This window comes from Bacillus cereus group sp. BfR-BA-01330, assembly GCF_022663885.1.
GTDB classification, from domain to species: Bacteria; Bacillota; Bacilli; order Bacillales; family Bacillaceae_G; genus Bacillus_A; species Bacillus_A cereus.
This window is the reverse complement of sequence record NZ_JAKUGK010000016.1, coordinates 1-48,411: the sequence shown is the minus strand read 5'-3', so window position 1 is coordinate 48,411 and position 48,411 is coordinate 1. Positions and strand designations below refer to the sequence as shown.

The window sequence follows — 48,411 nt, the reverse complement described above, 5'->3', positions numbered from 1 at the left end:
GGCAGAGAGGTCACACCCGTTCCCATACCGAACACGGAAGTTAAGCTCTCTAGCGCCGATGGTAGTTGGGACCTTGTCCCTGTGAGAGTAGGACGTCGCCAAGCAACTAAAAACACAAGTCATTTGACTTGTGTTTTTTTGTATTGTTAAAAAGAATGGGAAAGAAGTAATGGAAATACAAACACGTTGCCCAAGAGTTAATCATATTATATAAAAGATGGGTGTATATTTTTCTGTAAATTGTTAAGGATTAGAAGTATAAAATAGGTTCACTTAAATAGGGAGGGAAGATTATGAAATTACAAAGTGAAGTTTGTATTGTTTGTGAGACAAAAAGAAAAGAAGGTATATATGTTTATAATAATTTAATATGCCATGAATGTGAAAAGGATATGGTGAATACAGAGACAGATGATCCGAAATATATATATTATTTAAAGCAGCTTCGAAAATTAGAAGTATCATATTTTTAAATAGGCATATGCCTATTATTTTTTTTGTTCTGTATAATAGATAGAGAATGAATAATAAGGAAGAGATGTAGATGAATCAAAATCGTATGCCTTTATATGAGGCGTTAATAGAGTTTAAAGAAAGAGGGCCGTTATCCTTTCATGTTCCTGGTCATAAGAATGGTTTAAACTTCCCTCAGGAGGCAATAAGAGAGTTTAAAGATATTCTATCTATTGATGTAACTGAATTAGCAGGACTAGATGATTTGCATAGTCCGTTTGAATGTATAGATGAGGCACAACAATTATTGGCTGAAGTTTATAATACAAAGAGAAGTTATTTTTTAATTAATGGTTCAACAGTCGGGAACTTAGCAATGATTTTGTCTTGTTGCGGGGAACATGATATTGTTCTTGTACAAAGAAATTGTCATAAATCAATTATTAATGGTTTAAAACTTGCGGGAGCAAATCCCATTTTTTTAGATCCATGGATTGATGAAGCTTATAACGTACCAGTGGGAGTTCGTAATGAAATTATTAAGAACGCAATTGGAAAGTATCCAAATGCGAAAGCACTTATTTTAACGCATCCTAATTATTATGGTATGGGGATGGATCTAGAGGCAAGCATCGCTTTTGCACATGCACATAAAATCCCTGTTTTGGTAGATGAGGCACATGGGGCACATCTATGTTTGGGAGAACCATTTCCGAAGTCAGCATTAACATATGGTGCAGATATTGTAGTTCATTCTGCACATAAAACATTACCCGCAATGACAATGGGTTCCTATTTACATATAAATAGTCATTTAGTAGACGAAGATAAGGTTACTACTTATTTAAGTATGCTACAATCTAGTAGTCCATCGTATCCAATTATGGCTTCCTTGGATATAGCACGCTTTACAATGGCGCGTATAAAAGAAGAAGGTCACAGTGAAATTGTTGAGTTTTTACGAAGATTTAAGGAACAATTACGTTCTATTCCCCAAATCACCATTTTAGAATATCCGTTGCAAGATGAGTTAAAGGTCACCGTACAAACTCGTTGTCAGTTATCAGGGTACGAATTACAGTCTGTATTTGAAAAGGTCGGTATATATACAGAGATGGCTGATCCGTACAATGTCCTATTTATTTTACCCTTACAAGTAAATGAGGGATATATGAAGGTTATAGAGATGATCCAAGTAGCATTGCAACATTATGAGGTGAAAGACAAGAGGGAATCTATTCGTTATACTTATAATGGTGAATTCTCTCTTTTACCGTATACGTATAAACAACTAGACGGATATGAAACAAAGATAGTATCTATAGAAGAGGCTGTTGGAATGATAGCGGCGGAAATGGTGATTCCGTATCCACCTGGAATTCCATTAATTATGTATGGAGAGAGAATTACTTCAGAGCATAAAGAGCAAATTATGTATTTAGAAAGAGCAGGAGCTCGTTTTCAAGGTAATACGAAATATATGAAAGTGTATGATATAGAAAGTAGGTTTTAGGATGAAGGGATTATTTGTAACAATTGAGGGCCCAGAAGGTTCAGGTAAAACAACGTTAATTAAAAGCTTATTGCCATATTTTGAACAAAAAGCACAGAAGGTAATGGCGACAAGGGAACCAGGCGGTATTGCAATTTCTGAGGACATTAGGACGATTTTACATAAACAAGAATATACGATGATGGAAGCACGTACAGAAGCGCTTCTTTATGCTGCTGCGCGCAGACAACATTTAGTAGAAAAAGTTATGCCAGCACTTAATGAGAACTACCTCGTGTTATGTGATCGTTTTATAGATAGCTCTTTAGCATACCAAGGCTATGCAAGAGGATTGGGTATGGATAAGGTATTTGAAATAAATCGTTTCGCAACAGAGGACTGTATGCCTAGTTTAACAATTTATCTAGACATTGAGCCTGAGGTTGGTTTGGCTCGGATTGAAAAAGATGCAGGACGTGAAGTAAATCGACTAGATATGGAAGATATCTCTTTCCATAAACGTGTGCGCGAAGGGTATTTACAAGTTGTAGAACGTTTCTCGGATCGTATTGTATTGGTAAATGCTGATCAACCGATGGAAAAACTTATAGAAGAAGTTGTTCAGATTATAGAAGATAAATTGTTATAATAGAAGGAAAGAATGAAATAAGTGAGGTATGCATTATGACGAAGACGTGGGAGCAGCTTTCTGCTATACAACCCATCGGTGTAAAAATGTTGATGAATAGCATTGCAAAAGAGCGTATATCCCACGCTTACTTGTTAGAGGGAGGGAAAGGGACAGGAAAGTTTGCGACAGCAATTCAAATGGCAAAGAGTTTCCTCTGTTCTGAGCGGAATGGAGTAGAGCCCTGTCATGTATGTACAAACTGTAAGCGAATTGATTCAGGTAACCACCCTAACTTACATATTGTAAAACCAGACGGATTATCTATTAAGAAGCAGCAAATTCATGATTTACAAGAAGAGTTTTCAAAAACAGGATTAGAGGCAAATAAAAAATTATATATTATTGAGCACGCAGATCGTATGACAGCAAATGCGGCAAATACACTTTTGAAATTTTTAGAAGAACCAAGTAGTGATACAACTGCTATTTTACTTACTGAACAAAGTCATCAAATTTTAAATACGATTTTATCTCGCTGCCAAGTTGTTACGTTTAGACCGTTACCTACGGAATCTTTAATTAGAAGATTACAGGATGAAGGGATTACAGCATCTTTATCGACACTTGCTGCTCAACTTACAAATAGTTTTGATGAAGCTTTAGCTTTATGTAGTGATGAATGGTTTGCACAAGCACGAGCTTTAGTGATAAAATTATGTGAAGCGCTCGAAAAAGATAAAACCTCTATTTTTTTTGTACAAGAAAAATGGGGAAAACACTTTGGAGAGAAAGAACAATTACAGCAAGGTTTAGATATGTTACTCCTTATTTATAAGGATTTATTATATGTTCAACTTGGAGAAGAAGATCGTCTTGTTTTTCATGAGCAGAAAGAGATGTTTGAATCGTTTTCCTATGCTCAGAAGCGCATTGTATCAGCTCTCTTTAATATATTAGAGGCAAAAAATAGAATCAACGCTAATGTAAATGCGCAGCTTGTGTTCGAACAGTTAGTGTTGCGGTTGCAGGAGGGATGACCGTTTTGTATGATGTAGTAGGTGTTCGCTTTAAGAAGGCCGGAAAGGTATATTACTTTGATCCAAACCAGTTCGATATCTCTGAAAATGAGTTTGTCATTGTAGAAACGGTAAGAGGTATTGAATACGGAAAAGTAGTTATTACCAAAAAACAAGTTGATGAAAACGACGTTGTATTACCGCTAAAAAAGGTTATTCGTATTGCAAATGAAAATGATCGTACCATTGTTGAAGAGAACAAACATGCTGCCAAAGAAGCATATCAAGTCTGTCAACAAAAGGTAGTAGAGCATAATCTTGATATGAAACTTGTAGATGTAGAGTATACATTCGATCGTAATAAGATTATTTTCTATTTTACTGCGGATGGTCGGATCGATTTCCGCGAACTAGTGAAGGACTTAGCCGCAATTTTTAGAACAAGAATTGAACTAAGACAAATTGGTGTTCGTGATGAAGCGAAGATGCTAGGTGGTATTGGTCCATGTGGTCGTATGCTTTGTTGTTCTACTTTTTTAGGGGATTTTGAACCTGTATCCATTAAAATGGCAAAGGATCAAAATTTATCATTAAATCCTGCAAAAATCTCTGGTTTATGTGGTCGCTTAATGTGTTGCTTAAAATATGAGAATGATGAATATGAGGCAGCAAAGGAACAACTTCCTGATTTAGATCAACGTATACAAACCCCGCATGGTACTGGCCGTGTTATCGGATTAAATATTTTAGAAAGATTAATTCAAGTGGAACTAGTAGACAAGGAACGGATAGTAGAATATACGTTAGATGAGTTAGTGAATAAAGGGGTCGTTTCGAGTCAAACCACAGATTAATGAGGTGGGTGCTTGTGGAGAAAAAAGATATTTTTGAATCGGTTTCTAGTATGGAAGAGCAAATTGGACATTTATATAAACAGTTGGGAGAGTTAAAACAGCATCTTGCAGAGTTGTTGGAAGAAAACCAGCATATAAAAATGGAAAATAACAATTTGCGACACCGTTTTGAAGAAGTGCAGAATAAAGAAAAACAAAAAACTCAAAAACGTAAAGAAGTGAAGCCGAAAACAGATATTGGTGAAGGCTATGACAATTTAGCCAGACTATATCAAGAAGGTTTTCATATTTGCAATCTACATTATGGAAGTGTACGTAAAGAGGGAGATTGTTTGTTCTGTCTTTCATTCTTAAATAAAAAGTGAAATTACCTTTCCAATTATAATTGGAAAGGTAATTTTTTATACATGAAATAGGGTAGGTTAAGGGTAAGAAAAGGAGCAGTATATGAATTTATATGAAGATGAACGTTTAGATTACTTATTAGCACAAGACATGAAGATTATACAAAGCCCATCAGTATTTAATTTTTCTTTAGATGCCGTTTTACTCGCAGATTTTGCATGGGTACCAATTCAAAAGGGGAATTTACTTGATTTGTGTACAGGTAACGCGGTTGTTCCCCTTCTATTAAGTACAAGAACAAAAGGAAATATTACTGGTGTGGAAATTCAAGAACGCTTATATGATATGGGAGTAAGAAGTGTTCAATACAATGGGTTGGAAGAAAGAATTCACCTCATACATGGAGATTTGAAAGATATGCCAGAGAAACTTGGGCGTCATCAATATGATGTTGTTACATGCAATCCACCATATTTTCAAACACCTCAAACTTCAGAGAAAAATATGAATGAACATTTAGCGATAGCTCGTCATGAAATTATGTGTACATTAGAAGATGTTGTATCTGCAAGTAGTCAGTTAGTAAAACAAGGTGGGAAAGTAGCGTTTGTACATCGTCCAGGGCGATTACTAGACATTGTCACATTAATGCGTAAATATAAAATTGAACCAAAGCGTGTGCAATTTGTTTATCCTAAGGTTGGAAAAGAAGCAAATACATTGTTAATTGAAGGAATTAAGGATGGAAATGCAGATTTGAAAATTTTACCGCCTCTCGTTGTATATGAGAACAATAACGAATATACAAAGGAGCTACGTTCAATTTTATATGGAGAAGAATAAGCACTTTTTTTATGTGGTAGAGTGCTCTGATGGAAGTTATTATGCTGGATATACAAACCATATAGAAAAGAGAATTCAGACTCATAATAGCGGCAAAGGGGCTAAGTATACACGCGTCAGGCTTCCTGTCGTTTTAAAATATGTAGAGACCCACGATGATAAGCGTACAGCTATGCAAGCGGAGTATTACTTTAAGCAATTAACGAGAAAACAAAAAGAGGCATATATGCAAAAAGGAGAACGCTATGTGGCAACAAAAAAGCTTTCAACAAAATGAAAAGGGAGTTTTATATTTAGTACCAACTCCTATTGGAAATCTAGAAGATATGACATTTCGTGCAATCCGAATTTTAAAAGAAGTTGATTTAATTGCTGCTGAAGATACGAGACAAACGAAAAAACTTTGTAATTATTTTGAAATTGAAACACCTGTCACGAGTTATCATGAGCACAATAAAGAAGTAAGTGGGAAGAAACTGTTAGAGAAATTAGAGGATGGAAAGAATGTAGCACTTGTTAGTGACGCTGGTATGCCGTGTATTTCTGATCCAGGTTACGATATTGTCGTTGAGGCAGTAGCTGAGCAATATCATGTAATTCCGCTTCCTGGAGCAAATGCAGCCCTTACAGCATTAATTGCATCCGGTCTTGAAACAAAGCAGTTTTATTTCTATGGTTTCTTACAGAGAAACAAAAAGGAACGGAAGATGGAGTTAGAAAAGCTTCGTTATGTACAAACTACAATGATGTTTTATGAAGCACCTCATCGTTTAGATGATACTTTAATTTCGATGCAGGAAGTGTTGGGAAATAGAGAGATTGTATTATGTCGAGAGTTAACGAAAAAATTTGAGGAATTTATTCGAGGAACAATCGAAGAAGCAATTGAGTGGACGAAGCAAAATGAAGTACGTGGTGAGTTTTGTATTTTAGTATCTGGTTCAACAGAAGAACCTGCTCCAGAAGAACAATGGTGGGAATCTCTTTCGGTATATGATCATATTGAATATTATATAAATGAAAAAAGTATGAATTCAAAAGAAGCGATTAAAACAGTCGCTAAAGATCGAGATTTGTCGAAAAGAGATGTATATCAAATCTATCATGTCGATAAAAAATAAGCTTCTCATAATTGAGAAGCTTATTTTGCTGTTTCGATATAATCTTGAAGTTCGTTTAAGATTTGCTCAGCGCCTTCTTTGCTTAAGATGATTTTACCTTCAGCTAAAGAAAGGTTACCGTCAGATACTTCACCAGTTACTTGGCAAGTCATGTTTGGTTTATATTTCTTTAAGATGATTTTTTCGTCATCAACATAGATTTCAAGAGCGTCCTTTTCTGCAATACCTAAAGTACGGCGTAATTCGATTGGAATTACTACACGACCTAATTCATCAACTTTACGAACAATACCAGTAGATTTCATAATTTTTTTCCTCCTAAATAAATAGTTTATAAGTTTCGAGTCTATTTTTAGATTCGTCATTTTTCGACAAAATACCCTATGGACATATGATACCAATCATTTACATTTCCGTCAATTCTTAAATTCTATATTTTTTAAAAAGATTTATAGATTTCTTATTTCTTATATATAATAGATTGAGAGGAAATTCCACAATTATTTACATTATTTTCTGAAAAAATAATAAATTAAAAGTGGATATTGTATATTTTTTTGAAATATGAGCAATAGATGATAAAGATATTGAGCATTAAGACCTAAATTGAAAATTAGGTTGGCGTAAAGAAGATAAGTTAGATTTGGGCTGCTCGTAAAAGCCCAATTAACGTAGGCTAATAATTAGTGGGGAGGAACAAAAACCCTACTGATTAAAGTTTCACTTTATATATGAGTTTTTGATATACTGTTTATAAATACATATGAGGTTATTCGGGAGGTCCAAAACAATGACAGAGGAAAATAAGTCCTTTTATATTACTACCCCAATTTATTATCCAAGTGGAAAATTACACATTGGACATGCTTATACGACAGTAGCAGGAGATGCGATGGCACGATATAAGCGTATGCAAGGTTATAATGTGCATTATTTAACAGGAACTGATGAGCATGGACAGAAGATCCAAAAGAAAGCAGAAGAGTTAAATATTACGCCACAGGCATATGTTGATAACATTGTTGCAGGAATTAAAGAGCTTTGGGAGAAGATGGATATTTCTTATGATGATTTTATTCGTACAACTGAAGATCGTCATAAAGATGTTGTCGAAAAAATCTTTAAACAATTAGTAGATCAAGGTGACATTTATCTTGATGAATATGAAGGTTGGTATTCTGTACAAGATGAGACGTTCTATACAGAGCATCAATTAGTAGATCCAATTATGGAAGGCGACAAAGTAGTTGGAGGAAAAAGCCCAGATAGTGGTCATGATGTAGAACTTGTTCGTGAAGAATCTTATTTCTTTAGAATGGGTAAATATGTCGACAGACTATTAAAGTTCTATGAAGATAATCCACATTTCATTCAGCCGGAGTCTCGTAAAAATGAAATGATTAATAATTTTATTAAACCGGGATTAGAAGATTTAGCAGTTTCTCGTACTTCATTTGACTGGGGAGTTCGTGTTCCTGGTAACCCAAAACACGTTATTTACGTGTGGGTTGACGCATTATCTAACTATATTACGGCGTTAGGTTATGGAACAGCAAATGAAGAGAAATATAAAAAATTCTGGCCTGCAGATGTGCATTTAGTTGGGAAAGAAATTGTTCGTTTCCATACAATTTATTGGCCGATAATTTTAATGGCATTAGATTTACCTCTTCCGAAGAAAGTCTTTGCTCATGGCTGGATTTTAATGAAGGATGGAAAGATGAGTAAGTCAAAAGGAAACGTAGTAGATCCAGTTACATTAATCGATCGTTACGGATTAGATGCATTACGTTATTACCTACTTCGTGAAGTTCCATTTGGATCTGATGGCGTATTTACACCAGAAGGATTTGTGGAGCGTATTAATTTCGACTTAGCAAATGACTTAGGTAATTTATTAAATCGTACAGTAGCTATGATCGATAAGTACTTTAACGGAGAAATCCCTGCATTTAAAGCAAATGTGACGGAATTTGATGAAACGTTAGTAGCGTTTGCACAAGATACTTTGAAAAAAGTAGAAGAAGCAATGGAGAATATGGAGTTCTCTGTAGCGTTAGGATCTATTTGGCAACTAGTTAGTCGTACGAATAAATATATTGATGAAACACAACCATGGGTATTAGCAAAAGATGAGAATGATCGTGAAAAGTTAGCCTCTGTAATGGCTCATTTAGCAGAAGTACTTCGTCAAACAGGTATTATGCTTATGCCATTCTTAACAGTAGCACCAAGCAAGATGTTTGCTCAGCTTGGCCTTACTGATGAAGCTCATAAATCTTGGGAAAGTCTATCTACAATTGGCTGCATTCCAGCTGGAACAAAAGTAGAAAAAGGAAACCCAATTTTCCCTCGTTTAGAAATGGAAGTGGAAGTAGAGTACATTAAAGAACAAATGAAAAGCTCTGCTCCTAAAGTAGAAGAGAAAAAAGAAGAAGAACCGAAGGCAGAAGAAATTACAATTGATGATTTCTTTAAAGTAGAATTACGCGTAGCTGAAGTACTATCTGCTGAACCTGTGAAAAAAGCAGACAAGCTGTTAAAAATTCAACTAGACTTAGGTACAGAAAAGCGTCAAGTTGTTTCTGGAATTGCAAAATTCTATTCGCCGGAAGACTTAAAAGGTAAAAAGGTTATTTGTGTAACAAACTTAAAACCTGTAAAATTACGCGGTGAATTATCGCAAGGTATGATTTTAGCGGGTGAAGAGAATGGCGTATTGTCATTAGCATCAATTGACCAAAATCTACCAAATGGTACAAAAATCAAGTAATTAAGACAAGAAAAGAGATGTTTCACGTGTAACATGTGTGAAGCGTCTTTTTTCTTTTTACACTCTCTATTTTTGCATTAAGATTGTAGTATTGTTATCGTTAAGTTATTAAAGAACTTATTTTTGTAGAATAAACTTGATTTCAATATAAAAGGAGTTATGTATTATGTTGTTTGATACACATTCACATTTGAATGCAGAGCAATTCGAAGGAGATTTGCAAGAGGTTATTGCCCGAATGAAAGAAGCGGGAGTTACTTATACAGTTGTTGTTGGTTTTGATGAAGTAACGATAAAAAAGGCGATGGAATTAGCTGAAGCCTATGATTTTATTTACGCTGCGGTTGGGTGGCACCCAGTTGATGCGATCGACATGACAGAAGAACATTTAGCTTGGTTAGAAAAACTTGCTTCTCATCCTAAAGTCGTTGCACTTGGAGAAATGGGCTTAGATTATCACTGGGATAAGTCTCCAAAAGAAATACAGAAAGAAGTATTCCGTAAACAAATTGCATTAGCGAAAAAAGTAAAATTGCCGATTATTATACATAACCGCGATGCAACTCAAGATATTGTTGATATTCTAGAAGAAGAGAATGCAGCTGAAGTAGGAGGCATTATGCATTGCTTTAGCGGCAGCGTAGAGGTAGCAGAGCGATGTGTTGATATGAACTTTTTAATTTCGTTAGGTGGACCAGTTACATTTAAAAACGCTAAGAAGCCGAAAGAGGTTGCTACGGAGATTCCATTAGAGAAATTGTTAATAGAGACGGATTGTCCGTATTTAACACCGCATCCATTTCGAGGGAAACGAAATGAACCGAGTTATGTAAAACTCGTGGCAGAAGAAATTGCGAATTTAAAAGGAATTTCTTATGAGGAAGTAGCAGAAATGACAACTAAAAATGCAAAAGTTTTATTTGGTGTTGAATAAAAAAGAATGGGGAAACCTGTTCTTTTTTATTTTGAAAAAAACTAGTAGAAGTGATGAAGAAAATAAATGTGAATGATGAAGTGTTACAATAAGGACAGAGAACAAAGATTTTTCTATTCTATTTTTTAAAATATAAGAATGGGGAAAATAATAATGGAAAAGTCGTCATTTTTTTGTTTTACTAAGTAGAGACGAAATGAGTGTGGAGGCAAGCATGAAAATAAAAGAGATTATCGTTGTAGAAGGTAAAGATGATACAGTTGCGATTAAGCGTGCTGTTGATGCGGATACAATTGAAACGAACGGTTCAGCAATCGGTGATCATGTTATTGAGCAAGTTAAATTAGCGCAGCAAAAAAGGGGCGTTATTATTTTCACAGATCCGGATTATCCTGGAGAGCGTATTCGAAAAATTATTTCTGACAAGGTTCCTGGCTGTAAGCATGCCTTTTTACCGAAGGAAGAAGCGCTTGCTAAAAGGAAAAAGGGTGTTGGGATCGAACACGCTTCTAATGAGTCGATTCGCCGCGCTCTAGAGAATATACATGAAGAAATGGAAGCTTACACAAGTGAAATTAGTTGGAGTGATTTAGTCGATGCAGGCTTAGTGGGCGGAGAAATGGCAAAGAGCCGCAGAGAAAGAATGGGTAAGCTATTAAAGATTGGTTATACAAATGCAAAACAGTTACATAAACGATTACAGATGTTTCAAGTTTCAAAGGAATCATTTGCAGAAGCTTATAAGCAAGTAATACAGGAGGAAAAAAAATGAAGGATATCGCAACGCCAAATCGTACAAAAGACATTGTTGAAAAGTATGGATTTTCATTCAAAAAAAGTTTAGGACAAAACTTTTTAATTGATACAAATGTATTAAATCGTATTGTCGATCATGCAGAAATTGGTTCAGAAAGTGGTGCAATTGAAATTGGACCAGGTATTGGTGCATTAACAGAGCAATTAGCAAAGCGTGCTAAAAAAGTAGTGGCTTTTGAAATTGATCAAAGACTATTACCAATTTTAGATGAGACGTTAGCGCCATATGGTAACGTTACAGTTATTAATAAAGACGTACTAAAAGCAGATGTACATGAAGTATTTAATGAGCAATTTGAAGAAGGGCAAGATGTAATGGTAGTAGCTAACTTACCATACTATATTACAACGCCAATTTTATTTAAATTGCTTGAAGAAAAGTTACCAGTTCGTGGATTTGTTGTTATGATGCAAAAAGAAGTTGGAGATCGTTTAGCTGCTAAACCTGGAACGAAAGAGTATGGTTCTTTATCGATTGCTATTCAGTATTATACAGAAGTTGAAACAGTTATGACTGTACCGCGTACAGTGTTTGTACCACAGCCAAATGTTGATTCTGCAATTATTCGCCTTCTAAAGCGTCCGAAACCGGTTGTAGAGGTGACAGATGAAACATTCTTCTTTGAAGTAGTACGAGCAAGTTTCGCACAGCGCCGTAAAACTTTGATGAATAATTTATCAAATAATTTAAATGGTTTCCCGAAAGATAAGGAATTATTGGATCGAATTTTAACAGAAGTAGGAATTGATCCAAAGCGAAGAGGCGAAACGCTATCTATTGAAGAGTTTGCAACATTAAGTAATGCATTAGTTCTTCATAAATTATCATAAGAATATGAAAGGGACAGTTCAAGTTGAACTGTCCCTTTTGTCACCTTTCTCTCTTTAAATTCATACTTTAAAAACAGGTAAGATGGCCTAATGAGTTTGGAGGTAGGAGAATGGTTTTACATGTTGGAGAATTAGTGGAACGATATTCTCATAAGAGGGATATTCTTTTTCGTATTATAGAAATAAAAGGCGAGATAGCTATATTGTTTGGAGAGGAAATTAGACTGGTGGCGGATGCGCCACTTGAAGATTTAATTAGTATAGATCAAAGAGAACATAAAAAAAGGGTGAAGCGTGAGAAAGAAACAATGGAGCGCACGTATCGTTTGTTTCAACAAGATTATGTACTGATGAAACAAAGGCATGAACATACTTCAACTGGTGGATACACAAGTGAGGTGAATTATTTTCAAATGCCGGGACGTGTATTGCATATAGATGGAGACCCTTTATATTTGCGCAAGTGCTTAGATTTATATAATAAAATTGGCGTTCCTGTTCAAGGTATTCATTGTAAAGAAACGGAGATGCATGAAAAAGTAGTAGACTTAATAGATCACTTTCGCCCAGACATTCTCGTTATTACAGGGCATGATGCATATACAAAATCAAAAGGAGTGAAGGGAGATTTAGCGGCATATAGGCATTCAAGACATTTTGTACAGGCTGTTCGTGAAGTGCGAAAAAAATATCCATCATTGGATCAACTTGTTATTTTTGCTGGGGCATGTCAATCACATTTTGAGGCACTAATTCGTGCAGGGGCCAATTTCGCTAGTTCACCATCTAGAATTAATATTCATGCACTAGATCCTGTATATGTAGTTGGTAAAATTAGTTTTACTTCATTTATGGAGAGAGTCAATGTATGGGATGTCGTACGTAATACAATTACTGGTGAAAAGGGACTAGGTGGAATTGAAACGAGAGGGATTTTACGAACGGGATTACCTTTTCAACATTACGAAGAGTAAGCAGGATACATATGTATCTTGCTTTTTTGTATGGAAGGATTTAAATGAATTTGGATAAAAAGAGGTAAGAACGTGCAGACTACGTAATGATACTTTTACAATATAGTATTTCTTCTATCTATTCAAACGCAGGATGATATTAGCTGTGAATCGCGGTTAATAATTAGGATAGATATATCGTGCTTTAAGTGTTCAATCTAAATTACAGCGAGGTGTAGCGAAGTATATGTCAAAACGTTTAGATGAAATTAAAAGCGAATTAGATCACCATCTTGGACAGCGACTTATGTTAAAAGCAAATAGTGGAAGAAGAAAAACTGTGGAGCAATCAGGTGTACTAGCAGAAACATACCGTTCCGTTTTTGTTGTACAATTAGATCAACAAGAAGATGCGTTGCAACGTGTATCTTATAGTTATGCAGATGTTTTAACAGAGACAGTAGAGTTAACATTTTATGGAGACCCTCATAATGAGGTCATTTTATAATCCGTATATCATTACATATATTCCCATAAATGAAAAGCTATATTATTTTGCATACTAACTATACCGTAGCAAAATAAGGAGGGACTCTGCATTGAGTAGACGAAGAGGTGTCATGTCAAACCAATTTAAAGAAGAGCTAGCAAAAGAGCTTGGCTTTTATGATGTTGTTCAGAAAGAAGGATGGGGCGGAATTCGTGCGAAAGATGCTGGTAACATGGTGAAACGTGCTATAGAAATTGCAGAACAGCAATTAATGAAACGAAACCAGTAGTTGTAAGATACTTTCTATGCTACGGTAGCCGAGGAGACATTCCTCGGCTTTTTGTACTCTAAAAGGTGCCATCATTTTACATAAGTAGTTTCATTCTGAATGCTTTTCGTTATAATTAGGGAAGTGTCATCGTCTTACTATAAATTTATGGTAAAATAAACGATAAAAGATTGAGTACATAGAGTGGGTGAATAGATTGAAGCTACTAGTGAAAGCACCAGCAAAGATTAATCTGTCGTTAGATGTACTGGGAAAAAGACAAGACGGATATCATGAAGTGAAAATGATTATGACAACCATTGATTTAGCAGATCGTCTAGAACTAACGGAATTAGCAGAAGACCGTATTGAAATTTTATCCCATAATCGGTATGTCCCAGACGACCAACGAAATTTAGCTTATCAGGCAGCGAAATTATTAAAAGAGAAGTTTAATGTAAAAAAAGGTGTATCTATTACTATTGAAAAAACGATTCCAGTAGCAGCTGGATTAGCAGGTGGAAGTAGTGATGCAGCAGCCACATTACGTGGTCTTAATAAATTATGGAATTTAGGGCTTACAATTGATGAGTTAGCAGAGCTTGGCGCAGAAATTGGATCAGATGTATCGTTCTGTGTATACGGAGGCACAGCAATTGCCACTGGAAGAGGAGAGAAAATTGAGCATATAAAGACTCCGCCTTCTTGTTGGGTTATTTTAGCGAAACCACATATAGGTGTATCTACTGCTGATGTGTATGGAAATTTAAAGTTAAATCGAGTTACACATCCGAATGTAGATAAAATGGTTGATGTCATAAATTCTGGTGATTATAAAGGAATTTGTGATACTGTTGGTAACGTTTTAGAAGATGTAACATTTGGAATGCATCCTGAAGTTGCCCGTATTAAATCACAGATGAAGCGATTTGGAGCGGATGCTGTATTAATGAGTGGAAGTGGTCCAACTGTATTTGGACTTGTACACCATGATTCACGAATGCATCGCATTTATAACGGATTAAAAGGATTTTGTGAACAAGTCTATGCGGTACGTTTATTAGGAGAGCGAGAAACGCTTGAATAAAGACGTATAATACGTTATGATTTGTTTAGAATATTCGTGATTTGAGGTGAGAGTATGAAAATTAGAAGAAGTACAAGATTAGTCGATATGACTTATTACTTGCTACAAAACCCTCGTCAGCTAGTATCTCTCACTTTTTTTGCTGAAAGGTATCAATCGGCTAAGTCTTCCATTAGTGAAGATTTAGTTATTATTAAGCAAACGTTTGAACAACAAGGGGTCGGCACATTGCAAACGATACCAGGAGCAGCAGGAGGAGTGAAATATATACCGTATATAAGTGAAGAAGAGGCAGATCTAATTATTGATGAGCTTTGTGGCTTATTTGAAAACCCAAATCGTATTTTGCCTGGCGGTTACTTATACATGACAGATTTATTGAGTAATCCTCGCCATATTAATGGCGCAGGTCGTTTGTTTGCTTCTGTTTTTGCTAGGCAACCAATTGATGCAGTTATGACGGTGGCAACGAAGGGGATTCCCCTTGCTTATGCAGTGGCAAATTACTTAGATGTACCAGTTGTAATTGCAAGGAAAGATAATAAGGTAACAGAAGGTCCGACTGTTAGTATTAACTATGTGTCGGGTTCTTCTAAACGAATTCAAACAATGACGTTAGCAAAACGCAGCCTTCCAGAAGGGTCGAATGTTTTAATTATTGATGACTTCATGAAAGCTGGCGGAACAATTCAAGGTATGATGAGTATGTTAGAAGAGTTCAAGGCTAATGTTGTTGGTATTGGTGTATTAGTAGAATCCACAGATATTGAAGAACGACTAATTAATAATTTTGTATCATTAATTCGTTTATCGGAAGTTGATGTGAAAGAAAAAACGATTCAAGTGGAAAAAGGGAATTATTCTCTTGCGCCATTTGATGAAGGGCTTGTAGAGGCGGAATAAAAGATAGAGCAGATAGCTCTATCTTTTTTATTTTATTTATAGATTATAAAATAGATGGACAAACTGCCTTTCGTACACTATTTTTAAAGAGTAAAATAAATAATAAAAGGGTGAAAAGTATGAAAGTTGTTCAAACAAGCAAGGCACCACAAGCAATTGGACCTTATTCACAGGGGATTATTGTAAATAACATGTTCTATAGCTCAGGACAAATTCCATTGACGGCAAATGGGGAGCTTGTAACAGGAGATGTAACAGTACAAACAGAACAAGTATTTCAAAATTTACAAGCGGTATTAGAGGAAGCAGGTGCTTCATTTGATACAGTCGTAAAAACAACAGTATTTTTAAAGGACATGGATGATTTTAATGCTGTGAATGAAGTGTATAGCTCTTATTTCTCTACTCATAAACCAGCTCGATCTTGTGTGCAAGTAGCAAAATTACCGAAAGATGTTTCCGTTGAAATTGAAGTAATCGCCCTAGTTAAGTAACCTTTTGTAAGCGATAACCTCCACTAATCTCTATATTCAACTACTTTAAAAATTTTTATCTTAAAAATTTTTAAAAAATTAAAGGGAAAATAGAAAATTTGTGGAATTTATACAAATATATCGCTTATTTAGAAAAGGGTGGTGAACACAAGATGGAAGTGACTGACGTAAGATTACGCCGCGTAAACACAGAAGGCCGCATGAGAGCAATTGCCTCTATTACTCTAGACCATGAATTTGTTGTTCATGATATTCGTGTAATTGATGGTAATAATGGATTATTTGTAGCAATGCCAAGTAAACGTACTCCAGATGGAGAGTTCCGTGACATTGCACATCCAATTAATTCTGGTACACGCTCTAAAATTCAAGATGCGGTTTTAACAGAGTATCATCGTTTAGGCGAGTTAGAAGAGGTTGAGTTTGAAGAAGCGGGTGCTTCGTAAAATTCGAATGAAAAGGGCTTTTGACAAAAAGCCTTATAATTTTGTAGCAAACTCCTGTAAGCATTTACAGGGGTTTGTTTTTTTTGCTTTATATTTGGAAACTGCATAATTTATTAACATAAAAAGAAGAAACTACTAATTTTTTCAAAATCATTTTAAATAGTATAGCTTATTTCTTAAAAAAGATACTAAAGAGTAAAACATCTTATAAGAATTATGGTAAAATTTAATAGTTAAAATGTGTTTCTTGAAATATATGATGATTTAGGATAATATCTTTAATGGATAAATAGGTTGCGATGGAGGGTCTATATGTCAAACAGATTTGCAGTGATTCTAGCTGCAGGTAAAGGCACACGTATGAAGTCTAAGCTATACAAAGTGCTGCATCCTGTATGTGGAAAACCTATGGTACAACACGTAGTCGATCAAGTATCTCAATTAGGATTGCAGAAACTTGTAACGGTTGTTGGACATGGTGCTGAAATGGTACAAGAACAGCTAGGGAACGTAAGTGAATTTGCATTACAAGCAGAACAACTTGGTACAGCACATGCTGTAGATCAAGCTGCAAGTGTACTTGCAAATGAAGAAGGAACAACTTTAGTTATTTGTGGTGATACGCCTCTAATAACTGCTGAAACAATGGAAGCATTACTTCAGCAACATAAAGAAGCAGGAGCAATGGCGACGGTGCTAACAGCATACATAGAAGAGCCTGCTGGATATGGCCGTATTGTTCGTAATGAGAATGGTCATGTTGAAAAGATTGTTGAGCATAAAGATGCAAATGAGAAAGAATTAGCTATTAAAGAAATCAATACAGGTACGTATTGTTTTGATAATAAGGCTTTATTTGCTTCACTTTCTAAAGTTTCAAATGATAACGTGCAAGGTGAATATTACCTTCCAGATGTTATTGAGATTTTAAAAAATGAAGGTCATATCGTATCAGCTTATCAAACAGAGCAGTTCGACGAAACGTTAGGTGTTAACGACAGAGTCGCTCTATCGCAAGCGGAAATTATTATGAAAAACCGTATCAACCGAAAGAACATGGTAAACGGTGTTACAATTATTGATCCAAGTAACACTTATATTTCTGCTGATGCAGTTATCGGTAGTGATACAGTTCTTCATCCAGGAACAATTATTGAGGGGAACACTGTAATTGGCTCTGATTGTGAAATTGGACCGCATACAGTAATTCGCGATAGTGAAATTGGAGATTGTACGACAATTCGACAATCTACTGTACATGATAGTAAGCTTGGTACAGAAGTATCGGTTGGTCCATTTGCACATATTCGCCCAGATTCAGTTATTGGAGACGAAGTACGCGTTGGAAACTTCGTGGAAATCAAAAAAACTGTCTTTGGTAATAGAAGTAAAGCTTCACACTTGAGTTATATCGGGGATGCACAAGTTGGAGAAGACGTGAATCTTGGTTGTGGTTCAATTACGGTGAACTATGACGGTAAGAATAAATTCAAAACTGTGATTGGTAATGGGGTATTTATTGGATGTAATTCAAACCTTGTTGCTCCAGTAACAGTTGAAGATGGTGCTTATGTGGCAGCAGGCTCTACAATTACAGAGAATGTTCCATCAAAAGCATTATCGGTAGCACGTGCACGTCAAGTTAACAAAGAAGACTATGTTGATCAATTGCTGAATAAGAAAAAATCATAATGTGGAGGGTTAATCTAGATGTCGACTCAATATCTAAATTCTAATTTGAAAGTATTCTCTTTAAACTCTAATAAGGAACTTGCTGAGCAGATTGCAAAGCATATTGGAGTAGGGCTAGGAAAATGTTCTGTTGATCGTTTTAGTGATGGAGAAGTTCAAATTAACATTGAAGAAAGTATCCGTGGTTGCGATGTATTCATTATTCAATCTACAAGCTTCCCAGTAAACGAACATATCATGGAATTACTTATTATGATTGATGCATTAAAACGTGCATCTGCGAAAACAATTAATATTGTTATTCCTTACTATGGTTATGCGCGTCAAGACCGTAAAGCGCGTTCTCGTGAACCAATTACATCGAAACTTGTAGCAAACTTGCTTGAAACAGCAGGTGCAACTCGTGTAATCACTCTAGATTTACATGCTCCACAAATTCAAGGGTTCTTTGATATCCCAATCGACCACTTAATGGGTGTACCGATTCTTTCAGATTACTTTGAAACAAAAGGTCTTAAAGATATCGTAATCGTGTCTCCTGACCATGGTGGTGTAACTCGTGCAAGAAAAATGGCAGATCGTCTAAAAGCGCCAATCGCTATTATTGATAAGCGTCGTCCTCGCCCGAACGTATCAGAGGTAATGAACATTATCGGTAATATTGAAGGTAAAACAGCGATTTTAATTGATGACATCATTGATACAGCTGGTACAATTACATTAGCAGCAAACGCTCTTGTTGAGAACGGTGCTTCTGAAGTATATGCTTGCTGTACACACCCAGTATTATCTGGTCCAGCAATTGAGCGTATTCAAAATTCAAATATTAAAGAGTTAGTTGTAACGAACTCTATCGTATTACCAGAAGAGAAGAAAATCGACAAAGTACATGAACTTTCAGTTGCTCCATTAATCGGAGAAGCAATCATTCGTGTATACGAAGAAGAATCTGTGAGTGTATTATTCAATTAATTGGATAGAATGAGACGTAACCAAAATTGGTTACGTCTTTTCGTATCGAAAAAAGAAAGTAGTGGTACAAGAATGAAATTGATAGTAGGACTTGGGAACCCAGGTAGAGAATATGAATTAACAAGGCATAATATTGGATTTATGGCCATTGATGAACTTGCGAAGCGTTGGAACATTTCTTTGAATGAACAAAAATTTAAAGGTGTATTTGGTGCAGGGTTTGTTAATGGAGAAAAGGTAATCTTATTAAAGCCGCTAACATACATGAACTTATCTGGGGAAAGTATTCGTCCACTCATGGATTATTATAAAATTGATGTTGAGGACTTCGTTGTTATGTACGACGATTTGGACATTCCTGTAGGTAAATTGCGTCTTCGCATGAAAGGTAGTGCTGGTGGACATAATGGTGTAAAGTCAACGATTTCGCATCTAGGAACACAAGAATTTCAACGTATCCGTATGGGAATCGATCGCCCGAAAAATGGAATGAAGGTAGTCGATTATGTATTAGGACGCTTTACATCTGAAGAGATTCCGGATGTTAACCATTCTATTGAAAAAGCAGCGGATGCATGTGAAGAGTGGCTAAATAAGCCTTTTCTCCAAATCATGAATACTTTCAATAGTTAAAAATGAGATTGGGAATATTTCTCTTTTGTTTTACCCATACTAGTAGTAATTGAATTTTTAGGAGGCTAGTATGGAAGGGTATTATTATTGCAGACACTGCGGAGGTAATGTAGGCTCCATTAACGCAGAAAAAGTATATAGCGACGTTTTATTTCAACTAACAGAGCAAGAAGTAGTAGAAATGATTCATTTTCATGAAAATGGAAATATATATATAAAAACGATTTGTGAATCGTGTCAAGAAACGCTCGCATCTTATCCTGAGTATTATGAGTATGAAAAATTTCTGCAATAAAATGTTGTCGCTTTGGCATGTCCAAAGCATTTTTCTGTTTTCCTTTTCCAAAATATTTGCATAAAATAGAATGACTTGCTCTTTATGTTGAGAGGAGTTTTAAAAATGATAGGTTTATTAGAGCAATTTTATAAAAATGAAGAGATACAATCGGTTATTAATGGATTAGAAGATGGGTTAAAAGAACAACTTATATCAGGGATGGCAACGTCTTCTCGTTCGTTATTAATGGCGGCTTTATATAAAAAAACAAAAAAATCACAATTAATCGTGACACATAACTTATACCAAGCACAAAAAGTACATGAAGATTTAGTGGCGTTACTTGGTGAAAAAGATGTGTGGCTATATCCAGTGAATGAACTGATAGCATCGGAAATTGGGGTTGCAAGTCCAGAATTGAAGGCGCAACGTATAGAAGTGTTAAATCGCTTGGCTGCGGGAGAGAATGGAATCATTGTAGCGCCAGTGGCAGGATTGCGTAGATTTTTACCAATAAAAGAATTGTGGAAGCAAAAGCAAGTTGAAATCAATCTAGGGCAAGAGATTGATTTAGATGCGCTCTTGCATACTTTACATCATATTGGCTATGAACGTAAGTCGATGGTAGAAGCTCCAGGGGAGTTCAGTTTGCGTGGGGGAATATTAGATATTTATCCTTTAACTGAAGAACTACCATTTCGTATTGAATTCTTTGATACAGAAGTCGATTCTATTCGATTATTTGATGTGGATGAACAGCGTTCTCAAGGTAAAAAAGAAAGCGTTAGGTTTGGTCCGGCAACAGAGTTTTTATTTTCACAGGAAGAATTAAAATCAGGAATTCAGCATCTTGAAGAAGGTTTAACTAAGACGATGCAAAAACTTTCTGATGATAAACTAAAGACTACAGTGCTTGAGACGGTAAGTCATGAAATTGAGATGTTGAAAAACGGGCAAAGTATAGAACAGATGTTTAAATACTTATCTATTTTCTATAAAGAACCTGCTAGTCTGATAGATTATTTACCAGAAGACGGTGTTGTAATTTTAGACGAGATTTCCCGTATTCAAGAAACAGCATCGCATCTTGAAACAGAAGAGGCGGAATGGTATATATCACTTCTTGGTGAAGGAACAATTATTCAAGATTTATCTTTCTCTCACCCATTCGAGGGGTTTCTTCATCATAAAAAAAGAAGTTTTGTATATTTAACGTTATTCTTGCGTCATATCGCACACACACATCCGCAAAATATTGTTAATGTAACATGTAAAACAATGCAAGATTTCCATGGACAGATGAATTTGTTAAAAACAGAAATTGATAGATGGAATGAAGGGCATTTTACGACTGTTGTACTTGGAACAGATGATGAACGTGTGAAAAAATTACAACATATTTTAAGTGATTATGATATTGAGGCAGATATTGTAGAAGGTACAGATATCTTATTGCCTGGAAGGTTACAAATTGCTGTAGGTGATTTACATGCAGGATTTGAAATGCCGATGCAAAAGCTTGTTGTCATTACTGAAAAGGAGCTTTTTCATAAGAAAGTTAAAAAATCACAACGTAAACAAAAGTTATCGAATGCTGAACGTATTAAAAGTTATTCGGAATTAAAAGTTGGAGATTATGTAGTTCACGTAAATCATGGTATAGGTAAATTTTTAGGTATTGAGACATTAGAGATTAATGGTGTTCACAAAGATTATTTAAATATTAAATATCAAGGTAATGATAAGCTATACGTTCCAATTGAACAAATTGATCAAGTCCAAAAATATGTAGGATCTGAAGGTAAGGATCCGAAAGTTTATAAATTAGGCGGTAATGATTGGAAAAAGGTTAAAACGAAAGTTGAAAAATCTGTACAAGACATTGCGGATGACCTAATTAAACTATATGCTGAGCGCGAAGCTTCAAAAGGCTATGCATATACGCCAGATACGGCAGAACAACAAGAGTTCGAATCCTCTTTCCCATATCAAGAGACAGAGGATCAGTTACGTTCTATTGACGAGATTAAAAAAGATATGGAACGCGGACGCCCGATGGATAGGCTCCTTTGTGGTGACGTAGGGTATGGAAAGACTGAAGTGGCTATTCGTGCGGCATTTAAAGCAATTATGGATGAAAAACAAGTTGCAATTTTAGTACCGACAACGATTCTTGCGCAGCAACACTATGAAACAATTCGAGAGCGTTTTCAAGATTATCCGATCAATATAGGCTTATTAAGTAGATTCCGTACGAGAAAACAACAAAATGAAACAATTAAGGGCTTAAAGGATGGAACAGTAGATATTGTAATCGGAACACATCGTATTTTATCTAAAGATGTTACGTATAAAGATTTAGGGCTTCTTATTATTGATGAAGAACAAAGATTTGGTGTAACACATAAAGAAAAAATTAAACAATTGAAGGCAAATGTTGACGTATTAACATTAACGGCAACTCCGATTCCGCGGACGCTTCATATGTCTATGCTTGGTGTGCGCGACTTATCTGTTATTGAGACACCACCAGAAAATCGTTTCCCAGTCCAAACGTATGTAGTCGAGTATAATCCAGCGTTAATGCGAGAGGCAATAGAGCGAGAGCTTGCAAGAGGTGGTCAAGTTTACTTCCTATATAACCGTGTAGAGGATATTGAAAGAAAAGCAGATGAAATTTCGATGTTAGTTCCAGATGCCCGCGTAACGTACGCACATGGGAAAATGAACGAAAGCGAATTAGAGTCTGTTATGCTATCATTTTTAGAAGGACAGCATGATGTTCTTGTAAGTACAACAATTATTGAGACGGGTGTAGATATTCCGAATGTAAATACGTTAATTGTATTTGATGCAGATCGTATGGGATTATCACAGTTGTATCAGCTTCGTGGGCGTGTTGGACGTTCTAATCGTGTTGCGTATGCATACTTTGCATATAAACGTGACAAAGTGCTGTCAGAGGTTGCAGAGAAGCGTCTACAAGCAATTAAAGAGTTCACGGAACTTGGATCTGGTTTCAAAATTGCGATGAGAGATTTATCTATTCGTGGAGCAGGTAATTTGTTAGGGGCAGAACAGCATGGATTTATTGATTCTGTCGGATTTGATCTATATTCGCAAATGTTAAAAGATGCAATTGAACAGCGTAGAGGAACAGATGGGGCTGAAAATATAGTTAATGTTGAAATTGACTTAGAGGTAGATGCATATTTACCAGATGCTTATATTTCAGATAGTAAGCAAAAAATTATGATGTATAAACAATTTAGAGGTGTTTCTGCAATTGAGGATATTGAAGAATTGCAGGAAGAAATGATCGATAGATTTGGCGATTATCCACAAGAAGTTGGTTATTTATTACAAATTGCAAATATTAAAGTGTTGGCAATGAAAGAACAAATTGAATTAATTAAGCAGAATAAATTTGAAGTAACATTCCTGTTTTCTGAACAAGCAAGTCAAAATATTGATGGTGGAAAATTATTCATGCTCGGAAATAGTTTTGGACGTATGATCGGTTTAGGAATGGAAGGATCACAATTGAAAATTGTTATGAAAACAAATGGCTTAGAGACATCGAAGTGGTTAACAATTGCTGAAAATTTATTAAAAGGCTTACCAGATGTAAAAAAAGAAGTAATAAATGCCTAAAATAAGATAAAAAAATACAATTCGACGTGCATAGAAGAACTAATGTGTAAAATACTATGTCTAACAGTTGGTGATTTTTACATGAACAGGTAAATTCACCACTTTGATCATCAGTAGAAAGTGAGGCAGCATTAGAATGAAAGCAACTGGAATCGTACGTCGAATTGATGATTTAGGCAGGGTAGTAATCCCGAAGGAAATTCGTAGAACTTTACGTATTCGAGAAGGAGACCCACTAGAAATATTTGTTGATCGCGATGGAGAGGTAATTTTAAAGAAGTATTCTCCAATTAGTGAGCTAGGTGATTTTGCGAAAGAATATGCTGATGCTTTATATGACAGCTTAGGACATAATGTGCTTGTGTGTGATCGAGATTCTATCATCGCAGTATCAGGCGTATCGAAAAAAGAATACTTAAATAAAAGTGTTGGCGATCTAATTGAAAAAACGATGGAAGAACGAAAGTCTGTTATTATGACGGATGAAAGTGATATTTCCATTATTGATGGTGTAACAGAAAAGGTTCATTCTTATACAGTTGGACCGATTGTTGCAAACGGAGATCCGATTGGAGCCGTCATTATTTTTTCGAAAGAAGCCATTATAAGCGAGATCGAGCATAAAGCGGTTAATACTGCTGCCAGTTTCTTAGCGAAACAAATGGAACAGTAAGGGTATATTGATTTTAGAAGTAGCAATCTTTCCTAATTATGATCTTTCTTTTTGAGAAATCAATTATTTGGAGATATATGTATATTGAATGAAGGTAGCACTTTGCTACCTTTTTTCGTTGAATATTTTTAACATTTAGGAACTCATTATTACCCGTGTTGGTAAGGGAGTTTGTTCTTTTCTTTATGATATAATACGAGAGGTGAGAATAGAAAAAGGAGTTTTCTTGTATGGAAGCGAAGAAGTATCAAGCCTTTTGGCGTGGGGCTATTATATTAACGATTGCAAGTTTCGTTACAAAAGTATTAAGCGCTTTTTACCGTATTCCATATCAAAATATAGCGGGGGATATTGGGTTTTATATTTACCAACAAATTTACCCGTTTTATGGATTTTGTTTAATTTTAGCTACTTATGGATTTCCTGTTATCATTTCGAAAATGGTTGCAGAACGACTAGAGCGGGGAAAACAAAAAGAAGCAGAAGAAATTATTTGTGTATCTTTTTGGTTCTTATTAGGGATTGGTTTTATAGGCTTCTTTACACTGTTTTTTGGGGCCGAAACAATTGCGGTAGCTATGGGCGATATACATTTAGATAAGTTACTACGTGTTATTTCATTTTCATTCTTATTGATGCCATTTTTGTCTGTAGCAAGAGGGTATTTTCAAGGATTCAATAATATGATGCCAACGGCTGTTTCGCAAGTAATAGAACAAACAATTCGAGTTTCTATTATTGTATTTTTATCGCTATTCCTAATTGCTCACGGATTTGATTTATATACAGTTGGTGCAGGGGCTATGTTAGGCTCAATTGCGGGTGGACTTATTGGGATTATTGTACTTATATTGTATATGCGTCAAGATTTTCGTTCTATATTCTTCAAAAGTGCAGCGAGAATTAAGGGTAAAAGGAAGATAGTTAAAATCCTTTTTTGGCAGGGGTTAGCGATTTGTGTTAGTAATTTAGTGCTTATTTTTATACAGATGGCTGATTCAGTGTCCTTTTACAGCTTACTTATTGGTGCGGGAGAACAGGCTGAAAATGCAAAGGTATTAAAGGGTGTTTATGATAGAAGTATTCCGCTAATGCAATTAGGTACTGTTGTGACGACTTCTTTCTCGTTGTCACTTATTCCGATTATTACAGCGGCGAAGGAAAGAGGAGATCTTTCCTTTATTCAAGAAAAGGTAAAGTTAGCAATGAAAATAACATTTGTTATTGGACTTGCAGCAGCTATTGGACTAACTTGTATTATTCAACCTACCAATATTATGTTGTTTGAAAACAGTGATGGATCAGATGTTTTATCTATTTTATCGTTATCTATTTTATTTAGTTCATTGTCAATTACGACAGCTTCTATTTTACAAGGATTAGGGCAAACGTTTAAGCCAGCGTTATTTGTTGTATTTGGAGGTTGCTTAAAGTTAGCGTTAAATTATATATTCATGCCTTATTTTGGTGTGAAAGGTGCAGCTTTTGCGACTTTATGTGCGTTAATTATAATCTCTGGATTAAATAGTTTGTTGCTTACGAGAGCTGTATCAGGGTCACTTATCAATAAGCGAAATATGTTAGGGATAGTAATTAGTGGTATCTGTATGGGGTTTGTATTAATGATGTTCACACGTGTGTTACAGATGTCTGGATTAGTAATTAATACGGAACATAGAGGAAGCGCGACGCTTGAAGCGTTGTTAGGTGTAGCCATCGGCGGATTGACATATATGTTTTTTATTTTGAAATTACATGTATTTACAAAAAAAGAATTAGGAACCGTTATGAAACAAGAGAAAAAAGAAGGTTCATTGAAGAAGAGTGGATAGAGGTGACTGGTTGTGAGTGGAATCATTACTATTTTAGGTTTAGGAGCTGGTGAATTAGATCAGCTAACGATGGGTGTATATCGAAAAATAAAAGAAGCAGACCATCTGTTTGTTAGAACGAAGGAACATCCAGTTATAGAAGAATTGGAGAAAGAAGGCGTACAATATACGTCTTTTGATGCTGTATATGAAGCGCATGATACGTTTGAAATTGTATATGAAACAATTGCGAATAAATTGCTAGAACAAGCTGAAGGTACAGAAATTATCTATGCTGTTCCCGGGCATCCACTTGTAGCAGAAAGAACAGTTCAGCTACTGTTAGAAAAAGGAGAAGTTTCAAATGTTGAAGTGCGAATCGAGGGTGGACAAAGTTTCCTTGATCCTATGTTTGCAAGTCTAAAGATTGATCCGATTGAAGGATTCCAATTACTTGATGCTACATCATTTGAAAGAGGGCAATTAGAACTGCGTCAACATTTAATCTTTTGCCAAGTATATGATGCATTCGTTGCATCTGATGTGAAATTAACATTAATGGAGATGTTACCAGATGATTATGAAGTGTATATCGTAACAGCTGCAGGAACTTCATTTGAACAAGTAAAGAAGGTACCGTTGTACATGTTAGATCATGAAACGGAATTGAATAATTTAACGAGTGTGTACGTGCCGCCAGTTCAGGAGCGTGCGTCCTTGTATCAACAGTTTGATGTTCTTAGAGAAATTATTGCGGAACTTCGTGGTCCAAATGGTTGTCCGTGGGATAAAAAGCAAACACATCAATCATTAAAGAAATATTTAATTGAGGAAGCTTATGAAGTGTTGGAAGCAATCGATGAAGAGGATGATGATCACTTAGTAGAAGAATTAGGTGATATATTATTACAAGTTATGCTTCATGCTCAAATCGGAGAAGATGAAGGTTGGTTCTCTATAGATGATATCATTCGAACTCTATCTGAGAAAATGGTTCGTCGTCATCCGCATGTGTTTGGAAATACGGATGTAAACAGCGCTGATGAAGTGATTGCAAATTGGGAAGAAATTAAAAAACAAGAAAAAGGATTCGTGAAAGAATCTGTTTTAAATGGCGTTCCAAAAAGTTTGCCGCAGTTACTACGCGCCTATGAAATTCAGAAGAAAGCTGGTAAGGTTGGATTTGATTGGGTTGATGTGCAACCGATGATAGAGAAAGCTTTGGAAGAATGGCAAGAGTTCCAACAAGAGGTTACAAATATGGATGAGGAAAAGATGCTGGGTGAGTTTGGTGATTTACTATTTGCATTTGTTAATATAGCTCGTCATTACAAAATAGATCCAGAAGAGGCGTTACGTTCAACTAATGAGAAATTTACTGGTCGTTTTTTATACATGGAGGCAAAAGTAGCTGAAATGAATAAAGAGATGAAAGATTTATCATTAGAACAGTTAGATGTTTTATGGGAAGAAGCGAAACAAACAGAGCGTTAATAGGGGGATTTGATATGCGTCTAGATAAGTTTTTAAAAGTATCACGTTTAATTAAAAGAAGAACATTAGCGAAAGAAGTAGCTGATCAAGGAAGAATATCTATTAATGGTCAAGTGGCAAAAGCGAGTTCTGATGTGAAAGTAGCTGATGAATTAACAATTCGTTTTGGTCAAAAAATAGTGACTGTGAAAATAAATGAATTAAAAGAAACAACTAAAAAAGAAGATGCAGCAAATATGTATAGCTTAGTTCGTGAAGAAAAAGTAAAAGCGGAAGAAGGCTTGTTCTAAAATCATGTATCCCCTCATACATTACTATTAGCTAGTAAAAACCTATGGGGGGATTTACGTGAATAATGGTTACTCACCTACGTCTTCTAATCAACAAAATGTTTCTGTAGAGCATGACATTATTATGCGTGGCAGGCGTATAATTGATATTACCGGTGTGAAGCAGGTAGAGAGTTTTGATAGCGAAGAGTTTTTACTAGAGACCGTAATGGGTTTTTTAACGATTCGTGGTCAAAATTTACAAATGAAAAATTTAGATGTGGAAAAAGGTATTGTGTCGATTAAAGGGAAAGTTAATGAGATGCTGTATATTGATGAAAATCAAGGGGAAAAAACTAAAGGTTTCTTTAGTAAGTTGTTTAAATGAGCTTAACAATTCAGTTGTATACAATGCTTTCAATGATTGGAATGGGTGCTTGGATTGGAGCGTCTTTAGATACATATCAACGTTTTTTAAAGCGCCAAGAACGTAAACGTTGGCTTGTATTTATACATGATATATTATTTTGGATTGTCCAAGCATTATTCGTCTTTTATGTATTGCTTCTCGTAAATGAAGCTGAGCTACGTATATATGTGTTTTTGGCATTATTATGTGGTTTTGCGGCATATCAAAGCTTATTGAAGGCACTATACATGAAGCTGTTAAATTTTCTCATCTATATTTTTATGCAAACAACATATTTTTTTGTTCGAATTATACAGCTACTCATGATAAAACCTGTTATTATTATAGCGCAGCTATTTATTGCATTTATATTATTCTTATTTCGTATACTGCTTTCAATTGGACATGTGTTATGGAAAATGGTGATTTGGATATTACTTTTCATATGGAAAGTTTTTTTCTGGCCTGTTCGATTTATTGCTTCGCTCATATGGAAACTTCTCCCTAATCGTGTTAAACTTTTTATAGTGAAACATATAGGGTTCCTGCAATATATAGCAAAATTGAAGGGACATATCTTCCAACTATGGGAGCATATAAAAAAGAAGTTAGGGGGACCTCGGAAATGAGGGAACTGAGACAAAGAACAATCGAAAAACAGAGTCCAAATCCTGTTAAAGAGCATATAATACAAACGGATGAGAACAGGAAGCGACTTTATCGCCGTTTAGCGGTTTTTCTTGTCTTTACTTTTACAATTATTGCGAGTATTAGTGTAACGTTTTATCAACAAAACAGTTCCATTAAAGCAAAAGAAGCAAAAGTTAAGGACATGAAAAAAGAACTGGATTCATTAACGAATAAAGAAAAAAGTCTAAAAGACGAAGTTCAAAAGTTAAATGATGAAGAGTACGTATTAAAGATTGCTAGAAGGGATTATTTCTTCTCTGGTAAAGGGGAGATAATTTTTCCTGTTTCTAAGTAGAGTATGTCTTATTGACACTATATTTTAGGATTATATATAATAAAGTAAAATTTGACTTTTTAACCACTAAGGAGGAGCATTTTTTTTATGTCAATCGAGGTAGGCAGCAAGTTACAGGGTAAAGTAACAGGTATTACAAATTTTGGGGCTTTTGTGGAGCTGCCAGAGGGCTTAACGGGTCTTGTTCATATTAGTGAAGTTGCTGATAACTATGTAAAAGATATTAACGATCACTTAAAAGTGGGCGACCAAGTAGAAGTAAAAGTTATTAATGTTGAAAAAGATGGAAAGATTGGTTTATCTATCAAAAAAGCGAAAGAACGTGAAAAAACAGAAGGAGATCGTCCACGTGGTGAATACCAACGCGGTGGTGATCAACAACGTTCTGGACGTCCACAACGTAATAATCGCTCTTTCAACAGAGATAATCGCGGTGGCGGTAACGACCGAGCTCCGAAAGAAACATTTGAGCAAAAGATGGCACGCTTCTTAAAAGATAGCGAAGATCGTTTAACTTCTTTAAAGCGTAACACAGAGTCTAAACGTGGTGGCCGTGGCGCGCGTCGCGGATAATAAGGACGTTTAGTTTTTAACATATAGAGAGGTACCCAGAGTAATGTCTCAGGGTGCTTTTTTATATGTAAAAAATATTTTCAAAAAAGTTTTTGAGATGTGTTGACTTTAATTAGTATCTGATGTAAGATACTAATTGTCCGTTAAATAAGACGACATGGCGGTGTAGCTCAGCTGGCTAGAGCGTACGGTTCATACCCGTGAGGTCGGGGGTTCGATCCCCTCCGCCGCTATATTTAATTTAACGGCCCGTTGGTCAAGTGGTTAAGACACCGCCCTTTCACGGCGGTAACACGGGTTCGAATCCCGTACGGGTCATCTAAAAAGATCATGCAAATTTGCATGATCTTTTTTTGTTAAATAAATTAAGATATACAACACTTCTACAAAATCACCCTATATTTTCTGAATGTTTAATTAAAATCTCGAAAATAACTTACATACCCTGTATATCTGTAGAGTTATTTCGAATAAAAAGTCGAACGATTATAAAAGTGAAAACTGTTGTTTTGACAAAAAAACCAACAATCATCTTTTATAATGACAGTAATTAAACTATGCAGGTGGTGTTAAAAATATGCCTAAAGCAGGAAGGAATACTATGAATACAAGTGCATTGGCAATGAATGAGAGTCAGCTTGATGGAATAAAGTGGACGAGTAAGTTGCGAATGAAATTTGAGCAAGTTTTCTTTAGATGGGGATTTATTATTGTTGTTATTGGTTTTCTTTTGGGACGAGCATATATATTAACAAATATTTTACCGTTTGCACTGCCATTTTTTGCTGCTGTTTATGTTATGAAGCGGGATAAGATGCCGCTAGCATTTTTAGCTCTAATGGGAGGAGCTCTTTCAGTATCGATAGATAATTTGTTTTTTACCTTTGCATCTATCTTTACCTTCTTCATTTATAATATCTTCTTTAGTCGATTTACACGTAAAACTGTTGGACTTGTTCCATTTCAAGTATTTATCTCCGCATTAACCGCACACTTAGTTGTTGTATATTTTGCACAACAAACTGTCACCATGTACGATTTACTCGTTAGTACCATTGAGGCTGGGCTTAGTTTTGTATTAACTATGATATTTTTACAAAGTGTCCCACTTTTAGTGGAAAGGAAAGGAAAACAACAGGCATTAGAGACGGAAGAAATTGTTTGTTTGATTATATTACTAGCATCTGTTTTAACGGGTACAACAGATTGGTTTGTATATGATGCTTCTATTCAACATATTTTTACAAGGTATTTAGTGCTAGTATTTGCATTTATTGCGGGTGCTGCCACAGGGTCTACAGTGGGGGTTGTAACAGGACTAATATTAAGTTTAGCAAATGTGTCTAGCTTGTCTCAGCTTAGCCTTCTTGCTTTTTCTGGATTGCTTGGTGGATTGTTAAAAGAAGGAAAGCGTTTAGGTGTTAGTTTAGGTTTATTAATTGGGACAAGCTTAATTACATTATATGTAGACAAACAGACAAATATTGTAACAACTTTAATTGAGTCAGGTGTAGCGATTGTTATCTTCTTATTAACACCGAAGCTTGTTTTGGATCGTATTGCTAAATTTATGCCAGGTACACAAGAGCATTCGCAAGATCAACAACAATATTTAAGAAGGATGCGTGATGTTACAGCAAATAAAATCAACCAATTTGCAAATGTATTTGCTGCTTTATCTAATAGCTTTTCTGTATATGGGTATGTAGAGGAAGAAGATAAAGAGACAGAAGCAGATTTGTTTTTGAGTACAATTACTGCGAAAACATGTCAAACATGCTTTAAAAAGGATCAATGCTGGGTAGTGAATTTTGATAAAACGTACGATTATATGAAACAAATAATGAATGAAACGGAAGAAGGAACCCTGCAACATAATCGTAAATTAGTTCGTGAGTGGGACAAGCATTGTGTGAGAGGGAAAAAAGTGACGGATTTAGTAGTCGGTGAATTAGATCACTTCTATGAGGGACAAAAATTACGAAAACAAATGAAGGAAAATCGTAGAATAGTAGCGGAGCAACTATTAGGTGTATCAAAGGTTATGGAGGATTTTGCTAAGGAGATACAACGAGAGCGTGAAAATCATCAAGTGCAGGAAGAACAGATTATGCAAGCGTTCCGAGATTTTGGTGTCGAAGTAGAGCATGTTGATATTTATTGTTTAGATAGAGGAAGTATTGATATTGAAATGTTAATTCCAGTTGCATCTAATGAACATGGTGAGTGTGAAAAGTTAGTTGCACCGATGCTTTCAGATATCCTTAAAGAAAATATTGTCGTTAAACATGAAGAAAAGTCTTCTTATCCAAATGGCCATAGTTTAATATCATTTGGTTCGGCGAAGACGTATTCTCTTGATACAGGATTGGCTACAGCTGCAAAAGGCGGTGGATTTGTTTCGGGTGACTCTTATGCGATGATGGATTTAAGTGTTGGTAAATATGCACTTGCGATTAGTGATGGTATGGGTAATGGGCAAAGAGCTCATATGGAAAGTAAGGAAACGGTGAAATTATTACAAAAAATACTCCAATCAGGCATTGATGAAGAAATAGCAATTAAGTCTATCAATTCAATTCTTTCTTTGAGAACGACAGAAGAAATGTTTACGACATTAGATTTAGCTATGGTAGATTTGCGGGATGCGAGTGCAAGGTTTTTAAAGATTGGATCAACGCCGAGTTTTGTTAAACGCGCAAATAATATTTTGAAAATTGAAGCAAGTAATTTGCCGATGGGAATCATCGAAGATGTTGAAGTTGATGTGGTGGGTGAACAATTAAAAACGGGCGATATTCTTATTATGATGAGTGATGGGATTTTTGAAGGAGCACAGCATGTGGAGAATCATGAATTGTGGATGAAACGAAAAATTAAAGAATTGCAAACCGAAGACCCGCAAGAAATTGCTGATATCATTATGGAAGAAGTGATTCGCTCTTGTGATGGTTATATAAATGATGATATGACTATTGTAGTGGCAAAAGTGAAGAAAAATATGCCGAAGTGGGCTACGATTCCGATTGTAGGAATGCAAGCGCAGTAAAATGTAAGTGGAATGTTTATCTATAATTTGATTTTAAAAACCTAGGTGAATACCTAGGTTTTTTTGTGGGAAAAGGTAATGTTATTAATTTTGTGAATATACACGGAGGATGTAAGATAAAAATGTAATTTTTGTATATCTTTTTTTTGCACAATGTTTGTAAAAGTTGTACCATTGTAGACAAGGTGACTAAGGTTGCTGTTCTTGTTTAATGAAAGGTGATTGCGAAGTTGAAAGATACATTTGTTGAAAAAGTAGATGACTTTGTAAAGCAGCATGATGTATTAAAGAATGATTCAACAATTGTTGTGGGAGTTTCTGGTGGTCCTGACTCGTTAGCGCTTTTATATTATTTATTAGAAAAAAGAGCGGAAAAACAGTTGGAAATTGTAGTTGCTCATGTGGATCATATGTTTAGAGGTGATGAATCTTATGAGGATTTACAGTTTGTGCAGGGCCTTTGTGAAGAACTGGGAATTATTTGTGAAACGATAAGGATTAATGTATCACAATATCAACAGCAATACGGAATGAATGCACAGGTTGCTGCGAGAGAATGCAGATATGCATTTTTGGAAAGAATAATGAAGAAATATGATGCGAGATATGTTGCTCTTGGACATCATGGAGATGATCAAGTCGAGACAATTTTAATGCGTCTTGTAAGAGGGAGTACTCCGAAAGGATATGCAGGAATTGCAGTGAAGCGTCCTTTTCATAATGGATATTTAATTAGGCCGTTACTTGGCGTAACGAAGGAAGAAATTGTTGATTACTGTAATAAGCTAAATTTAATGCCACGTATAGATCCGAGTAATAAAAAGGAAGTATATACAAGGAATCGATTACGTAAATATGTCCTTCCTCATTTGAAAGAAGAAAATCCACAAATGCATGAGAAATTCCAAAAATTTAGCGTGCAGATGCAAGAGGATGAGGCTTATTTGCAGGAATTAGCTTTTGAGAAAATGAATAAAGTAATTACAAAAAAAAGTGATAAACAAATTAGCTTATCAATTCCTGCCTTTGAATCCATGTCTATGCCTTTACAAAGAAGAGGGATTCAACTAATATTAAACTATCTTTATGAATATAAGATTCCATCTTCTCTTTCTTCTATACATATTGACAAGTTGATTGAGTTTTTTAAGCGGACACAACCTTCAGGTTCACTTGATTTTCCGGGTGATTTGAAAATTGTTCGTTCATACGAGGAGTGTAGCTTTAGATTTAAACAAGAAATTGTCTCTCCTTTTTCACAAGATTTATTAGTACCCGGGACCATTACGCTATTGAACGGGGATGAATTTGTAACAGAGGTGAGCGAAGATATACCAAGTAACATGAATGAAACAGTATTTGTTGCTAAGTATAATGATATATCATATCCACTTCGTATTCGTTCTAGAGAAAATGGAGATCGCATGTCAATACAAGGTATGAATGGCACGAAAAAGATAAAAGCTATTTTTATCGAAGCGAAAGTACCGAAAGAAAAAAGAGAAGAATGGCCGGTCGTTTGTGATGCAAGTGGGACTATTATTTGGGTACCCTTGTTGAAACGATCTGCATTTGCAATTTCGAAAGAGATGGCAAAGAAGGATAAATATATGATTATTCACTACAAAAGCAAGGAGTCTTCCGGGAGGATAATGAAATGATGAATCAAGATATCGAAAAAGTATTAATTTCTGAAGAGCAAATACAAGAAAAGGTGCGCGAACTAGGTGCAATTATTGCAGAGGATTATAAAAACACAGTACCTCTTGCAATTGGTGTATTAAAAGGCGCAATGCCATTCATGGCAGATTTATTAAAGAGAACAGATACATATCTTGAAATGGATTTTATGGCTGTATCTAGTTACGGTCACTCTACAGTTTCAACAGGCGAAGTGAAAATTTTAAAAGATCTTGATACTTCTGTAGAAGGTCGCGATATTTTAATCGTCGAAGATATTATTGATAGTGGTCTTACACTAAGCTACTTAGTAGACTTATTCAAATATCGTAAAGCGAAGTCTGTAAAAATTGTTACATTATTAGATAAGCCAACAGGCCGTAAGGTTGATCTGAAAGCGGATTATGTTGGATTTACTGTTCCACATGAATTTGTAGTAGGATATGGATTAGATTATAAAGAGCAATACCGTAATCTTCCTTATGTAGGCGTATTAAAACCAAGCGTTTACTCAAATTAATTAAATATAGGCTTCACAATTGTATAGGAAAGTTTTTCTATGTTACGATTTACTATAGTGTTTATGCCGTGAGAGGAGGTTAGGAATGAATCGTATCTTCCGTAATACCATCTTTTATTTACTGATATTCTTAGTAGTAATTGGAATCGTGAGCTATTTTAATGGTTCGACACAAAAAACGACATCAGTTAGCTACGACAAATTCATTACTAAACTAGAAAGCGGTGAAGTGCGTAATGTGCAACTTCAACCGAAAAATGGTGTATTTGAGGTAAAAGGACAATTTAATAACTCTAGCCAAGGAGAACAATTTGTTACTTATGCACCAAATACTGAGGAATTACAAAAGAAAATTAATGATAAAGCGAAAGGTGCCGAAGTTAAGTATCAACCAGCAGAAGAAACAAGTGCTTGGGTAACATTCTTTACTTCAATCATTCCATTTGTCATCATCTTCATTTTATTCTTCTTCTTATTAAACCAAGCTCAAGGCGGCGGTAGCCGTGTTATGAACTTCGGGAAAAGTAAGGCGAAGTTATATAATGATGAAAAGAAAAAAGTTCGTTTCAGAGATGTTGCTGGTGCGGATGAAGAGAAACAAGAACTTGTTGAGGTAGTTGAATTCTTGAAAGACCCTCGTAAGTTCTCTGAAGTTGGTGCTCGTATTCCAAAGGGTGTCCTATTAGTTGGACCTCCAGGTACAGGTAAAACTTTATTAGCACGTGCTGTTGCAGGTGAGGCTGGCGTTCCATTCTTCTCTATCAGTGGTTCTGACTTCGTAGAGATGTTTGTCGGTGTCGGTGCATCACGTGTACGTGATTTATTTGAAAATGCAAAGAAAAATGCTCCTTGTATCATTTTCATTGATGAAATTGATGCAGTAGGTCGTCAACGTGGCGCAGGTCTTGGTGGTGGTCATGATGAGCGTGAGCAAACATTGAACCAATTACTTGTTGAAATGGATGGATTCGGTGCAAACGAAGGTATTATTATCGTTGCTGCGACAAACCGTCCAGACATTCTTGACCCAGCGTTATTACGTCCAGGTCGTTTTGACCGTCAAATTACAGTAGATCGTCCAGATGTAAATGGCCGTGAAGCTGTACTGAAAGTACATGCGCGTAATAAACCACTTGATGAGCATATTAATTTAAGAGCAATTGCGACTCGTACACCAGGATTCTCTGGTGCGGATCTTGAAAACTTATTAAACGAAGCTGCTTTAGTAGCTGCACGTCAAGATAAGAAGAAAATTGATATGAGTGATATCGATGAAGCGACGGATCGTGTTATTGCAGGTCCAGCTAAGAAAAGTCGTGTTATCTCTGAAAAAGAACGTAATATCGTTGCTTTCCATGAAGCAGGTCATACTGTAATTGGTGTTGTTCTTGATGAAGCAGATGTCGTTCATAAAGTAACAATTGTCCCTCGTGGTCAGGCTGGTGGATATGCGGTAATGCTTCCGAAAGAAGATCGTTACTTCATGACGAAACCAGAGTTACTTGATAAAATCACTGGTTTACTTGGTGGCCGAGTAGCTGAGGAGATTGTATTTGGTGAAGTGAGTACAGGTGCTCATAATGACTTCCAACGTGCGACTGGTATTGCAAGACGTATGGTTACGGAATTTGGTATGAGTGACAAACTTGGACCGATGCAATTTGGTAGCTCGCAAGGTGGTCAAGTGTTCTTAGGAAGAGACTTCCACTCAGAACAAAACTATAGTGATGCGATTGCACATGAAATCGATATGGAAATGCAATCAATTATGAAAGAATGTTATGCTCGTGCAAAACAAATTCTTACTGAAAACCGTGATAAACTAGATATTATCGCACAAACGTTACTTGAAGTAGAAACGTTAGATGCAGAGCAAATCAATCATTTATGTGATTACGGCAGATTGCCAGAACGTCCAACATCTTCAGATGATGTGAAAGTAAACATCAACATGAAGAAAGACGATGAAGATAAAGAAGATAAGTAAGAAGTGAAGGAGTGACTATCGTCACTCCTTTTTTGTTTGTTAAAATCTTTGTTAATTACTATTGAGAACTTAGTGGATAAAGTAATTTAAGTAAAACTAGTATTAAAAATTGAAATAGAGAGCAATCTTTTTGTAAAATGATGAGGATAGGAAAGCTGATTATATAAGTATGTGTGATATGATGTTTTTATAAGTTTTATACATACTGCACAAATATAGATTAAATAAGATAAGTGGTGAGAATATGATTTTTGTATTGGATGTAGGGAACACAAATGCTGTACTAGGTGTGTTTGAAGAGGGGGAACTTCGTCAGCATTGGCGCATGGAAACAGATCGTCATAAGACAGAAGATGAATATGGAATGCTTGTAAAGCAATTGCTTGAGCATGAGGGTCTTTCGTTTGAAGATGTGAAAGGTATTATTGTGTCTTCAGTCGTACCACCAATTATGTTTGCTTTAGAGCGCATGTGTGAAAAATATTTTAAAATTAAACCGCTTGTAGTAGGGCCTGGGATAAAAACAGGACTAAATATTAAATATGAAAATCCGCGTGAAGTAGGCGCAGACCGAATTGTAAATGCAGTAGCAGGAATCCACTTATATGGAAGTCCGCTCATTATTGTTGATTTTGGTACGGCTACTACATATTGTTATATTAACGAAGAAAAACATTATATGGGTGGAGTTATTACGCCAGGAATTATGATTTCAGCAGAGGCTTTATATAGCAGAGCAGCAAAACTTCCTCGTATCGAAATTACAAAACCAAGCAGTGTTGTTGGGAAAAATACAGTAAGTGCGATGCAATCTGGTATTCTTTATGGTTATGTTGGACAAGTGGAAGGTATTGTTAAGCGTATGAAAGAAGAAGCTAGACAAGAACCTAAAGTTATTGCAACAGGTGGATTGGCAAAATTAATTTCCGAAGAATCGAATGTAATTGATATTGTAGATCCGTTTTTAACGTTAAAAGGTTTGTATATGTTATATGAACGTAATGCAAATTTACAGCATGAGAAAGGTGAATAAATACGTATGAAAGATTATTTAGTAAAAGCGTTAGCATTTGATGGAGAAGTGCGTGCGTATAGTGTGCGTACAACAAATACAGTAAGTGAGGCGCAAAGACGTCATGATACATGGAGAACAGCTTCAGCGGCACTAGGGCGTTCTTTGACTGCGGGTACAATGATGGGCGCAATGTTAAAGGGCGAGCAAAAGTTAACGATTAAGGTAGAAGGTAACGGTCCAATTGGCCCTATCTTAGTAGATGCTCATGCAAATGGAGATGTACGTGGTTATGTAACGAATCCGCATGTTGATTTTGAAGGAACAGAACAAGGGAAGTTACGTGTATATCAAGCGGTAGGTACAGAGGGGTTTGTAACTGTAATTAAAGATATTGGAATGCGTGAGCCGTTTATTGGTCAATCTCCAATCGTTTCAGGAGAATTAGGAGAAGACTTTACGTATTATTTTGCAGTTTCTGAACAAACGCCTTCTTCTGTAGGTGTTGGTGTTCTTGTAAATGGAGATGATAGCATATTAGCGGCAGGTGGATTCATCCTTCAAATTATGCCGGGTGCGCAAGATGAAACGATTTCATTTATTGAAGACCGTTTACAAAAGATTCCACCTGTATCAACGTTGATTGAACAAGGTCTTTCTCCGGAAGAGCTACTATATGCAGTTCTTGGAGAAGATAAAGTAAAAGTATTAGAAACAATGGATGTTCAATTTAATTGCACATGCTCACGCGAGCGTATTGAGAGTGTATTAATTAGTTTAGGTAAAACAGAGTTAGAGCAAGTTCGTGAAGAAGAGGAAGAGACAGAAGTTCACTGTCATTTCTGTAATGAACGATACAAGTTCTCTAAAGAAGATATTACAAATTTAATCGAGAATTTGTAATAAGGGAATTAAGAGGAGCAATCCTCCAAATGAATTGACAAACAGGGAATTTTCTGACAAAATCTAAATATAGATAAAACCAATAAAAATACTCGGTGTTAGGAGTGACAGGAATGCGAGTGGCACAATCAGTTTCAGAATTAATCGGGAAAACGCCGATCGTTAAGTTGAACCGCATCGTAGAATCAGACAGCGCAGATATATACTTAAAATTAGAATTTATGAATCCGGGGAGTAGTGTTAAAGATCGTATCGCATTAGCTATGATTGAAGATGCTGAAAAAAAGGGATTATTAAAAGAGGGCGATACAATCATTGAGCCGACAAGTGGTAACACAGGAATTGGTTTAGCGATGGTAGCGGCTGCTAAAGGATATAATGCAATCTTAGTAATGCCAGAAACAATGAGTATTGAGCGTCGTAATTTATTACGTGCTTACGGTGCGGAATTAGTATTGACTCCAGGGCCTGAAGGAATGGGTGGAGCAATTCGTAAAGCGACTGAATTAGCAAAAGAACATGGCTACTTTATACCACAACAGTTCAAAAACCAATCGAATCCAGAAATTCACCGTTTAACAACAGGTCCAGAAATTATTGAACAAATGGGCGACCAATTAGATGCGTTTATTGCAGGTATTGGTACAGGTGGAACGATTACTGGTGCTGGTGAAGTACTGAAGGAAGCGTATAAAGATATTAAAATTTATGCAGTAGAACCTGCAGATTCACCAGTATTATCTGGTGGGAAGCCAGGTCCACATAAAATCCAAGGAATTGGGGCGGGATTTGTTCCGGAGACGTTGGATGTAGAAGTATATGATGAAATTATTCAAGTGAAAACAGAGCAAGCATTTGAATATGCGAGAAGAGTGGCTAAAGAGGAAGGTATTTTAGTTGGTATCTCTTCAGGCGCAGTTATTTATGCAGCAACAGAGGTTGCGAAAAAGTTAGGTAAAGGGAAAAAGGTACTTGTTATTATCCCGAGTAACGGTGAACGTTATTTAAGTACACCACTTTATCAATTTGAATCCTAATTAAACGCGATTGAAAAAGCATCCTTGAAAAAGGGTGCTTTTTCTTTTGGGATTGGAAATAGGAAAAGAGTGAATGACTAGAAAACTTCATGTAAAATAAGAGGTAGTATAATTAAATTATTTTCACTAGCCTTCGAGTATAATCAATCTCTATATAAATAACTTATGTAGTTTGAGCTGGTTTATCTAAGAGGGTGGGATAAAAGAAGACGGGGTGTTGATATGCAACGAAGAAAATCTTTAGCGCTTTCTATTCCATATCAGTTAGATTTCTTTAAGCAATATAAATTTCTTTCTCAGGGTAAATCGCAACATATTTTGTTAGAAAGCGGCCGTGGCGGTCGTTATAACATTGTAGGGCTGAACCCAGTAGCGGTAATTCGAGGGAAGGATGAAACGTTACATATAAGTGAAAGTGGTAAGGAAACAATAAAACGAGGGAATCCGTTAGATTTAATGCAAGAATATATGGAACAATGGAAGACGGACTATAACCCAGAGTATCCGCCTTTTCAAGGTGGTGCAATTGGCTATTTCAGTTATGACTGTATCCGTTATATTGAAAAGCTGCCTTCTCTTGCGGAAGATGATATTAATATACCTGACATCTTCTTTTTGTTATTTGATGACGTATTTGTCTATGATCAAAAAGAACAAGTGTTATGGGTTATTACGCATTATGTAGATAAATATGAAGAGGCGAAAGAACGGCTAAATGAGTGGAAGAGTCTTTGGATGACAGAAGCGCCTGAAGTGACCGTGCCCTTTGAAAGTCCTGAAAAGAAAAGCGAAGCAGTTGCTTTTACTGAAGCCAGCTTTATGAAGGCAGTTGAATGTATTCAAGAATATATTGGGGCGGGTGATGTGTTCCAAGTAAACTTGTCGACGAGACAAGAAAGAACGTTACAGACACACCCGCTAGAAATTTATACAAGTCTTCGTGAGATTAATCCATCTCCATATATGGGTTACCTGGAGCTTGGGGATTTTCAAATTGTTAGTGGATCGCCAGAGTTGTTAATTAAGAAACAAGGAACTGAAGTAAGTACAAGACCGATTGCTGGAACGAGATCTAGAGGTGCGGATGAGCAAGAGGATGAAGAATTAGCAAGAGAATTAATTGAGAACGAAAAAGAAAGAGCAGAGCATGTAATGCTTGTGGATTTAGAAAGAAATGATTTAGGACGTGTTTGTAAATATGGCACTGTAGAAGTAGATGAATTTATGGTAATTGAGAAATACTCACATGTTATGCATATTGTTTCTAATGTGCGTGGTGAGGTGGAAGAAGATAAAGATGCTTTTGATTTAGTGAAGGCTGTATTCCCTGGGGGAACAATTACTGGTGCCCCAAAAATACGTACGATGGAAATTATTGAGGAATTAGAACCTGTTCGAAGAGGGATTTATACAGGTTCAATCGGTTGGATTGGTTATTCTGGAGATACAGAATTGAATATTGTAATTAGAACACTTCTTGCTAAAGATGGAAAAGCTCATGTACAAGCAGGGGCGGGAATTGTAATTGATTCAAATCCGGAAAATGAATATAAAGAGTCGTTAAAAAAGGCGATTGCTTTATGGCGTGCAAAAGAACGTAGCGAAGAAACGGTTAGGTGAGAGAAATGATATTAATGATTGATAATTATGATTCTTTTACATTTAATTTAGTGCAGTTTCTTGGAGAACTTGGACAAGAGCTCGTTGTTAAACGTAACGATGAAGTGACCATTTCAGATATTGAGAATATGAAACCAGATTTTCTAATGATTTCTCCAGGCCCATGTAGTCCTAATGAAGCTGGGATTAGTATGGAAGCTATTAAATACTTTGCTGGAAAGACTCCGATTTTTGGTGTTTGTCTAGGGCATCAATCTATTGCACAAGTGTTTGGGGGAGAGGTTGTCCGTGCAGAGCGATTAATGCATGGAAAAACGTCGCTTATGCATCATGATGGAAAGACGATTTTTTCGGATATTCCTAATCCGTTTACTGCGACGCGCTATCATTCCCTTATTGTTAAGAAAGAGACGTTACCCGATTGCTTAGAGGTAACATCTTGGACAGAGGAAGGGGAAATTATGGCACTTCGTCATAAGACATTACCGATAGAGGGTGTGCAATTCCATCCAGAATCTATTATGACTTCTCATGGGAAAGAGCTGTTGCAGAATTTCATTCGTAAATACAGTCCAAGTGCGACATTATGTTAATTTACGTAAATGGTCAGTATGTAGAAGCAAGTGAAGCGAGAATTTCTCCTTATGATCATGGTTATTTATATGGTCTTGGAGTTTTTGAAACGTTTCGTATTTATAATGGTCATCCTTTCTTATTGGATGATCATTATAACCGTTTAATAGAGGCGCTGGATACATTGCAAATTAAATGGACAATGACAAAAAATGATGTGATGCTTATTTTGAAAGATTTACTCGCTAAGAATGAATTGAAGCATGCATATGTACGTTTTAATGTATCGGCGGGTATAGATGAAATAGGATTACAAACGGAAATGTATGAAGAGCCTTCTGTTATTGTTTTTATAAAACCTTTAACAGCTCCAGGGGATGTAGTGGAAAAAGAAGGTGTTATTCTAAAACAAGTGCGAAATACACCGGAAGGGACATTTCGCCTGAAGTCTCATCACTATTTAAATAATATTTTAGGGAAGCGTGAAATTGGAAATGTTGTGAGTAAGGAAGGTATTTTCCTCACTGAAGCAGGTTATGTTGCAGAGGGCATTGTTTCGAATCTATTCTTTGTGAAAGGTGATGTTTTATATACACCTTCGTTAGAGGCAGGGATTTTAAATGGTATCACTCGTGCGTTTATTATAAAGAGTGCTGAAGAATTAAATATAGAAGTAAAGGAAGGTTTCTTTACAAAAGATGAGTTATTTTCAGCGGATGAAGTCTTCGTAACAAACTCCATTCAAGAAATTGTTCCGCTTTATCGTATAGAAGCGCAGGATTTCCCGGGTAAAGTAGGAGTGGTTACAAAAAGTTTAATGTACCTTTATGGAATGCAAAGAGAGAAATTATGGAGCAGAAATGAATTACGAAGAGGAGATGTGTAGTTTGAAGTGGGATTATGATTTGCGCTGCGGCGAATATACATTGAATTTAAATGAAAAAACATTAATTATGGGGATTTTAAATGTAACACCAGATTCGTTTTCTGATGGTGGGAGTTACAACGAGGTAGATGCTGCGGTACGTCACGCAAAAGAAATGCAAGGTCAAGGTGCTCATATTATTGATATTGGTGGCGAATCTACTCGCCCAGGTTTTGCTAAAGTATCAGTAGAAGAAGAAATAAAGCGAGTTGTCCCGATGATTCAAGCAGTTTCAAAAGAAGTAAAATTGCCTATATCTATCGATACATATAAAGCTGAAGTTGCAAAGCAAGCAATTGAGGCTGGTGGTCATATTATTAATGATATTTGGGGAGCGAAGGCGGAGCCAAAAATTGCTGAAGTCGCAGCTCATTATGATGTACCCATCATTTTAATGCATAACCGCGATAATATGAATTATCGTAATTTAATGGCGGATATGATTGCTGATTTGTATGACAGTATTAAAATTGCTAAAAATGCTGGTGTGCCAGATGAGAATATTATTTTAGATCCAGGTATCGGTTTTGCTAAAACACCTGAGCAGAACTTAGAGGCGATGCGTAATTTAGAACAGTTAAATGTGCTAGGTTATCCAGTTCTCTTAGGTACTTCGAGAAAGTCCTTTATTGGGCACGTATTAGATTTGCCAGTGGAGGAACGCCTTGAGGGAACAGGAGCTACCATTTGTCTTGGTATTGAAAAGGGCTGTGAGTTTGTTCGTGTCCATGATGTGAAAGAAATGGCGCGTATGGCTAAAATGATGGATGCGATGATTGGTAAGGGGGTAAGGTAATTGGATAAAATTTATATCCATGATATGGAGTTTTATGGTTATCATGGTGTGTTCCCAGAGGAGAATAAATTAGGTCAGAGATTTAAAGTTGACTTAACGGTGGAGTTGGATTTAAAGCGTGCAGGGGAAAGTGATGACTTAGAGCATTCGGTCAATTATGGAGAGCTTTTCGAATTATGTAGAAAAGTTGTTGAGGATAGAAAGTATAAGCTTGTGGAGAGTATCGCTGAAAATATTGCTGCAGATATATTAAAACAATATGAAAGTATTTCACGCTGTACAATTAAGGTAATTAAGCCGGATCCACCGATACCGGGTCATTATCGTGCTGTAGCAGTAGAAATTACGAGAGAACGTCCATGAACAATATAGCTTACATTGCATTAGGGTCAAATATTGGAGAGCGTTATACGTATCTAACTGAAGCGATTCAGTTTTTAAATAAAAATCCTTATATTCAGGTTGATGATATTTCATCTGTATATGAAACTGAGCCAGTTGGCTATACTGACCAAAGTTGCTTTTTAAATTTAGTTATAAAAATTTCTACCAATTTATCACCACAAGAGTTATTGAAAGTAACACAAAAAGTAGAAAATGACCTAGGAAGAAAAAGGGAAATTAGGTGGGGGCCGAGGACTATCGACCTTGACATTTTACTTTATAATCAAGAGAATATTGAAGCAGAGAATCTTATTGTTCCGCATCCGCGGATGTTTGAAAGAGCTTTTGTTATCGTTCCGTTGTTAGAGATTAATCAAGACATAAAACAAAATATTTCACGTTCACAAGTAGAAGAAATGAAAAGGCGAGAGGGAGTAACGGTATGGAAGCAGAAAAATGGGGAAGACGCATTCGTGCTTTTCGAAAGCTAAAAGGCTATACACAAGAAGGTTTTGCTAAAGAACTAGGGGTATCTGTATCTGTTTTAGGTGAGGTTGAGAGAGGGAATAGATCGCCTTCTCAAGATTTTGTAGTAGAAGTTGCTAAGGCATTAAATGTTTCGATAGAGGAATTAATGCCAAAGTGATTGTACAGGAAGGAGTAGGTTGATTGTTAAAGATTGCAAATATCGAGATGAAAAATCCGGTTGTACTAGCACCGATGGCGGGAGTGTGTAACTCTGCATTCCGTTTAACAGTAAAAGAATTTGGTGCCGGCTTAGTTTGTGCTGAAATGGTAAGTGATAAGGCAATATTACTTAATAATAAAAGAACATTAGATATGTTATATATCGACGAGAGAGAAAAGCCATTAAGTTTACAAATTTTTGGTGGAGAGAAAGAAACTCTTGTAGATGCTGCGAAATATGTAGATAAATATACGACAGCAGACATAATTGATATTAATATGGGTTGTCCAGTGCCGAAAATCGTTAAATGTGATGCGGGGGCAAGGTGGCTTTTAGATCCGAATAAAATATATGAAATGGTAGCAGCGGTTGTAGATGCTGTAGAAAAGCCGGTTACAGTTAAAATGCGTATCGGTTGGGATGAAGAACATATTTTCGCAATAGAAAATGCTAGGGCTGTTGAGCGTGCTGGTGGCCAAGCTGTGGCGGTTCACGGACGTACACGAGTGCAAATGTATGAAGGAAAAGCGGATTGGGATATTATTAAACAAGTAAAACAATCTGTAAATATCCCGGTTATCGGAAATGGTGATGTCGCAACGCCGCAAGATGCAAAGCGTATGCTTGATGAAATTGGTGTAGATGGTGTTATGATTGGTCGTGCGGCTCTTGGAGATCCGTGGATGATTTATCGTACGGTAAAGTATTTGGAGACAGGTGAATTAATGCCGGAACCAACAGTGCGCGAGAAAATTGATGTATGTATGTTACATCTAGATCGTCTTATTGACTTAAAGAACGAAAGTGTCGCTGTAAGAGAGATGAGAAAACATGCAGCTTGGTATTTAAAAGGTGTTCGTGGTAATGCGAGTGTACGTAATGGTATTAATGCTTGTAACACACGGGAAGACCTTGCGAATGTGTTAGGTACATTTGTAGAAGAAGTGGAAGCGAAACAACAAACAATTTACGTTGGTTAATAATGGACATAGGAGATTGACATTCTTCTATACACTTCCTATAATTACGTGAAAGAAAGAAGAGCTGCCAGTTAGTTGCTGGCAGTTTTTCTAGTTGAGTAGAAAATGCTATACTGTATATATTGTAAAATTAAATAGAGCTGGAGTGATATCAATATCATGGATAACATGAACCACGAAGAATTAAACGACCAATTGATTGTTCGTCGTGAAAAGCTACATAATTTACGTGAACAAGGAATTGACCCGTTCGGTAAAAGATTTGAACGCACAAATTCAACAACTGATTTAGTGAGTCTATATGGAGAGTTCTCTAAGGAAGAATTAGAGGAGAAGGAAATCGCTGTTTCTATCGCTGGTCGTATTATGACAAAACGCGGAAAAGGGAAAGCTGGATTTGCACACGTTCAAGATTTACATGGACAAGTTCAAATTTATGTTCGTAAAGATGCTGTTGGAGATGACGAGTACGAATTATTTAAAACAGCAGATTTAGGTGATTTAGTAGGTATTGAAGGTAAAGTGTTCAAAACAAACGTTGGAGAACTTTCAGTAAAAGCAACAGGCTTTACGCTATTAACGAAATCTCTTCGTCCATTACCAGATAAATACCATGGATTAAAAGATGTTGAACAACGCTACCGTCAACGTTACTTAGACTTAATTACAAGTATGGAAAGTCGTGAAACGTTCGTTACTCGTAGTAAAATCATTCGTGAGATGAGAAGATACCTAGATGACAACGGTTATCTTGAAGTGGAAACACCTATGATGCATGCAATTGCAGGTGGAGCTTCTGCGCGTCCTTTCACTACACATCATAATGCGTTAGATATGGAATTATATATGCGTATCGCAATTGAGCTACATTTAAAGCGTCTTATTGTGGGTGGTTTGGAAAAAGTATATGAGATCGGCCGTGTATTCCGTAATGAGGGTGTATCAACTCGTCATAACCCTGAGTTTACAATGATTGAATTATATGAAGCATACGCTGATTATAAAGATATTATGAAGTTAACAGAAGATATGGTTGCTCATATCGCGAAAAAAGTACTGGGTACAACAACAATCCAGTATGGTGATTATGAAATTAATCTAGAACCAGAATGGACACGTCTTCATATGGTAGATGCGATTAAGCAATACTCTGGAGCTGATTTCTGGAATCCGATGAGTGTAGAAGAAGCACGTGAGCTTGCAAAAGAACATAATGTAGAAATTAAAGATACAATGGAAGTTGGTCATATTATAAATGAATTCTTCGAACAAAAAGTAGAAGATAAATTAATCCAACCAACATTTATTTACGGTCATCCGGTAGAAATCTCGCCGCTTGCGAAAAAGAATGATGAAGATCCAAGATTTACAGATCGTTTCGAATTATTTATCGTTGCGCGTGAACATGCAAATGCATTCACTGAGTTAAATGATCCAATCGATCAAAAAGAACGTTTTGAAGCGCAATTAAAAGAGCGCGAACAAGGTAATGATGAAGCTCATATGATGGATGACGATTATATTGAAGCTCTTGAGTACGGTATGCCTCCTACGGGTGGATTAGGAATCGGTATTGATCGTCTAGTTATGTTATTAACAAATGCACCATCTATTCGTGATGTATTATTATTCCCTGCTATGCGCCATAAACAAGACTAAGCTTTGGAGATTTCTCCAAAGCTTTTTTTATTTGAGCATGAGTTGCGTGGGTATAGTAAGTCTTGATAGTGCGAGAAATTATATTTATATAGAAGAAATGTGCTGTTTTTATACTTTTTTACTAAGTTAAAAATTTTATTAGAAAAACTATTGCATTTTAATAATCAAACTGGTATATTTATATTCGTTGCCACGAAAGGTAACAAACAAAACAAACGAAAAACAACTTATTGAAAAAAGTTGTTGACGAAAATATAACGAAATGTTATATTGATAAAGTCGCTTCTGAGCGACGAAGTAGTTCTTTGAAAACTGAACGAAACAAACAACGTGAAACGTCAATTTTTATTTTAGATGCTAGACAAACTAACTTTATTGGAGAGTTTGATCCTGGCTCAGGATGAAC

Annotated in this window: 50 protein-coding genes, 2 tRNA genes and 1 rRNA gene; 52 read left to right on the top strand and 1 reads right to left on the bottom strand. The window is 36.0% G+C overall.

Annotation, left to right across the window (positions count from 1 at the left end):
• The 10 genes from rrf to rsmI all read left to right on the top strand — a co-directional run.
• Positions 1-104 (top strand): 5S ribosomal RNA (gene rrf, locus MR112_RS28100); the annotation flags it as partial.
• A gap of 189 nt (positions 105-293) precedes the next feature.
• On the top strand, positions 294-473 hold the full coding sequence (locus tag MR112_RS28095) for a sigma factor G inhibitor Gin (RefSeq protein WP_000776278.1): 180 nt from the start codon (positions 294-296) through the stop codon (positions 471-473).
• 71 nt (positions 474-544) lie between these two features.
• On the top strand, positions 545-1,966 hold the full coding sequence (locus MR112_RS28090) for an aminotransferase class I/II-fold pyridoxal phosphate-dependent enzyme (protein ID WP_226368327.1): 1,422 nt from the start codon (positions 545-547) through the stop codon (positions 1,964-1,966).
• Between the two features lies 1 nt (position 1,967).
• Positions 1,968-2,594 carry a dTMP kinase gene (tmk, locus tag MR112_RS28085; RefSeq protein WP_000677218.1) on the top strand — a complete coding sequence of 209 codons (627 nt, stop codon included), beginning with the start codon at positions 1,968-1,970 and terminating at the stop codon, positions 2,592-2,594.
• Between the two features lie 35 nt (positions 2,595-2,629).
• Positions 2,630-3,613: a DNA polymerase III subunit delta' gene (gene holB / locus MR112_RS28080; RefSeq protein ID WP_000169564.1), complete on the top strand. Its 984-nt coding sequence runs from the start codon at positions 2,630-2,632 to the stop codon at positions 3,611-3,613.
• A gap of 5 nt (positions 3,614-3,618) precedes the next feature.
• Positions 3,619-4,446: a PSP1 domain-containing protein gene (locus MR112_RS28075; RefSeq protein ID WP_000272429.1), complete on the top strand. Its 828-nt coding sequence runs from the start codon at positions 3,619-3,621 to the stop codon at positions 4,444-4,446.
• 14 nt (positions 4,447-4,460) lie between these two features.
• Positions 4,461-4,811, top strand: a complete 351-nt coding sequence (yabA, locus tag MR112_RS28070) for a DNA replication initiation control protein YabA (RefSeq protein WP_000412063.1) — start codon at positions 4,461-4,463, stop codon at positions 4,809-4,811.
• An 82-nt stretch (positions 4,812-4,893) separates the two neighbouring features.
• On the top strand, positions 4,894-5,634 hold the full coding sequence (locus MR112_RS28065) for a tRNA1(Val) (adenine(37)-N6)-methyltransferase (RefSeq protein ID WP_001055366.1): 741 nt from the start codon (positions 4,894-4,896) through the stop codon (positions 5,632-5,634).
• Entirely contained in the window at positions 5,621-5,911 is a 291-nt protein-coding gene (locus tag MR112_RS28060) for a GIY-YIG nuclease family protein (protein ID WP_000414350.1), read from the top strand. Before MR112_RS28065 ends, MR112_RS28060 begins: the two co-directional genes overlap by 14 nt.
• Positions 5,880-6,755, top strand: a complete 876-nt coding sequence (rsmI, locus tag MR112_RS28055) for a 16S rRNA (cytidine(1402)-2'-O)-methyltransferase (protein WP_025686737.1) — start codon at positions 5,880-5,882, stop codon at positions 6,753-6,755. Before MR112_RS28060 ends, rsmI begins: the two co-directional genes overlap by 32 nt.
• A 20-nt stretch (positions 6,756-6,775) precedes the next feature.
• On the opposite strand, the gene MR112_RS28050 is transcribed toward rsmI, so the two are convergent.
• A complete protein-coding gene (locus MR112_RS28050) occupies positions 6,776-7,060 on the bottom strand; it encodes an AbrB/MazE/SpoVT family DNA-binding domain-containing protein (protein WP_000843036.1) in 285 nt (94 codons plus the stop codon).
• 485 nt (positions 7,061-7,545) lie between these two features.
• Between MR112_RS28050 and metG the strand changes: the two genes are divergently transcribed.
• The 42 genes from metG to lysS all read left to right on the top strand — a co-directional run bounded on the left by metG (position 7,546) and on the right by lysS (position 48,005).
• On the top strand, positions 7,546-9,528 hold the full coding sequence (gene metG / locus MR112_RS28045) for a methionine--tRNA ligase (protein WP_000134132.1): 1,983 nt from the start codon (positions 7,546-7,548) through the stop codon (positions 9,526-9,528).
• A gap of 166 nt (positions 9,529-9,694) precedes the next feature.
• Positions 9,695-10,462, top strand: coding sequence for a TatD family hydrolase (locus MR112_RS28040; RefSeq protein WP_226368328.1), 768 nt, complete (start codon positions 9,695-9,697; stop codon positions 10,460-10,462).
• Positions 10,463-10,676: 214 nt separating this feature from the next.
• Positions 10,677-11,234, top strand: coding sequence for a ribonuclease M5 (rnmV, locus tag MR112_RS28035; RefSeq protein WP_000692835.1), 558 nt, complete (start codon positions 10,677-10,679; stop codon positions 11,232-11,234).
• Positions 11,231-12,109, top strand: coding sequence for a 16S rRNA (adenine(1518)-N(6)/adenine(1519)-N(6))-dimethyltransferase RsmA (gene rsmA / locus MR112_RS28030; RefSeq protein WP_000651548.1), 879 nt, complete (start codon positions 11,231-11,233; stop codon positions 12,107-12,109). The genes rnmV and rsmA overlap by 4 nt, the downstream gene beginning before the upstream one ends.
• Positions 12,110-12,219: 110 nt before the next feature.
• Positions 12,220-13,083: a sporulation peptidase YabG gene (gene yabG / locus MR112_RS28025; RefSeq protein ID WP_000242868.1), complete on the top strand. Its 864-nt coding sequence runs from the start codon at positions 12,220-12,222 to the stop codon at positions 13,081-13,083.
• A gap of 226 nt (positions 13,084-13,309) precedes the next feature.
• On the top strand, positions 13,310-13,570 hold the full coding sequence (gene veg, locus MR112_RS28020) for a biofilm formation stimulator Veg (protein WP_000044347.1): 261 nt from the start codon (positions 13,310-13,312) through the stop codon (positions 13,568-13,570).
• A gap of 91 nt (positions 13,571-13,661) precedes the next feature.
• Complete coding sequence (sspF, locus tag MR112_RS28015; RefSeq protein ID WP_002094215.1) at positions 13,662-13,841, top strand: acid-soluble spore protein SspF; 180 nt, start codon at positions 13,662-13,664, stop codon at positions 13,839-13,841.
• Between the two features lie 196 nt (positions 13,842-14,037).
• Positions 14,038-14,907 carry a 4-(cytidine 5'-diphospho)-2-C-methyl-D-erythritol kinase gene (gene ispE, locus MR112_RS28010; protein ID WP_000772104.1) on the top strand — a complete coding sequence of 290 codons (870 nt, stop codon included), beginning with the start codon at positions 14,038-14,040 and terminating at the stop codon, positions 14,905-14,907.
• 54 nt (positions 14,908-14,961) lie between these two features.
• Entirely contained in the window at positions 14,962-15,810 is an 849-nt protein-coding gene (gene purR, locus MR112_RS28005; RefSeq protein ID WP_242245871.1) for a pur operon repressor, read from the top strand.
• A 119-nt stretch (positions 15,811-15,929) separates the two neighbouring features.
• Complete coding sequence (locus tag MR112_RS28000) at positions 15,930-16,304, top strand: RidA family protein (RefSeq protein ID WP_000869815.1); 375 nt, start codon at positions 15,930-15,932, stop codon at positions 16,302-16,304.
• Between the two features lie 152 nt (positions 16,305-16,456).
• Positions 16,457-16,750 carry a septation regulator SpoVG gene (gene spoVG, locus MR112_RS27995; RefSeq protein ID WP_000454041.1) on the top strand — a complete coding sequence of 98 codons (294 nt, stop codon included), beginning with the start codon at positions 16,457-16,459 and terminating at the stop codon, positions 16,748-16,750.
• A gap of 312 nt (positions 16,751-17,062) precedes the next feature.
• Complete coding sequence (gene glmU / locus MR112_RS27990) at positions 17,063-18,442, top strand: bifunctional UDP-N-acetylglucosamine diphosphorylase/glucosamine-1-phosphate N-acetyltransferase GlmU (RefSeq protein ID WP_226368329.1); 1,380 nt, start codon at positions 17,063-17,065, stop codon at positions 18,440-18,442.
• Between the two features lie 18 nt (positions 18,443-18,460).
• A complete protein-coding gene (locus tag MR112_RS27985) occupies positions 18,461-19,414 on the top strand; it encodes a ribose-phosphate diphosphokinase (protein WP_000107420.1) in 954 nt (317 codons plus the stop codon).
• 72 nt (positions 19,415-19,486) lie between these two features.
• A complete protein-coding gene (gene pth / locus MR112_RS27980) occupies positions 19,487-20,047 on the top strand; it encodes an aminoacyl-tRNA hydrolase (protein ID WP_000767702.1) in 561 nt (186 codons plus the stop codon).
• Between the two features lie 70 nt (positions 20,048-20,117).
• Complete coding sequence (locus tag MR112_RS27975) at positions 20,118-20,342, top strand: anti-sigma-F factor Fin family protein (RefSeq protein WP_000399438.1); 225 nt, start codon at positions 20,118-20,120, stop codon at positions 20,340-20,342.
• A gap of 105 nt (positions 20,343-20,447) precedes the next feature.
• Entirely contained in the window at positions 20,448-23,978 is a 3,531-nt protein-coding gene (mfd, locus tag MR112_RS27970; RefSeq protein WP_000579688.1) for a transcription-repair coupling factor, read from the top strand.
• Between the two features lie 136 nt (positions 23,979-24,114).
• Positions 24,115-24,651, top strand: coding sequence for a stage V sporulation protein T (gene spoVT, locus MR112_RS27965; protein WP_000648302.1), 537 nt, complete (start codon positions 24,115-24,117; stop codon positions 24,649-24,651).
• Positions 24,652-24,881: 230 nt separating this feature from the next.
• Positions 24,882-26,483: a putative polysaccharide biosynthesis protein gene (locus tag MR112_RS27960; RefSeq protein ID WP_074553638.1), complete on the top strand. Its 1,602-nt coding sequence runs from the start codon at positions 24,882-24,884 to the stop codon at positions 26,481-26,483.
• A 12-nt stretch (positions 26,484-26,495) separates the two neighbouring features.
• The gene (gene yabN, locus MR112_RS27955) at positions 26,496-27,956 is read left to right on the top strand and encodes a bifunctional methyltransferase/pyrophosphohydrolase YabN (RefSeq protein WP_000014239.1); all 1,461 of its coding nucleotides are present in this window, start codon (positions 26,496-26,498) and stop codon (positions 27,954-27,956) included.
• A 14-nt stretch (positions 27,957-27,970) separates the two neighbouring features.
• Positions 27,971-28,246, top strand: a complete 276-nt coding sequence (locus MR112_RS27950; RefSeq protein WP_001234876.1) for an RNA-binding S4 domain-containing protein — start codon at positions 27,971-27,973, stop codon at positions 28,244-28,246.
• A gap of 58 nt (positions 28,247-28,304) precedes the next feature.
• On the top strand, positions 28,305-28,613 hold the full coding sequence (yabP, locus tag MR112_RS27945; RefSeq protein ID WP_001059104.1) for a sporulation protein YabP: 309 nt from the start codon (positions 28,305-28,307) through the stop codon (positions 28,611-28,613).
• On the top strand, positions 28,610-29,263 hold the full coding sequence (gene yabQ / locus MR112_RS27940) for a spore cortex biosynthesis protein YabQ (protein WP_000059772.1): 654 nt from the start codon (positions 28,610-28,612) through the stop codon (positions 29,261-29,263). Before yabP ends, yabQ begins: the two co-directional genes overlap by 4 nt.
• Complete coding sequence (divIC, locus tag MR112_RS27935; protein ID WP_001208739.1) at positions 29,260-29,619, top strand: cell division protein DivIC; 360 nt, start codon at positions 29,260-29,262, stop codon at positions 29,617-29,619. Before yabQ ends, divIC begins: the two co-directional genes overlap by 4 nt.
• A gap of 87 nt (positions 29,620-29,706) precedes the next feature.
• Entirely contained in the window at positions 29,707-30,192 is a 486-nt protein-coding gene (locus MR112_RS27930) for a S1 domain-containing RNA-binding protein (RefSeq protein ID WP_000021451.1), read from the top strand.
• Between the two features lie 159 nt (positions 30,193-30,351).
• Positions 30,352-30,425: transfer RNA gene (locus tag MR112_RS27925), tRNA-Met, on the top strand.
• A gap of 13 nt (positions 30,426-30,438) precedes the next feature.
• Positions 30,439-30,510 (top strand) — tRNA-Glu (locus tag MR112_RS27920).
• A 259-nt stretch (positions 30,511-30,769) separates the two neighbouring features.
• Entirely contained in the window at positions 30,770-33,241 is a 2,472-nt protein-coding gene (gene spoIIE, locus MR112_RS27915) for a stage II sporulation protein E (RefSeq protein ID WP_242245865.1), read from the top strand.
• A 230-nt stretch (positions 33,242-33,471) separates the two neighbouring features.
• Entirely contained in the window at positions 33,472-34,902 is a 1,431-nt protein-coding gene (tilS, locus tag MR112_RS27910) for a tRNA lysidine(34) synthetase TilS (RefSeq protein WP_000655463.1), read from the top strand.
• Positions 34,899-35,441 (top strand): hypoxanthine phosphoribosyltransferase, encoded by a 543-nt coding sequence (hpt, locus tag MR112_RS27905; protein ID WP_000981842.1) that lies wholly within the window; start codon positions 34,899-34,901, stop codon positions 35,439-35,441. The genes tilS and hpt overlap by 4 nt, the downstream gene beginning before the upstream one ends.
• 85 nt (positions 35,442-35,526) lie before the next feature.
• Positions 35,527-37,428, top strand: a complete 1,902-nt coding sequence (gene ftsH, locus MR112_RS27900; protein WP_001079674.1) for an ATP-dependent zinc metalloprotease FtsH — start codon at positions 35,527-35,529, stop codon at positions 37,426-37,428.
• Between the two features lie 244 nt (positions 37,429-37,672).
• The gene (locus MR112_RS27895) at positions 37,673-38,461 is read left to right on the top strand and encodes a type III pantothenate kinase (protein ID WP_000578368.1); all 789 of its coding nucleotides are present in this window, start codon (positions 37,673-37,675) and stop codon (positions 38,459-38,461) included.
• 6 nt (positions 38,462-38,467) lie between these two features.
• The gene (hslO, locus tag MR112_RS27890; protein ID WP_000656372.1) at positions 38,468-39,343 is read left to right on the top strand and encodes a redox-regulated molecular chaperone HslO; all 876 of its coding nucleotides are present in this window, start codon (positions 38,468-38,470) and stop codon (positions 39,341-39,343) included.
• Between the two features lie 113 nt (positions 39,344-39,456).
• A complete protein-coding gene (cysK, locus tag MR112_RS27885; protein ID WP_001261712.1) occupies positions 39,457-40,380 on the top strand; it encodes a cysteine synthase A in 924 nt (307 codons plus the stop codon).
• A gap of 222 nt (positions 40,381-40,602) precedes the next feature.
• On the top strand, positions 40,603-42,000 hold the full coding sequence (gene pabB / locus MR112_RS27880) for an aminodeoxychorismate synthase component I (protein WP_001189720.1): 1,398 nt from the start codon (positions 40,603-40,605) through the stop codon (positions 41,998-42,000).
• A 5-nt stretch (positions 42,001-42,005) separates the two neighbouring features.
• Positions 42,006-42,593 (top strand): aminodeoxychorismate/anthranilate synthase component II, encoded by a 588-nt coding sequence (gene pabA, locus MR112_RS27875; protein WP_000602290.1) that lies wholly within the window; start codon positions 42,006-42,008, stop codon positions 42,591-42,593.
• Positions 42,587-43,459, top strand: a complete 873-nt coding sequence (gene pabC, locus MR112_RS27870) for an aminodeoxychorismate lyase (RefSeq protein ID WP_242245862.1) — start codon at positions 42,587-42,589, stop codon at positions 43,457-43,459. The genes pabA and pabC overlap by 7 nt, the downstream gene beginning before the upstream one ends.
• The gene (gene folP, locus MR112_RS27865; RefSeq protein WP_242245861.1) at positions 43,434-44,294 is read left to right on the top strand and encodes a dihydropteroate synthase; all 861 of its coding nucleotides are present in this window, start codon (positions 43,434-43,436) and stop codon (positions 44,292-44,294) included. The genes pabC and folP overlap by 26 nt, the downstream gene beginning before the upstream one ends.
• Positions 44,295-44,657, top strand: coding sequence for a dihydroneopterin aldolase (folB, locus tag MR112_RS27860; RefSeq protein WP_000358062.1), 363 nt, complete (start codon positions 44,295-44,297; stop codon positions 44,655-44,657). It abuts the gene before it with no gap.
• On the top strand, positions 44,654-45,169 hold the full coding sequence (folK, locus tag MR112_RS27855; protein WP_001059450.1) for a 2-amino-4-hydroxy-6-hydroxymethyldihydropteridine diphosphokinase: 516 nt from the start codon (positions 44,654-44,656) through the stop codon (positions 45,167-45,169). The genes folB and folK overlap by 4 nt, the downstream gene beginning before the upstream one ends.
• A complete protein-coding gene (locus tag MR112_RS27850) occupies positions 45,121-45,324 on the top strand; it encodes a helix-turn-helix domain-containing protein (RefSeq protein ID WP_000387031.1) in 204 nt (67 codons plus the stop codon). The genes folK and MR112_RS27850 overlap by 49 nt, the downstream gene beginning before the upstream one ends.
• Before the next feature lie 23 nt (positions 45,325-45,347).
• Complete coding sequence (dusB, locus tag MR112_RS27845) at positions 45,348-46,346, top strand: tRNA dihydrouridine synthase DusB (RefSeq protein WP_000912251.1); 999 nt, start codon at positions 45,348-45,350, stop codon at positions 46,344-46,346.
• A 159-nt stretch (positions 46,347-46,505) separates the two neighbouring features.
• Positions 46,506-48,005 (top strand): lysine--tRNA ligase, encoded by a 1,500-nt coding sequence (gene lysS, locus MR112_RS27840; RefSeq protein WP_000369668.1) that lies wholly within the window; start codon positions 46,506-46,508, stop codon positions 48,003-48,005.
• Positions 48,006-48,411 lie beyond the last annotated feature (406 nt).

Bases quoted from the DNA above. Each gene is read 5' to 3' on its own strand.
- holB (WP_000169564.1), top strand. From the start codon at position 2,630: ATGACGAAGACGTGGGAGCAGCTTTCTGCTATACAACCCATCGGTGTA.
- glmU (WP_226368329.1), top strand. From the start codon at position 17,063: ATGTCAAACAGATTTGCAGTGATTCTAGCTGCAGGTAAAGGCACACGT.
- folK (WP_001059450.1), top strand. From the start codon at position 44,654: ATGAACAATATAGCTTACATTGCATTAGGGTCAAATATTGGAGAGCGT.
- MR112_RS27950 (WP_001234876.1), top strand. From the start codon at position 27,971: ATGCGTCTAGATAAGTTTTTAAAAGTATCACGTTTAATTAAAAGAAGA.
- MR112_RS27975 (WP_000399438.1), top strand. From the start codon at position 20,118: ATGGAAGGGTATTATTATTGCAGACACTGCGGAGGTAATGTAGGCTCC.
- pabB (WP_001189720.1), top strand. From the start codon at position 40,603: ATGCAACGAAGAAAATCTTTAGCGCTTTCTATTCCATATCAGTTAGAT.
- MR112_RS28050 (WP_000843036.1), bottom strand. From the start codon at position 7,060: ATGAAATCTACTGGTATTGTTCGTAAAGTTGATGAATTAGGTCGTGTA.
- MR112_RS28090 (WP_226368327.1), top strand. From the start codon at position 545: ATGAATCAAAATCGTATGCCTTTATATGAGGCGTTAATAGAGTTTAAA.
- spoVT (WP_000648302.1), top strand. From the start codon at position 24,115: ATGAAAGCAACTGGAATCGTACGTCGAATTGATGATTTAGGCAGGGTA.
- yabG (WP_000242868.1), top strand. From the start codon at position 12,220: ATGGTTTTACATGTTGGAGAATTAGTGGAACGATATTCTCATAAGAGG.
- spoIIE (WP_242245865.1), top strand. From the start codon at position 30,770: ATGCCTAAAGCAGGAAGGAATACTATGAATACAAGTGCATTGGCAATG.
- tmk (WP_000677218.1), top strand. From the start codon at position 1,968: ATGAAGGGATTATTTGTAACAATTGAGGGCCCAGAAGGTTCAGGTAAA.
- rsmA (WP_000651548.1), top strand. From the start codon at position 11,231: ATGAAGGATATCGCAACGCCAAATCGTACAAAAGACATTGTTGAAAAG.
- cysK (WP_001261712.1), top strand. From the start codon at position 39,457: ATGCGAGTGGCACAATCAGTTTCAGAATTAATCGGGAAAACGCCGATC.
- folP (WP_242245861.1), top strand. From the start codon at position 43,434: ATGAATTACGAAGAGGAGATGTGTAGTTTGAAGTGGGATTATGATTTG.
- veg (WP_000044347.1), top strand. From the start codon at position 13,310: ATGTCAAAACGTTTAGATGAAATTAAAAGCGAATTAGATCACCATCTT.
- yabQ (WP_000059772.1), top strand. From the start codon at position 28,610: ATGAGCTTAACAATTCAGTTGTATACAATGCTTTCAATGATTGGAATG.
- MR112_RS27930 (WP_000021451.1), top strand. From the start codon at position 29,707: ATGTCAATCGAGGTAGGCAGCAAGTTACAGGGTAAAGTAACAGGTATT.
- lysS (WP_000369668.1), top strand. From the start codon at position 46,506: ATGGATAACATGAACCACGAAGAATTAAACGACCAATTGATTGTTCGT.
- divIC (WP_001208739.1), top strand. From the start codon at position 29,260: ATGAGGGAACTGAGACAAAGAACAATCGAAAAACAGAGTCCAAATCCT.
- MR112_RS28000 (WP_000869815.1), top strand. From the start codon at position 15,930: ATGAAAGTTGTTCAAACAAGCAAGGCACCACAAGCAATTGGACCTTAT.
- MR112_RS28040 (WP_226368328.1), top strand. From the start codon at position 9,695: ATGTTGTTTGATACACATTCACATTTGAATGCAGAGCAATTCGAAGGA.
- MR112_RS27985 (WP_000107420.1), top strand. From the start codon at position 18,461: ATGTCGACTCAATATCTAAATTCTAATTTGAAAGTATTCTCTTTAAAC.
- MR112_RS27960 (WP_074553638.1), top strand. From the start codon at position 24,882: ATGGAAGCGAAGAAGTATCAAGCCTTTTGGCGTGGGGCTATTATATTA.
- rnmV (WP_000692835.1), top strand. From the start codon at position 10,677: ATGAAAATAAAAGAGATTATCGTTGTAGAAGGTAAAGATGATACAGTT.
- purR (WP_242245871.1), top strand. From the start codon at position 14,962: ATGAAAATTAGAAGAAGTACAAGATTAGTCGATATGACTTATTACTTG.
- mfd (WP_000579688.1), top strand. From the start codon at position 20,448: ATGATAGGTTTATTAGAGCAATTTTATAAAAATGAAGAGATACAATCG.
- pabA (WP_000602290.1), top strand. From the start codon at position 42,006: ATGATATTAATGATTGATAATTATGATTCTTTTACATTTAATTTAGTG.
- hslO (WP_000656372.1), top strand. From the start codon at position 38,468: ATGAAAGATTATTTAGTAAAAGCGTTAGCATTTGATGGAGAAGTGCGT.
- spoVG (WP_000454041.1), top strand. From the start codon at position 16,457: ATGGAAGTGACTGACGTAAGATTACGCCGCGTAAACACAGAAGGCCGC.
- pabC (WP_242245862.1), top strand. From the start codon at position 42,587: ATGTTAATTTACGTAAATGGTCAGTATGTAGAAGCAAGTGAAGCGAGA.
- MR112_RS27850 (WP_000387031.1), top strand. From the start codon at position 45,121: ATGGAAGCAGAAAAATGGGGAAGACGCATTCGTGCTTTTCGAAAGCTA.
- hpt (WP_000981842.1), top strand. From the start codon at position 34,899: ATGATGAATCAAGATATCGAAAAAGTATTAATTTCTGAAGAGCAAATA.
- metG (WP_000134132.1), top strand. From the start codon at position 7,546: ATGACAGAGGAAAATAAGTCCTTTTATATTACTACCCCAATTTATTAT.
- pth (WP_000767702.1), top strand. From the start codon at position 19,487: ATGAAATTGATAGTAGGACTTGGGAACCCAGGTAGAGAATATGAATTA.
- MR112_RS27895 (WP_000578368.1), top strand. From the start codon at position 37,673: ATGATTTTTGTATTGGATGTAGGGAACACAAATGCTGTACTAGGTGTG.
- ftsH (WP_001079674.1), top strand. From the start codon at position 35,527: ATGAATCGTATCTTCCGTAATACCATCTTTTATTTACTGATATTCTTA.
- rsmI (WP_025686737.1), top strand. From the start codon at position 5,880: ATGTGGCAACAAAAAAGCTTTCAACAAAATGAAAAGGGAGTTTTATAT.
- MR112_RS28095 (WP_000776278.1), top strand. From the start codon at position 294: ATGAAATTACAAAGTGAAGTTTGTATTGTTTGTGAGACAAAAAGAAAA.
- MR112_RS28060 (WP_000414350.1), top strand. From the start codon at position 5,621: ATGGAGAAGAATAAGCACTTTTTTTATGTGGTAGAGTGCTCTGATGGA.
- MR112_RS28065 (WP_001055366.1), top strand. From the start codon at position 4,894: ATGAATTTATATGAAGATGAACGTTTAGATTACTTATTAGCACAAGAC.